This is a genomic window from Streptomyces sp. NPDC001220, from assembly GCF_053597895.1.
Genome location: NZ_JBSFJE010000013.1, coordinates 280501 through 336200 on the forward strand (window position 1 = coordinate 280501; position 55700 = coordinate 336200).

General features: G+C 69.0%; 54 protein-coding genes and 4 pseudogenes (1 of these 58 running past the window's edge). 29 read left to right on the forward strand and 29 right to left on the reverse strand.

Going from position 1 to position 55700, the window contains the following annotated elements; genetic code table 11:
* The 3 genes from ACWDGI_RS29945 to ACWDGI_RS29955 all read left to right on the forward strand — a co-directional run.
* Nucleotides 1-353, forward strand: the end of a protein-coding gene (locus tag ACWDGI_RS29945; protein ID WP_450764233.1) for an ABC transporter ATP-binding protein. Its footprint begins 1429 nt before the window's first position; 353 of the gene's 1782 nt are visible here — the last part of the coding sequence; its start codon lies beyond the left edge, outside the window; the stop codon is at nt 351-353.
* A gap of 195 nt (nt 354-548) precedes the next feature.
* Entirely contained in the window at nt 549-1019 is a 471-nt protein-coding gene (locus ACWDGI_RS29950; RefSeq protein WP_450764235.1) for a DUF5709 domain-containing protein, read from the forward strand.
* A 78-nt stretch (nt 1020-1097) separates the two neighbouring features.
* The gene (locus ACWDGI_RS29955; RefSeq protein WP_450764237.1) at nt 1098-1358 is read left to right on the forward strand and encodes a type B 50S ribosomal protein L31; all 261 of its coding nucleotides are present in this window, start codon (nt 1098-1100) and stop codon (nt 1356-1358) included.
* 17 nt (nt 1359-1375) lie between these two features.
* Here the strand turns inward: ACWDGI_RS29955 and ACWDGI_RS29960 are convergent, their stop codons facing one another.
* Nucleotides 1376-2170, reverse strand: a complete 795-nt coding sequence (locus ACWDGI_RS29960) for a metal-dependent hydrolase (RefSeq protein WP_450764239.1) — start codon at nt 2168-2170, stop codon at nt 1376-1378.
* A 145-nt stretch (nt 2171-2315) separates the two neighbouring features.
* Between ACWDGI_RS29960 and ACWDGI_RS29965 the strand changes: the two genes are divergently transcribed.
* Together ACWDGI_RS29965 and ACWDGI_RS29970 are read left to right on the forward strand one after the other, a co-directional pair.
* A complete protein-coding gene (locus ACWDGI_RS29965) occupies nt 2316-4829 on the forward strand; it encodes a DUF3516 domain-containing protein (protein ID WP_450764241.1) in 2514 nt (837 codons plus the stop codon).
* 34 nt (nt 4830-4863) lie between these two features.
* Complete coding sequence (locus tag ACWDGI_RS29970) at nt 4864-5730, forward strand: acyl-CoA thioesterase (RefSeq protein WP_450764243.1); 867 nt, start codon at nt 4864-4866, stop codon at nt 5728-5730.
* Here the strand turns inward: ACWDGI_RS29970 and ACWDGI_RS29975 are convergent.
* Both ACWDGI_RS29975 and ACWDGI_RS29980 read right to left on the reverse strand, forming a co-directional pair.
* Nucleotides 5667-6599 (reverse strand): DUF6397 family protein, encoded by a 933-nt coding sequence (locus tag ACWDGI_RS29975; RefSeq protein WP_450764245.1) that lies wholly within the window; start codon nt 6597-6599, stop codon nt 5667-5669. The two genes, ACWDGI_RS29970 and ACWDGI_RS29975, sit on opposite strands and share 64 nt — an antisense overlap.
* Nucleotides 6600-6725: 126 nt before the next feature.
* On the reverse strand, nt 6726-7139 hold the full coding sequence (locus ACWDGI_RS29980; protein WP_450764247.1) for a roadblock/LC7 domain-containing protein: 414 nt from the start codon (nt 7137-7139) through the stop codon (nt 6726-6728).
* Between the two features lie 95 nt (nt 7140-7234).
* Between ACWDGI_RS29980 and ACWDGI_RS29985 the strand changes: the two genes are divergently transcribed.
* On the forward strand, nt 7235-7663 hold the full coding sequence (locus ACWDGI_RS29985; protein ID WP_450764249.1) for a PPOX class F420-dependent oxidoreductase: 429 nt from the start codon (nt 7235-7237) through the stop codon (nt 7661-7663).
* 3 nt (nt 7664-7666) lie between these two features.
* Here the strand turns inward: ACWDGI_RS29985 and ACWDGI_RS29990 are convergent, their stop codons facing one another.
* The 5 genes from ACWDGI_RS29990 to ACWDGI_RS30010 form a co-directional block, all read right to left on the reverse strand.
* Nucleotides 7667-8272, reverse strand: coding sequence for a GTP-binding protein (locus tag ACWDGI_RS29990; RefSeq protein WP_450764251.1), 606 nt, complete (start codon nt 8270-8272; stop codon nt 7667-7669).
* 227 nt (nt 8273-8499) lie between these two features.
* On the reverse strand, nt 8500-8913 hold the full coding sequence (locus ACWDGI_RS29995) for a DUF742 domain-containing protein (RefSeq protein WP_450764253.1): 414 nt from the start codon (nt 8911-8913) through the stop codon (nt 8500-8502).
* A gap of 16 nt (nt 8914-8929) precedes the next feature.
* Nucleotides 8930-9367: a roadblock/LC7 domain-containing protein gene (locus ACWDGI_RS30000; RefSeq protein ID WP_450764255.1), complete on the reverse strand. Its 438-nt coding sequence runs from the start codon at nt 9365-9367 to the stop codon at nt 8930-8932.
* On the reverse strand, nt 9364-11862 hold the full coding sequence (locus tag ACWDGI_RS30005) for a sensor histidine kinase (RefSeq protein ID WP_450764256.1): 2499 nt from the start codon (nt 11860-11862) through the stop codon (nt 9364-9366). Before ACWDGI_RS30005 ends, ACWDGI_RS30000 begins: the two co-directional genes overlap by 4 nt.
* Nucleotides 11863-11954: 92 nt before the next feature.
* Complete coding sequence (locus ACWDGI_RS30010; protein WP_450764258.1) at nt 11955-12728, reverse strand: MHYT domain-containing protein; 774 nt, start codon at nt 12726-12728, stop codon at nt 11955-11957.
* Between the two features lie 150 nt (nt 12729-12878).
* Between ACWDGI_RS30010 and ACWDGI_RS30015 the strand changes: the two genes are divergently transcribed.
* The 3 genes from ACWDGI_RS30015 (at nt 12879) to ACWDGI_RS30025 (ending at nt 15026) form a co-directional block, all read left to right on the forward strand.
* Nucleotides 12879-13478: a class I SAM-dependent methyltransferase gene (locus ACWDGI_RS30015; RefSeq protein WP_450764260.1), complete on the forward strand. Its 600-nt coding sequence runs from the start codon at nt 12879-12881 to the stop codon at nt 13476-13478.
* Between the two features lie 273 nt (nt 13479-13751).
* A complete protein-coding gene (locus ACWDGI_RS30020; RefSeq protein ID WP_450764262.1) occupies nt 13752-14048 on the forward strand; it encodes a hypothetical protein in 297 nt (98 codons plus the stop codon).
* 135 nt (nt 14049-14183) lie between these two features.
* A complete protein-coding gene (locus ACWDGI_RS30025) occupies nt 14184-15026 on the forward strand; it encodes a hypothetical protein (RefSeq protein ID WP_450764264.1) in 843 nt (280 codons plus the stop codon).
* A 52-nt stretch (nt 15027-15078) separates the two neighbouring features.
* On the opposite strand, the gene ACWDGI_RS30030 is transcribed toward ACWDGI_RS30025, so the two are convergent.
* From ACWDGI_RS30030 to xylA, 3 genes are all read right to left on the reverse strand, one after another.
* A complete protein-coding gene (locus ACWDGI_RS30030) occupies nt 15079-15261 on the reverse strand; it encodes a hypothetical protein (RefSeq protein ID WP_181809683.1) in 183 nt (60 codons plus the stop codon).
* A 267-nt stretch (nt 15262-15528) separates the two neighbouring features.
* Nucleotides 15529-16056 (reverse strand): hypothetical protein, encoded by a 528-nt coding sequence (locus ACWDGI_RS30035; RefSeq protein ID WP_450764266.1) that lies wholly within the window; start codon nt 16054-16056, stop codon nt 15529-15531.
* Nucleotides 16057-16395: 339 nt separating this feature from the next.
* On the reverse strand, nt 16396-17562 hold the full coding sequence (gene xylA, locus ACWDGI_RS30040) for a xylose isomerase (protein WP_450764268.1): 1167 nt from the start codon (nt 17560-17562) through the stop codon (nt 16396-16398).
* 232 nt (nt 17563-17794) lie between these two features.
* On the opposite strand from xylA, the gene xylB reads away from it, so the two are divergent.
* From xylB to adh, 7 genes are all read left to right on the forward strand, one after another.
* Nucleotides 17795-19240 carry a xylulokinase gene (xylB, locus tag ACWDGI_RS30045; RefSeq protein ID WP_450764270.1) on the forward strand — a complete coding sequence of 482 codons (1446 nt, stop codon included), beginning with the start codon at nt 17795-17797 and terminating at the stop codon, nt 19238-19240.
* A gap of 54 nt (nt 19241-19294) precedes the next feature.
* On the forward strand, nt 19295-20503 hold the full coding sequence (locus ACWDGI_RS30050; RefSeq protein WP_450764272.1) for an ROK family protein: 1209 nt from the start codon (nt 19295-19297) through the stop codon (nt 20501-20503).
* Between the two features lie 408 nt (nt 20504-20911).
* Nucleotides 20912-22417, forward strand: a complete 1506-nt coding sequence (locus ACWDGI_RS30055; protein ID WP_450764274.1) for an APC family permease — start codon at nt 20912-20914, stop codon at nt 22415-22417.
* Complete coding sequence (locus ACWDGI_RS30060) at nt 22414-23427, forward strand: acetamidase/formamidase family protein (RefSeq protein ID WP_450764276.1); 1014 nt, start codon at nt 22414-22416, stop codon at nt 23425-23427. Before ACWDGI_RS30055 ends, ACWDGI_RS30060 begins: the two co-directional genes overlap by 4 nt.
* Before the next feature lie 47 nt (nt 23428-23474).
* The gene (locus ACWDGI_RS30065; RefSeq protein ID WP_450764278.1) at nt 23475-24080 is read left to right on the forward strand and encodes an N-acetylmuramoyl-L-alanine amidase; all 606 of its coding nucleotides are present in this window, start codon (nt 23475-23477) and stop codon (nt 24078-24080) included.
* Between the two features lie 52 nt (nt 24081-24132).
* Nucleotides 24133-25425: a GAF domain-containing protein gene (locus tag ACWDGI_RS30070; protein WP_450764280.1), complete on the forward strand. Its 1293-nt coding sequence runs from the start codon at nt 24133-24135 to the stop codon at nt 25423-25425.
* Between the two features lie 95 nt (nt 25426-25520).
* Nucleotides 25521-27044, forward strand: coding sequence for an aldehyde dehydrogenase (adh, locus tag ACWDGI_RS30075; RefSeq protein ID WP_450764282.1), 1524 nt, complete (start codon nt 25521-25523; stop codon nt 27042-27044).
* A 160-nt stretch (nt 27045-27204) separates the two neighbouring features.
* Here the strand turns inward: adh and ACWDGI_RS30080 are convergent, their stop codons facing one another.
* A complete protein-coding gene (locus ACWDGI_RS30080) occupies nt 27205-28200 on the reverse strand; it encodes a tyrosine-type recombinase/integrase (protein ID WP_450764284.1) in 996 nt (331 codons plus the stop codon).
* A gap of 35 nt (nt 28201-28235) precedes the next feature.
* Between ACWDGI_RS30080 and ACWDGI_RS30085 the strand changes: the two genes are divergently transcribed.
* From ACWDGI_RS30085 to ACWDGI_RS30125, 9 genes and pseudogenes are all read left to right on the forward strand, one after another.
* Nucleotides 28236-29035, forward strand: a protein-coding gene (locus ACWDGI_RS30085) for an IS5 family transposase (RefSeq protein WP_450764367.1) whose coding sequence is annotated in 2 segments (ribosomal slippage) — nt 28236-28571 and nt 28574-29035 — 798 coding nt in all. Because the reading frame shifts where the segments join, the coding sequence is not laid out codon by codon here.
* Between the two features lie 248 nt (nt 29036-29283).
* The gene (locus tag ACWDGI_RS30090; protein ID WP_450764286.1) at nt 29284-31524 is read left to right on the forward strand and encodes an MMPL family transporter; all 2241 of its coding nucleotides are present in this window, start codon (nt 29284-29286) and stop codon (nt 31522-31524) included.
* Nucleotides 31525-31717: 193 nt separating this feature from the next.
* Complete coding sequence (locus tag ACWDGI_RS30095) at nt 31718-32140, forward strand: Dabb family protein (protein ID WP_450764288.1); 423 nt, start codon at nt 31718-31720, stop codon at nt 32138-32140.
* Nucleotides 32141-32253: 113 nt separating this feature from the next.
* Nucleotides 32254-32634, forward strand: a complete 381-nt coding sequence (locus ACWDGI_RS30100; protein WP_450764290.1) for a nuclear transport factor 2 family protein — start codon at nt 32254-32256, stop codon at nt 32632-32634.
* A gap of 221 nt (nt 32635-32855) precedes the next feature.
* Nucleotides 32856-33008, forward strand: a pseudogene (locus ACWDGI_RS30105) (IS5/IS1182 family transposase); the annotation flags it as partial.
* Between the two features lie 262 nt (nt 33009-33270).
* Nucleotides 33271-33873, forward strand: coding sequence for a recombinase family protein (locus ACWDGI_RS30110; protein WP_450764292.1), 603 nt, complete (start codon nt 33271-33273; stop codon nt 33871-33873).
* A 67-nt stretch (nt 33874-33940) separates the two neighbouring features.
* Entirely contained in the window at nt 33941-34465 is a 525-nt protein-coding gene (locus ACWDGI_RS30115; RefSeq protein WP_450764294.1) for a GNAT family N-acetyltransferase, read from the forward strand.
* 174 nt (nt 34466-34639) lie between these two features.
* Entirely contained in the window at nt 34640-34771 is a 132-nt protein-coding gene (locus ACWDGI_RS30120; protein WP_450764296.1) for a hypothetical protein, read from the forward strand.
* A gap of 89 nt (nt 34772-34860) precedes the next feature.
* Nucleotides 34861-35148 carry a hypothetical protein gene (locus tag ACWDGI_RS30125; protein ID WP_450764298.1) on the forward strand — a complete coding sequence of 96 codons (288 nt, stop codon included), beginning with the start codon at nt 34861-34863 and terminating at the stop codon, nt 35146-35148.
* Between the two features lie 514 nt (nt 35149-35662).
* Here ACWDGI_RS30125 and pntB read toward each other — a convergent pair.
* The 4 genes and pseudogenes from pntB to ACWDGI_RS30145 all read right to left on the reverse strand — a co-directional run bounded on the left by pntB (nt 35663) and on the right by ACWDGI_RS30145 (nt 40601).
* Complete coding sequence (gene pntB, locus ACWDGI_RS30130; RefSeq protein ID WP_450764299.1) at nt 35663-37054, reverse strand: Re/Si-specific NAD(P)(+) transhydrogenase subunit beta; 1392 nt, start codon at nt 37052-37054, stop codon at nt 35663-35665.
* A gap of 8 nt (nt 37055-37062) precedes the next feature.
* A complete protein-coding gene (locus ACWDGI_RS30135) occupies nt 37063-38592 on the reverse strand; it encodes a Re/Si-specific NAD(P)(+) transhydrogenase subunit alpha (protein WP_450764301.1) in 1530 nt (509 codons plus the stop codon).
* 548 nt (nt 38593-39140) lie between these two features.
* Nucleotides 39141-39808: pseudogene (locus ACWDGI_RS30140) on the reverse strand (helix-turn-helix domain-containing protein); the annotation flags it as partial.
* A 106-nt stretch (nt 39809-39914) separates the two neighbouring features.
* Entirely contained in the window at nt 39915-40601 is a 687-nt protein-coding gene (locus ACWDGI_RS30145; protein ID WP_450764303.1) for an SDR family NAD(P)-dependent oxidoreductase, read from the reverse strand.
* A gap of 687 nt (nt 40602-41288) precedes the next feature.
* On the opposite strand from ACWDGI_RS30145, the gene ACWDGI_RS30150 reads away from it, so the two are divergent.
* Entirely contained in the window at nt 41289-41684 is a 396-nt protein-coding gene (locus tag ACWDGI_RS30150; protein ID WP_450489245.1) for an ester cyclase, read from the forward strand.
* Nucleotides 41685-42154: 470 nt separating this feature from the next.
* On the opposite strand, the gene ACWDGI_RS30155 is transcribed toward ACWDGI_RS30150, so the two are convergent.
* From ACWDGI_RS30155 to ACWDGI_RS30175, 5 genes and pseudogenes are all read right to left on the reverse strand, one after another.
* The gene (locus ACWDGI_RS30155) at nt 42155-42619 is read right to left on the reverse strand and encodes a nuclear transport factor 2 family protein (RefSeq protein ID WP_450489247.1); all 465 of its coding nucleotides are present in this window, start codon (nt 42617-42619) and stop codon (nt 42155-42157) included.
* Nucleotides 42620-42856: 237 nt separating this feature from the next.
* Nucleotides 42857-43540, reverse strand: coding sequence for an SDR family NAD(P)-dependent oxidoreductase (locus ACWDGI_RS30160; RefSeq protein ID WP_450764306.1), 684 nt, complete (start codon nt 43538-43540; stop codon nt 42857-42859).
* 393 nt (nt 43541-43933) lie between these two features.
* A complete protein-coding gene (locus ACWDGI_RS30165; RefSeq protein ID WP_450764369.1) occupies nt 43934-44788 on the reverse strand; it encodes an NADPH-dependent F420 reductase in 855 nt (284 codons plus the stop codon).
* On the reverse strand, nt 44743-45612 hold the full coding sequence (locus tag ACWDGI_RS30170) for a helix-turn-helix domain-containing protein (RefSeq protein WP_450764308.1): 870 nt from the start codon (nt 45610-45612) through the stop codon (nt 44743-44745). Before ACWDGI_RS30170 ends, ACWDGI_RS30165 begins: the two co-directional genes overlap by 46 nt.
* 188 nt (nt 45613-45800) lie before the next feature.
* Nucleotides 45801-46327 (reverse strand): annotated as a pseudogene (locus ACWDGI_RS30175) (SDR family NAD(P)-dependent oxidoreductase).
* 720 nt (nt 46328-47047) lie between these two features.
* Here ACWDGI_RS30175 and ACWDGI_RS30180 point away from each other — a divergent pair.
* The 3 genes and pseudogenes from ACWDGI_RS30180 to ACWDGI_RS30190 all read left to right on the forward strand — a co-directional run bounded on the left by ACWDGI_RS30180 (nt 47048) and on the right by ACWDGI_RS30190 (nt 49368).
* Entirely contained in the window at nt 47048-48703 is a 1656-nt protein-coding gene (locus tag ACWDGI_RS30180) for a (2,3-dihydroxybenzoyl)adenylate synthase (RefSeq protein ID WP_450764310.1), read from the forward strand.
* A gap of 160 nt (nt 48704-48863) precedes the next feature.
* Nucleotides 48864-49079 (forward strand): annotated as a pseudogene (locus tag ACWDGI_RS30185) (ATP-binding cassette domain-containing protein); the annotation flags it as partial.
* A 142-nt stretch (nt 49080-49221) separates the two neighbouring features.
* The gene (locus tag ACWDGI_RS30190; RefSeq protein ID WP_450764373.1) at nt 49222-49368 is read left to right on the forward strand and encodes a hypothetical protein; all 147 of its coding nucleotides are present in this window, start codon (nt 49222-49224) and stop codon (nt 49366-49368) included.
* Nucleotides 49369-49659: 291 nt separating this feature from the next.
* On the opposite strand, the gene ACWDGI_RS30195 is transcribed toward ACWDGI_RS30190, so the two are convergent.
* The 8 genes from ACWDGI_RS30195 to ACWDGI_RS30230 form a co-directional block, all read right to left on the reverse strand.
* The gene (locus ACWDGI_RS30195) at nt 49660-50127 is read right to left on the reverse strand and encodes a nuclear transport factor 2 family protein (RefSeq protein ID WP_450764312.1); all 468 of its coding nucleotides are present in this window, start codon (nt 50125-50127) and stop codon (nt 49660-49662) included.
* A gap of 158 nt (nt 50128-50285) precedes the next feature.
* Entirely contained in the window at nt 50286-51245 is a 960-nt protein-coding gene (locus ACWDGI_RS30200) for an MBL fold metallo-hydrolase (protein ID WP_450764313.1), read from the reverse strand.
* A 203-nt stretch (nt 51246-51448) separates the two neighbouring features.
* Nucleotides 51449-51691: a hypothetical protein gene (locus ACWDGI_RS30205; RefSeq protein WP_450764315.1), complete on the reverse strand. Its 243-nt coding sequence runs from the start codon at nt 51689-51691 to the stop codon at nt 51449-51451.
* 164 nt (nt 51692-51855) lie between these two features.
* Nucleotides 51856-52341: a nuclear transport factor 2 family protein gene (locus ACWDGI_RS30210; protein ID WP_450764317.1), complete on the reverse strand. Its 486-nt coding sequence runs from the start codon at nt 52339-52341 to the stop codon at nt 51856-51858.
* Nucleotides 52342-52618: 277 nt separating this feature from the next.
* Nucleotides 52619-53851 carry a hypothetical protein gene (locus ACWDGI_RS30215; RefSeq protein WP_450764319.1) on the reverse strand — a complete coding sequence of 411 codons (1233 nt, stop codon included), beginning with the start codon at nt 53849-53851 and terminating at the stop codon, nt 52619-52621.
* The gene (locus ACWDGI_RS30220; protein ID WP_450764321.1) at nt 53848-54096 is read right to left on the reverse strand and encodes a hypothetical protein; all 249 of its coding nucleotides are present in this window, start codon (nt 54094-54096) and stop codon (nt 53848-53850) included. The genes ACWDGI_RS30215 and ACWDGI_RS30220 overlap by 4 nt, the downstream gene beginning before the upstream one ends.
* Nucleotides 54096-54734 (reverse strand): VOC family protein, encoded by a 639-nt coding sequence (locus tag ACWDGI_RS30225; protein ID WP_450764323.1) that lies wholly within the window; start codon nt 54732-54734, stop codon nt 54096-54098. Before ACWDGI_RS30225 ends, ACWDGI_RS30220 begins: the two co-directional genes overlap by 1 nt.
* A 27-nt stretch (nt 54735-54761) precedes the next feature.
* On the reverse strand, nt 54762-55520 hold the full coding sequence (locus tag ACWDGI_RS30230) for a maleate cis-trans isomerase family protein (protein ID WP_450764325.1): 759 nt from the start codon (nt 55518-55520) through the stop codon (nt 54762-54764).
* Nucleotides 55521-55700 lie beyond the last annotated feature (180 nt).

Below are 55700 nucleotides of genomic sequence, written 5' to 3' on the forward strand. Positions count from 1 at the left end.
CCCTGGAGCAGGGTCTGGAGACCGAGGTGGGTTCCGGGGGCCTCACTCTGACCCCGGCGCAGGCCCAGCAGATCGCGCTGGCCCGGCTGGTCCTGGCCGACCCGCACACCCTCGTCCTGGACGAGGCGACCTCGCTGCTGGACCCGCGCGCGGCCCGCCATCTGGAACGGTCCCTGGCCCGGGTCCTCGACGGCCGCACCGTGGTCGCCATCGCGCACCGGCTGCACACCGCCCATGACGCGGACGTCATCGCCGTGGTCGAGAACGGCCGGATCAGCGAGCTCGGCAGCCACGACGAGCTGGTGGCGGCCGACGGCGCCTACGCGGCACTGTGGCGGTCGTGGCACGGGTGACCGGCCGTGGCACGGGGTGCGCGCCGCAGGTCGCGCCCCGTGCCGTTGCGCGGGTACGAGCAGGGGTGGAAGGCTGGGGAGCGGCACCGGTTCGGGGACGGGCCGGGAACCGGAGGGTTCGCGGCGCGTGAGGCCCGTGCCGAGCGTGCCGGCGGCCCGCCCCTCGGACCGCCGCCTCACCCCCTGGAGGTAGCCGTGACCACCGCCGACGGATGGGGGGACGACGTCTACCAGCCCGACGGATCCGAGATCCGCGAGGACACGGGACTTCTCGACGTGGAGGACACCCTGGAGTCCGACGGCGTCAGCGATCCCCTGGACCGGGGCTGGTCCCCGCCCGAGCGGCCGTGGGCCGTGGAGCACACCGGGGTCACCGCGGCGGAGGGCCACCGGGGCGAGACCCTGGACCAGCGGCTCGCCGAGGAGCTGCCCGATCCGGCCGCGCCGGACGGCGACGGCATCGGCGACTGTCAGGGCAGCGACGGCGAACTCCTGGACAACGAGGTCGGCGATCTGCGCTCCGGCCGCCTCGTGGCACCCGACGAGGGGTCGCACGAGGACGACGAGAACGGTCTCGTCGCCACCGACGTCGGCATCGACGGCGCCGGCGCCTCCGCCGAGGAGGCCGCGATGCACATCGTCGACGAGGACACCGCCTACGGCTGACGCCGAATCCCCCTGGTCGACCGCCCCGACCACCCTGCCCGCATCATCCGCCTTGTCCGCCTTGTTCGAGGAGCCGCCATGCAGCAGGACAAGCACCCCGACTACCACCCCGTGGTCTTCCGCGACCGCGCCGCCGGATACGCCTTCCTGACCCGGTCCACCGCGACCAGCGACCAGACCATCGACTGGGACGACGGCGAGACCTACCCGGTGGTCGACGTGGAGATCTCCTCCGAGAGCCACCCCTTCTACACCGGGAAGGCCCGCACGGTGGACACCGAGGGCCGTGTCGCCGCGTTCGAGCGGCGCTACGGAGGCGGCTCCGGGGAGGCCGGCTGACCCTGGGGCCCGTGCGGTCAGATCACGTTCAGTGCGGCCGCGCAGCCTATGCCGCCCAGCACCATGAACACGGGCATCAGCACCCTGAGCTCGACCCAGCTGCCCGCGCGGAACCGCATCACCTTCGGCGGGCCCAGCGGGTACCAGCGCTTGCGGCCGATCGGGATGGGCCACAGGATCGGGCAGCCGGAGACGGTCAGGGCGTCCCCGATGTCGTGCACCAGCGCCCCCAGCACCACCGGCAGCCCCAGCCACAGGTACTCCTGGCCGGGCTGGGTGAACAGCCAGTCCGAGCCGTTGCCCGGCTTGTCCAGGACGCCCGCCAGGATCCAGGCGCTGGTCGCCGCGAGCAGCCACACCAGCACGTCGCTGCTGGAGCCGCGGGCGGCCCGCCACAGCAGGCCCTCGATCGCCAGCACCATGTGCGCGAAGAGGATCGCCAGCACCGCCCAGCGGCCGCCGAGGATCGCCGCGGCGGAACAGCCCCCGCCGATCAGCGCCGCCCACACCCAGGTGTGGGTCAGCGTGCGGTGCCCGCCGGAGCGGCGCGGGTCGCCCGGCTTCCGGGTCGACTTGTAGACGGCGTAGGAGAGCTTGTCGACGATCTCGCAGAGCCAGCGTGACAGCGGTCCGAAGGCACGCGAGATGGTGGCGGCCTTGTGGTCGAGGTCCGGGGCGAGCGCGGCACCGGCGCAGATCAGTGCCCCGACCAGGAGCACCGGCCAGGGCATCCCGTGCCCGGCCGCGGCGGCCGCGGCTCCGACGCCGAGCCAGGCGGCGGCTCCCGACAGTGAGTGTGCTGGTCCCATCATGGCCGCTGTGCGCCCCATTCCTCGTGTGCCGCTGTCCAGTTGACCGGGTGCGATGACGCTCCGTCGGCGACACAGCATAGGGGTCTTGATCTTCGGGCTCGCAGCCGATTCCCCCCTCGGGGGTCGGGCCAGGCAAGATGGGTGCGTGACCCTCATCGATCGACTGCCGCCGACCGCCGACCCCGACGCCCTGTACGAAGCCTTCGAGTCCTGGGCTCAGGAGCGCGGTCTCACGCTCTACCCCCACCAGGAGGAGGCGCTGATCGAGGCGGTCTCCGGGGCGAACGTGATCGTGTCGACGCCGACCGGCTCCGGGAAGAGCATGATCGCCGCGGGCGCGCACTTCGCCGCCCTGGCCCGGGACGAGGTCACCTTCTACACGGCGCCGATCAAGGCGCTGGTGTCGGAGAAGTTCTTCGAGCTGTGCAAGATCTTCGGCACCGAGAACGTCGGCATGCTCACCGGCGACGCCTCCGTGAACTCCGACGCACCCGTCATCTGCTGCACCGCCGAGGTGCTCGCCTCCATCGCCCTGCGCGACGGCAAGCAGGCGGACGTCGGCCAGGTCGTCATGGACGAGTTCCACTTCTACGCCGAGGGCGACCGCGGCTGGGCCTGGCAGATCCCGCTCCTCGAACTGCCGCAGGCGCAGTTCATCCTGATGTCCGCCACCCTCGGCGACGTCTCCTTCTTCGAGAAGGACCTCGCCCGCCGCACCGGCCGCCCCACCTCGGTGGTCCGCTCGGCGACCCGCCCGGTACCGCTGTCCTACGAGTACAAGTTCACCCCGCTCACCGAGACGCTCACCGAACTGCTGGAGAGCAGGCAGGCGCCGGTGTACATCGTGCACTTCACGCAGGCTCAGGCGGTGGAGCGGGCGCAGGCGCTGATGAGCATCAACATGTGCTCGAAGGAGGAGAAGGAGCAGATCGCCGAACTGATCGGCAACTTCCGCTTCACCACCAAGTTCGGCCGCAACCTCTCCCGGTACGTCCGGCACGGCATCGGCGTCCACCACGCCGGCATGCTGCCCAAGTACCGGCGGCTGGTGGAGAAGCTCGCCCAGGCCGGTCTGCTGAAGGTCATCTGTGGCACCGACACCCTGGGCGTGGGCGTCAACGTGCCCATCCGCACGGTGCTGTTCACCGCCCTCACCAAGTACGACGGCAACCGGGTGCGCACGCTGCGCGCCCGTGAGTTCCACCAGATCGCCGGCCGGGCCGGCCGGGCCGGATTCGACACGGCCGGGCTGGTGGTCGCGCAGGCGCCCGAGCACGTCATCGAGAACGAGAAGGCGCTGGCGAAGGCGGGCGACGACCCGAAGAAGCGCCGCAAGGTGGTGCGCAAGAAGGCGCCGGAGGGCTTCGTCGCCTGGACGGAGACCACGTTCGAGAAGCTGATCACCTCCGAGCCGGAGCCGCTGGCATCGCGCTTCCGGGTGACGCACACCATGCTGCTGTCGGTGATCGCCCGCCCGGGCAACGCGTTCGAGGCGATGCGTCATCTGCTGGAGGACAACCACGAGCCGCGCAAGCAGCAGCTGCGGCACATCCGCCGGGCGATCGCCATCTACCGTTCGCTCCTCGACGGCGGCATCGTCGAGAAGCTGGACGAGCCGGACGCCACCGGCCGTATCGTCCGCCTCACGGTCGACCTCCAGCAGGACTTCGCGCTCAACCAGCCGCTGTCCACGTTCGCCCTCGCCGCGTTCGAGCTCCTCGACCCCGAATCGCCGTCCTACGCCCTCGACATGGTGTCCGTCGTCGAGTCCACCCTGGACGATCCGCGGCAGATCCTGGTCGCCCAGCTGAACAAGGCGAAGGGCGAGGCGGTGGCCGCGATGAAGGCGGACGGCGTCGAGTACGAGGAGCGCATGGAGCGCCTCCAGGACGTCACCTACCCGAAGCCCCTGGAAGAGCTGCTCTTCCACGCCTACGACACCTACCGCAAGAGCCACCCGTGGGTCGGCGACCATCCGCTGTCGCCGAAGTCGGTCATCCGGGACATGTACGAACGGGCCATGTCCTTCACCGAGTTGGTGTCCTTCTACGAGCTGGCCCGCACCGAGGGCATCGTGCTGCGCTACCTGGCGAGCGCGTACAAGACGCTGGACCACAACATCCCCGACGACCTCAAGTCCGAGGATCTGCAGGACCTCATCGAGTGGCTGGGCGAGATGGTCCGCCAGGTCGACTCCAGTCTGCTGGACGAGTGGGAGCAGCTCGCCAACCCGGAGGAGATGACCGCCGAGGAGGCCCAGGAGAAGGCCGACGAGGTCAAGCCGGTCACCGCCAACGCGCGCGCCTTCCGGGTCCTGGTCCGCAACGCGATGTTCCGCCGCGTGGAGCTGGCCGCCCTGGACCACGTCGACGAACTGGGCGAGATGGACGCGGAGTCCGGCTGGGACGCCGACGCCTGGGGCGAGGCGATGGACAAGTACTGGGACGAATACGAGGACCTGGGCACCGGTCCCGACGCGCGCGGTCCCAAGCTGCTCGTGATCCAGGAGGAACCGCAGAACGCGCTGTGGCGCGTCCGCCAGATCTTCGACGACCCGAACGACGACCACGACTGGGGCATCAGCGCGGAGGTCGACCTGACGGCCTCCGACGCCGAGGGCCGCGCGGTCGTCCGCGTCACCGATGTCGGCCAGCTCTGATCCGGCCCGTTCCGACCTCAGGAGAACCCCACCCATGACGAACCCGGCCGAGAGACTGGTCGACCTCCTCGACCTCGAGCAGATCGAGGTCAACATCTTCCGTGGCCGCAGTCCCCAGGAGTCCATCCAGCGGGTCTTCGGCGGCCAGGTGGCGGGCCAGGCGCTGGTCGCCGCCGGCCGCACCACGGAGGCCGACCGCCCGGTGCACTCGCTGCACGCGTACTTCCTGCGACCGGGCCGGCCCGGCGTGCCGATCGTGTACCAGGTCGAACGGATCCGGGACGGGCGGTCGTTCACGACGCGCCGGGTCACCGCCGTGCAGCAGGGCCGCACGATCTTCAATCTGACCGCCTCCTTCCACAAGCCTGAGGTGGGAGCTTTCGAGCACCAGCTGCCGCCGGCCCGCGAGGTGCCGCACCCGGAGTCGCTGCCGACGCTCGCCGAGGAGATCCGCAAGTATCTGGGCGAGCTGCCCGAGCAGTTGGAGCGGATGGCCCGCCGCCAACCCTTCGACATCCGTTATGTCGACCGGCTGCGCTGGAATCACGAGGAGATAGCGGGCGCCGAACCGCGCAGCGCGGTGTGGATGCGCGCGGTCGGTCCGCTGGGTGACGATCCGCTGGTGCACACCTGCGCGCTGACCTACGCCAGCGACATGACCCTTCTGGACGCGGTGCGGGTTCCCGTCGAGCCCCTGTGGGGGCCGCGGAACTTCGACATGGCCTCGCTGGACCACGCCATGTGGTTCCACCGGCCGTTCCGTGCCGACGAGTGGTTCCTGTACGAGCAGGAGTCCCCCATCGCCACGGGTGGCCTGGGACTGGCCCGCGGGCGGGTCTACGACCTGGAGGGGCGGCTGCTGGTGTCGGTCGTCCAGGAGGGGCTGTTCAGGGCCTTGTAGTGCAGACGCAGCCAGCGGCGCAGGCCGCGCGGCCGCCCCGGTCGGGCCGGTGCCGGGTGCGGCGGTCGCGGGGCGGCGGTGTGCGGCTGCTCGGCAGGGCGGGGCGCGGGCCGGAACGTGCGGGCCTCCGCCACGGCCCGTGCCAGGTCGTTCCGGAACCAGTCGATCTCGTCCGGCTCGTCAGCCGTCATCAGCTCCTCGGCGAGCAGCGCGGTGGGCGAGCCCGGTGTGCCGTGGGCGGGCGGGGCCGGCCGGAGGGCCTTCACACAGGCACGCTCGTGAGGATCCGTCAGAGCCTCGTCGATCTCGTCGGGGTCCAGAAAGCCGGCCACCGCCCCGGCCCGCTCCCACGGCCCGTCCGCCTCCCTGAGCAGGAAACCGCAGTGGCGTCCGCGCCAGTTGCGGGGCCGCCGGTCCGCTCCCGCCCTCAGCCGGTCACGCAACTCCTCGGGCGTACGGCCGCTGAGCAGCGGCGCGTTCTTCTCGTCGGCCGCGAACCGCCGTAGCTCCTCGGCCAGGTAGAGCCAGACCACGGCCCGATAGCGGTTCGGGTACCAGTTCACGGGGGTCACCAGGCCGAGTTTCGCGAAGCGGGTGAACCTGCCCGCCGAGATCTCCATCAGGGCCGCGCCCTCGGTCGTACCGACGGCTCGTACGCTCTCGCGGAGGGACTCCGCCCGGTCCTGGAGCCGCTCGATCTCGGCCCGGGTGACACGCCGGCCTCCGCCGCCGCCCTCGTCGGGTACTGTGCGGATCCGGCCAAGATGTACCGCGAGGTCGAACTCGCCTCGCCTGAGGCCCAGTTCACGGGCGGCGCGGCTGAACGTGCGGCTGAGCGGGCGGGGTCGGGCGATGGTGGTGCCGGCCATGGTCGTACTCCCCCGTGGAGCGGGTGGCTCGCGCCGGATGCGCTCGCCGTGGAAAAACCGTAGCCGCTCCGGCGGATCTCCTGGCGGGCCTGTGGACAACTCCGCGACAGGGGGTGAAACAGCAGGTCAGAGGTCCACTGTGGAGGAACGCTCCGACTGTCGGGCGTCCACACCGAGGTGTTCGCCGACCCGGTTGACGAGCAGCGTCATCTCGTAGGCGATCTGGCCGATGTCCGCTTCCGCGCCGCTGAGCACGCACAGACAGCTGCCGGTTCCGGCGGCGGTGACGAACAGGACCGCGTCGTCGTACTCGATCATCGTCTGGCGGACCTGGCCCGCGCCGAAGTGCCGTCCGGAGCCCTTGGCGAGGCTGTGCAGCCCGGAGGCGACGGCGGCCAGATGCTCCGCGTCCTCCCGGCGAAGGCCGGTGCTCGCTCCCGTGACCAGCCCGTCGTTCGACAGGACCAGCGCGTGCCGTACGTGCTCCACGCGCTCGGTCAGGTCGTCGAGCAGCCAGCCGAGTCCCTGGTTCTGCGCCATGTCGTAGCGTCTCCCCGTGTGCCGTCTCCCCCTGGCTGGAGGATCTCCCCGCCAGCCTTCCCCACCACCGGCGTCCGGGCAAGGAGGATGGGGACATGGCACAGAAGATGACCGACGAGGAATGGCGGGCGTTCGTCTCGCACGGCACCCGCACCGGCAAGCTGTCCACCGTCAACGCCGACGGCAGCCCGCACGTGGCCCCCGTCTGGTTCCTGCTGGACGGGGACGACCTGGTCTTCAACACCGGCAAGGACACGGTGAAGGGGCGCAATCTGACCCGCGACGGGCGGGTCGCCCTGTGTGTGGACGACGACCGGCCCCCCTTCCATTTCGTGGTGCTGAACGGGCGCGCCCGGCTGTCGGAGGAATCGGGTCCGTTGCGTGACTGGGCCACCCGGATCGCGGCCCGCTACATGGGAGAGGACAGCGCGGAGGAGTTCGGCGCCCGCAACGGCGTCCCGGGCGAGCTGCTGGTCCGGGTCACCGTGGAGAAAGTGGTGGCGCTCAAGGACCTCACGGGCTGACGCTCAGCCCACCGAGTCGAGGAGCCGGGCGGTGTGCATCCGCCCGGCGTACTCGACGAGTCGGATCAGCACCTCCTTGCCGGAGTCCCGGTCGCGGGCGTCGCACAGCACCACGGGCGTGCCCTGGTCCAGGTCCAGAGCACGGGAGACGTCACGCGCGCCGTAGCTCCGGGCGCCGACGAAGCAGTTGACGGCGACGACGAACGGGATGTGCCGGTGCTCGAAGTAGTCGACCGCCGGGAAGCAGTCCTCCAGGCGGCGGGTGTCGGCGAGGACGACGGCGCCGAGGGCTCCCTGCGACAGCTCGTCCCAGAGGAACCAGAAGCGGTCCTGGCCCGGGGTGCCGAAGAGGTAGAGGGAGAGCCCGGAGCGGATGGTGATGCGGCCGAAGTCCATGGCGACGGTGGTGGTGACCTTCTGGTCCACGCCGTCCGTGTCGTCCACCAGCTGGCCGGCTTCGCTGAGCATTTCCTCGGTGCGCAGCGGCCGGATCTCGCTGACGGCGCCGACCAGGGTCGTCTTCCCGACGCCGAAGCCGCCGGCGACCAATATCTTGAGCGCCATGGCCGACGTGTCGTCGTCGGCGGGCTCGGAGTACTCGGAGACCATGATCACTTCTCTCGTGAGGGCCGGCTACGGACGACATGCTCAGCAGGCTCGGAGGGCCGGGGACACCGCTCGGGCTTCGCGAGGCGCTGCCCGGGCTCGACGCGACGCCGGTCGGTCCGGTCGGGACGCGAAGCCAGCATCATGACAACCGTCGGCCCTTCGCGGGCGGTTGGACCGGAACGCGTCTGTTCTGACCGGGGCGTGCCCGGTTGGTTCCGGATGCTCATCTACAGTGCCCGCAATCCCGCGATGACCTCGCGCAGAATCCGTTCGTCGGGAAGCTGGGCCGGTGGCACCGGACGGCTCACGGTGACGCAGCCCAGTTCCAGCAGATCGCCCAGGAGCACCCGGACCACGCCCACCGGAAGGTCAGCGCCGGCGGCGAGTTCGGCGACGGACTGCGTCTCCACCCGGCACAGGTCGATCAGCGCCCGGTGTTCGGGGCCGAGCGCGGTGTCGTCGTCGACGCCGGGCGCTCCCGGGTCCAGCGTGACCAGGGCGATCAGGTCGAACCGCACTCCGGTGGGGCCGGGTCTGGTGCGGCCGCCGGTCATGGCGTAGGGACGGACGAGGGGGCCGGCCTCGCCGTCGTACCACTGGCTGCCCGGCTCGCGCGCGGCGTCGGTCGTGTACTCGGTCATCGGTGACGCTTCCGGCTCATCCGGCGGCGGGCGGCCGGGCGGCCATCCGCGGCGCTGTGTAGAGGTGCTCGCCGACGCGCTTGACCAGGCGCGCCATCTCGTACGCGACCAGGCCGATGTCGGCGGTGACGGCGGTGAGCACGGCGAGGCAGGAGCCGTCGCCGGCGGCGGCCACGAAGAGGAAGGCGTCGTCCATCTCGACCATGGTCTGGCGCACCCCGCCTGCCCCGAAGTGCCGTCCCGTGCCCTTGGCGAGGCTGTTGAAGCCGGAGGCGACGGCGGCGAGGTGCTCGGCGTCCTCACGCCCGAGGGCGGTCGAGGCGCCGACGGCCAGGCCGTCGTTGGACAGCACCACCGCATGCCGTACTTCCTCGACCCGCAGCACCAGGTCGTCCAGCAACCAGTCGAGTTCGCCGGAGTGGCGGTCGGCCCTCATGCTCGGGTCCTGGATCATGCGCGGTCTCCTTCGGTGCTGTCGGTGCCCTCTTCGGGTTCCGGAACGGCTGCCCGGCCGGGTTGCCTGCCGCCGCCGCGCGCCCAGCCGTCGCGGTAGGCCGTCATGCGGTCGCGGACGACTTCGGGGGTTCGCTCGTCCTCGCGCCGGGCGGGCGCGGGTTCCTCGTTGCGTGGATCGCGCAGTTGGGGGGCGAGGCTCGCCTGCCGCACGCGGCGCGGGAGGTCGTCGTCGGGTGCGGAGTCGTGCGGTGGGCGGTGCGGCCTCAAGGTCGTGACTCCGGGGGGTGGTGGCTCGGGCGCCGGGCGCGGGGTGGTGTGGGTGGTGGCGAGAGCGGGACGGGCGGCCGGCCCGGCGGCGGGTGGAAGGGCGGTGCCCGGCACGCGCGCGTACTCGCGTTCCGGTGCCTGTTCGAGGCCGGCCGCCGGACGGCCGGAACGTTCCGCCGTACCACCGTGCAGCAGGGCCTTCGGCAGCAGCACCACCGCGGTGGTGCCGCCGTAGGGGGAGGTGCGCAGGTGCACCTTGATGCCGTGGCGGGCGGCGAGCCGGCTGACGACGAAGAGGCCGAGCCGGTCGCTGTCGAAGAGGTCGAGGGCCTCGGACTGCTCGATGCGGCGGTTGGCCTCGGCGAGGGTCTCCTGGCCCATGCCGAGTCCGCGGTCCTCGACCTCCAGGGCGTAGCCGTTGCCGACGGGTTCCCCGGAGACCCGCACGCGCGTGTGCGGCGGTGAGAACTGGGCGGCGTTTTCCACGACCTCGGCGAGCAGGTGGGTGAGGTCGGCCACGGCCGCGCCGATGACGGCCGCCTCGGGGAGCTGGCGTACCTCCACGCGCGCGTAGTCCTCTACTTCCGACACCGCGGCCCGTACGACGTTGGTCAGGGAGACCGGCATGCGCCAGGCCCGGCCGGGGGCCGCCCCGGAGAGGATGATCAGGCTCTCCGCGTGGCGGCGCATACGGGTGGTGAGGTGGTCCAGGCGGAAGAGGTCGCTCAGCTCGTTGGGGTCGTCGGAGCGGCGTTCCATGCTGTCCAGCAGGCTCAGCTGGCGGTGGACCAGGACCTGGCTGCGGCGGGCGAGGTTGACGAACACGCCCGAGATGCCGCTGGCGAGTTCGGCTCGCTCCACGGCGGCGCGCAGGGCGGCGCGGTGGACGGTGCCGAGGGCCTCCGCCACCTGTCCGGTCTCGTCCTCCGCGGGCGGCCCCGAGGGTGCCTCCGCGCGGATGTCGATCTCCTCGCCGCCGCGCAGCCTGCGCATCGCCTCGGGGAGCTTGCGCCGGGCGATCTCCAGAGCACTGTTGCGCAGGCTCACCAGCTCGACCACGAGGCCGCGGCCGATGCGTACGGAGATGACGAGCGAGGCGGCCACGGCGAGGAGACCGAAGACGACGGCCGCTCCGGCGGGAGTGAGCAGACCGCGCGCGAACGGATCGGCCCGCCCCGCGACCACGTGGGCCGTGCCGGTCTGGATGGTCTGCATTCCGTCCTGCACGCGCGCGTGCGCGATGTTCCAGGTCGCTTCCGGGGCCGCGTCGAGCGCCTTGGCTCCGGGTTGGCTCGCGAGGATCCTGTCCTCGGCGGCGCCCAGCGCGGTGTAGTCGTCGCCGCCGGCGAGCCGGCGCCAGGCGGTGCGCTGCGCGCCGGGCAGGTCGGCGACGGCCGCGTCGGTCAGGACACGGCGGGAGCCGACGGCACCGGAGAACAGGCGCAGCCGCTCGCCGTCCAGGCCGCCGGTCTGCCGGGCGCCGGCGAGGACCGCGTCCTCCTGGGCCAACGCCTCTCCCGCGCGGGAGAATTCGAGCAGCACGCGCGCGTCGGCGCCCATGTCGTCGGCCTGGACCCCGGTGAGGGCACCGTCCACGGCGAAGGCCGTGTCGATGGTCTGTGTGTACCGCTCGTAGGTCTCGTCCCAGCCGGCGCCCCGGTTCCGAACCGCCGTCCGCAGGGTGCGCAGTTGCTCGGCGCCGGTGACGAAGGTCCGCAGGCGCCGGGCGACGTCGGAGGGCAGCTCCTCGCTGTCGGCGACGGTGCTTCCCCTGCCGAGCCGCAGCTCGGCGACGGCCTGGTCGGTACGGGCGCCGAGGCTCTTGAGGGCACCGGCCTGTTCGGCGGTGGGGTCGGTCGCGTACCGGACGGCTGCGGTGCGCTCGGCCTGGAGCGCGGCGACGGCGGCGGCGACCGGGGTCCGCAACGCGGCGTCGACGCGCTGGGACTGGCGCAGCCGGGAGACGTCCTGTGCGGTGCTGACCGTGGCGTACGCCCACAGGGCGAGCAGGGACATGACCGGCACCATGAGCAGGCAGACGACCTTGGCCCGCACGGTCCGGGGGCGGATCCGCCAGCCTCCGCCGGGCGGGTTGTCGGCCGCGGTGCCGACGACGTCGTCGGCCGGTTCCTCGGCGGGTGGTCCTGCGTGCGCGCGACGGCCGCGCGGCGGGCGCGGGGACGGTGTCTGCGGGCCTGCTGTGGGGGTCCTACGCGGTGTACGCATGGCCTCCTCGCTCGGGAGTGGGTCGGGGCGCATCGGGGCCGGTGCCGGTCGGCGCGTGGCACTCGGCCGGGGCGGCCGCGGGCTGGGCCGGGTCAGCGTGCGGCGCTGGTGACGGGCCGCTGGGCCGAGGCGGACGCCTCGCGCTCCCCGGCCGTGGGCGAGAGTGCGACGAAGGCCGAGGTGAGGAACAGATAGGACCCGAGCCCGACGGCCAGGGGGAAGATGAACTGCATCGCCGTCGCCCCGGGCAGGGGGGTGCCGGAGGGCGTGACGTGCACGCTGACCGCGAACATCCCGGTGTAGTGCATGCTGCTGACGGCCGCCCCCATGACCAGGGAGGCGATGGTGACCGCCACGGGTGACTTGATGTTGAGCGCCGCCCACAGGGCCGCGGTCGCGGCGGCCACCGCGATGAGCACCGAGAGCCCGACGAGCATCGGGTCGTAGTGCACGTCACCGTGCAGCCGGACCGCCGCCATGCCGAGGTAGTGCATGCTGGCGACGCCCAGGCCGGTGGTGAGCCCGCCCAGCAGAAGTGCTCGGTTGCGGTCACGGCTGTAGCCGACGGCGAAGACGCCGGCGGTGACCACGATGACGGCGACGAGCAGGCTGAGGATGGTCAGCGGCACGTCGTAGCGGATGTCGGTGCCGCTGACGCCGAAGCCGAGCATGGCCACGAAGTGCATGGTCCAGATGCCGGTCCCGAGCGCGGAGGCCGCGGTGAGGAGCCAGTTGCGGCGCGAACGGCCGGTGCTGCCGAGCGCGCGGACGGTGCAGCGCAGACCCAGTGCGGCGCCTATGCACGCCATGACGTACGACAGCACGGGGGTCAGCCAGCCGAAGGTGGCGTGGTCCAAGTGTCCCATGGCCAAGGGACGCTAGGGGGCACGGAAGCACAAAGGGGGCGCATTTCGAAAGGTGTTGCAATATGACCCGGAGATGTGTCGGAACGATCGGGTCCGGCTCGAACGTGCGCGCAGGTTCGTCCTCCGTGATGGTGAGGGAACATGCGGAACATGAGCGATGACCACACGCACGTCCGGGAGTTCTTCACCGCGCGAGCGGCCGACTGGGACACCAAATTCCCCGACGACGGTCCCGCGTACGCGGCGGCCGTGACCGAGTTGGGGCTGCGCTCGGGTGACCGCGTGCTCGACGCGGGCTGCGGCACGGGCCGCGCGCTGCCACCGCTGCGCGCGGCCGTGGGGCCCTCGGGCGCGGTCCTCGGGATGGACCTGACCCCGGCGATGCTCCAGGCCGCCGTGCGGGCCGGCCGACACCGTGACGGGCGCCTGCTGCTCGCCGACGTGGCCGCGCTGCCGGTGCGCTCGAAGTCCCTCGACGCCGTGTTCGCCGCGGGTCTGATCGCTCACCTGCCCCGGCCCGCCCGTAACCTACGGGAGTTGGCGCGCGTGGTCCGCCCCGGCGGCATGCTCGCCCTGTTCCATCCCATCGGCCGGGCCGCCCTGGCGGCGCGTCAGGGACGGCGGATCACGTCCGACGACCTGCGCGCGGAGGGCAACCTCGGTCCCCTGCTCGCCGGCTCGGGCTGGCACATGGCCTCGTACGTGGACGAGGACGCCAGGTTCCTCGCGCTGGCGGTCCGCGGAGGCTAGCCGGCGACCGCCGCGGCGAAGACTTCGGGACGGTCGAACATGACGTCGTGCCCGGCGCCGGGCACCGTCACCACCGGCACTCCGGACGCCTCCGGCACTCCGGACGCCTCCGGCCGCTCCCGCCCGGCGGGTTCACCGCTGAGCTCGCCCTGGAGGCCGAGGCCGGCCGAGGCATCCCGAGCGGGCCCTCTTCTGTCGCCGGGACTTCAACTCTACGTTCGGTAGGGAACGACGAATGTTCGCAAGCGACACCCGACAGGAAAGGTGGCCGGCGTGTTCGACCGGATGCGCAAGTACGCGGACAGATTTCGTGGCACCGGGGGCGCGGAAACGCCGGAGCCGCGCAAGAAGCGTGCACACAACTTGTTCGAGGCCGCGGCCGCCTATGTCGCGGCCCGCGCGGAGGACGACCAGGACCGGCTCGAGGAGGCGGCGGGCTGGGTGTCGCCGGAGGCGCTGTCGTTCGGGGTGAGCGCACTGGCCTGCCGTGCCGTCGTGGCACTGGCGCGGGAGCGCGAGGAGTCGCCGCGGACGGTGGCGCGCGACCTCCTCGGGCTGCCGGTCGCCTGAAGCTTCGCCCCGCCGAGGTCGTTTCGTCCCCTCCCGGTGGAAAACTGCAGCTCCGGGTGTGGTGGCCGGTCGTGACAACGGCCTTCCGCTCACACTAGGGTGCGCGCCGTTGGACGAACGACATGGGAGGCAGGCATGGCCGGGACGGACGAGGAGGCCCTCGCCGCCGCGGACGAGGCGCTGTACGTGCTCACAGCGGTGCTGCTCACGCCGGCGCAGTTTCCGAGCGTGCTGGGCGACGACTACCCGGAGGCTTGCGCGGCGCTGGAGCTGGCGCCGCTCGCCGACGGCTACGGACTGGTGCTCGGCCAGGACGGTGGCGGGGCGCGCTGGACGGTCGTCGTCGACGACGTCTCGCTGGTCGCAGTCGCGATCGCGTCCTGGGACTGCGGCATGGAGCACGACCTCTCCCCGGACGAGCGCACGGTGGTCGCCGCCCTGCCCGGCTGGCCGCTCGCGGTCGCCGTGGCGGCCCCGAACGTGCCGGCGCCGCACGATCCCGGCCCGGAGATCGCGGACCGAGTCCCGCTGACCCCGCCGGACACCAGTTCCTGGGGCCCGGCGCAGCGGAGGCTGGGCGCGGACGAGATCGCCCTCCAGTGGGCGGTCTGGCGGGAACAGATCGGCGCCGACCACTTCCCGGCGCCGACAGCCGCAGCGCCGGAAGCCGCCGAGGACGCCCCCGGGGAGGGCGAGGCGGCCGCGAAGGGTCACCTCGGTATCCGGCGTGTGCTGGCCGAGGCACGGGCCTATGTGGACACGCCTCCGCCGCTCGGCCGGGTCCGCTCGTCGTTCGCCCCGGGCGACGCACGTACGCTGCGCGCCGACGGGCCCGGCTGGTCGATGGTGGCCCGCACCGACGACATCGCCTTCGTGCTTCTCGACGAGGAGCCCGGCGAGGTCCTGCCCGTCGGCCGGGGCCCCGAGCTCCCCGGCCTCCTGGAGGCCCTCGACAAGATGGCCGTACGGCCTCTGTGAGCCCTCCCGGGCCGCATCCCCGCCCAGGGGACCGCGGCCTCGGGCGGGTGCCTCAGCGGCCGATCTCCTTGCGCGTGACCCTGCGCAGCCTGCGGCGCTGCGAGGGGTCGAGGGTGAGGTAGGCGGCCACCGGGACGCCGACCACGATCAGGAACGTCACCCACCAGGGCAGCCATATCAGCAGGATGAGCCCGACCGCCACACCTCCTGCGGCGATCTTCGCGTTCTTCGACATCAGCGTCGCCTCCTTCGCGGCCACTGCCGCTCTCTGATCTGAAAACGGGCCCGCGCCTCCCGCGGTTCCGGACCGCGGCCCTGAGACATCCCTGACGAGCGACCCCTACTGGTCCCTGATACCGGGACTGGTCCCTGGTACCGGGGTCGAACAGCTTGTGAAGCACTCCCGCTTCAGCGTAGCCACTCCCGGTCGGCTGCCGGGACGGGCGGTTCTGCGATTGCCGGTCCGCGCCCGTCGGCGGAAACGGTGACCGGCCGGCGAAGGTCACCCCGGGAGCGAGGGCAGCAGTGAGTCCAGACCGCTCGGCAGCCGGCTGCGGAGTTCCGACGGCCAGTCCGTGGGGAGGTTGCTCGGCAGTCCCGACGGCAGGCTGCTCGGCAGTCCCGACGGCAGGCTGCTGGGCAGCTCCGTCGGGAGGCTGAAGGAGGGTTGTGAGGTGCCGGATGTGGTCGGGCTGCTCGTGGTGGACCTGTCGCCGGGGGAACCGTCGCCGCCGGACATCATCAGGACGACGGCGACGACGGCCGCGGCGGCCACCAGCAGGACCAGGACCGCGTACAGCGGACCCCTGCGCCGGCGGGGCGGCTCCGGGGGCGGCCCCGGCGTCCAGCCGACGGCGGTGGGCGGGTCGTGGTCCCCGAAGCCCCCTCCCGCGGGTGGCCCGAAGCCCCCTCCGGAGGGTGGTCCGAAACCTCCGTACGGGGGCGGGTCGTAGCCGCCGTCCGGGGGCGGGGTGCCGTTCGGCGGGCCGGGCGGGCCGGGCGGGCGGGGCGGTACGGGTGGCATGGCCATACCGCCAAGAGTCACCGCGTACCGGTCACCGCGCGAGCCCCGCGCGGGAGTTGATACGGACTCATGCAACGGATGGCACGATTCCGGAGCATTTCCCGCGCGGACCGTCGCACCGGCTTTCCCGCGCGGACCGTCGCACCGGCTTTCCCGCACGGACCGTCGCACCGGCTTTCCCGCACGGACCGTCGCACCGGCTTTCCCGCACGGACGGTCTCACGAGCGCGGGCAACCCTTACGGCCGCGGTCAGCGCAACCGCGGCATCGCGACGTCGGCGACGCATCGACACGCGCGCGTGCGGGCGTTCGCTCCGAGAGCCGCCCCCACGCGCGCGAAGGTGTTCAGCCCCGGGCGCCCAGCAGGTGGTCCATCGCCAGCTGGTCGAGCTGTTCGAAGGCCATCCCACGTGCGGCGACCGCGTCCGCGTCGAACTCCTCGAAGGCCGTGCGGTCGGCGAGGAGCGCCTGCAGGCCGTCGGCGGCCGTCGGCTGGGCCAGCTCGTCCAGGCGGGAGGCGCGCAGGGCCTCCTGAACCTCCGGGTCCGCGCGGAAGGCGGCCGCGCGCTCCTTGAGGATCAGGTAGTTGCGCATGCAGCCGGCGGCAGAGGCCCACACGCCGTCGAGGTCCTCGGTGCGCGGCGGCTTGAAGTCGAAGTGCTTCGGGCCCTCGTAGCCGGCGCTCTCCAGCAGGTCGACCAGCCAGAAGGCGGCCCGCAGGTCACCGGCGCCGAAGCGCAGGTCCTGGTCGTACTTGATGCCGGACTGGCCGTTGAGGTCGATGTGGAAGAGCTTGCCCGCCCACAGGGCCTGCGCGATGCCGTGCGGGAAGTTCAGGCCGGCCATCTGCTCGTGGCCCACCTCGGGGTTGACGCCGTACAGCTCGGGGCGCTCGAGGCGCTCGATGAAGGCGAGCGCGTGGCCGACGGTGGGGAGCAGGATGTCGCCGCGGGGCTCGTTCGGCTTGGGCTCGATGGCGAAGCGCAGGTCGTAGCCCTGGGAGGTGACGTACTCGCCGAGGAGGTCGAAGGCCTCCTTCATGCGGTCGAGAGCGACGCGCACGTCCTTGGCGGCGCCGGACTCCGCGCCCTCGCGGCCACCCCAGGCGACGTACGTCTTCGCGCCCAGCTCGGCGGCCAGGTCGATGTTGCGGACGGTCTTGCGCAGCGCGTAACGGCGCACGTCACGGTCGTTCGCGGTGAACGCGCCGTCCTTGAAGACGGGGTGGGTGAAGAGGTTGGTGGTGGCCATCGGCACCGTCATACCGGTCGCGTCGAGGGCCTGACGGAAGCGCTTGATGTGCGATTCGCGCTCGGTGTCCGAGGACCCGAAGGGGATCAGGTCGTCGTCGTGGAACGTCACACCGTAGGCGCCCAGTTCGGACAGGCGCTGCACCGTCTCGACCGGGTCGAGGGCGCGGCGGGTGGCGTCGCCGAACGGGTCCCTCCCCTGCCAGCCGACGGTCCACAGGCCGAAGGTGAACCTGTCCTCGGGGGTGGGCTGGAAGCTCATGCCGCGGCTCCTTGCTTGATGCCTGTGCTGGGTGAGTGTGCTCGACGTCGGTCGGACACACGGTCGGGCCGACTATTTCGTCATGGCCGTTTACAAATTAGTATGCCGACGCATCCCTGGGAAGGGTCACCCTGTCCCCGAGGGATGAAATCCGGGTCGCGACACCCCGGTGAACCAGGAAAACTGCAGGTCAGGCCAGACCGCGAGACGCGGAAAAAAGGGAGAGAGCCCGATGTCAGCAGCCGAGGGTCCGCTCGTCGTCGGCGTGGACACGTCCACGCAGTCCACCAAAGCGCTGGTGGTCGACGCGTCCACCGGCCAGGTCGTGGCGAGCGGCCAGGCGCCGCACACCGTGTCCTCCGGTGCGGGCCGGGAGAGCGATCCGCGTCAGTGGTGGGACGCGCTGTGCGAGGCGCTGCGCCAGTGCGGGGACGCGGCGCACGAAGCGGCGGCCGTGTCGATCGGCGGGCAGCAGCACGGTCTGGTCACGCTCGACGAACGGGGCGAGCCGGTGCGGCCGGCCATGCTGTGGAACGACGTCCGTTCGGCGCCTCAGGCGCGGCGGCTGATCGAGGAGCTGGGCGGCCCGAAGACCTGGGCGGAGCGCACCGGCAGTGTTCCGGGCGCGTCGTTCACGGTCACCAAGTGGGCCTGGCTGGCGGAGCACGAGCCGGAGGCGGTCCGTGCGACCAGGGCCGTGCGGCTCCCCCACGACTACCTCACCGAGCGCCTCACTGGACAGGGCACGACCGACCGCGGTGACGCCTCCGGCACCGGCTGGTGGGCGTCGGCGACCGAGGCGTACGACGAGGAGACCCTCGCACACGTGGGCCTGGACCCGGCGTTCCTGCCCCGGGTGGTCCGCCCCGGCGAGATCGCCGGCACCGTGCGCGACAGCCACGAGCTGCCGTTCTCCAAGGGCACCCTGGTCGCGCCGGGTACGGGCGACAACGCGGCGGCCGCGCTGGGGCTCGGGCTGCGTCCGGGCACGCCCGTGCTGAGCCTCGGCACGTCGGGCACGGTGTATGCGGTCTCGAAGCACCGTCCTGCCGACCCGACCGGTACCGTCGCGGGCTTCGCCGACGCGCACGGCGACTGGCTGCCGCTCGCCTGCACGCTGAACTGCACCCTCGCGGTCGACCGGGTCGCGGCGCTGCTCGGCCTGGACCGCGAGGCCGTCGAGCCCGGCACCTCGGTCACGCTGCTCCCGTACCTGGACGGCGAGCGCACGCCGAATCTGCCGAACGCCTCCGGGCTGCTGCACGGCCTGCGCCATGACACCACCGCCGGGCAGCTGCTGCAGGCCGCCTACGACGGCGCGGTGCACGCCCTGCTCGGCGCCCTGGACCTGGTGCTCGACGCGGACGCCGACCGGACCACGCCGCTGCTGCTGATCGGCGGCGGCGCCCGGGGCCGGGCCTGGCAGGAGACGGTACGGCGGTTGTCGGGGCGCCCGGTGCAGGTGCCCGAGGCCAAGGAGCTGGTCGCCCTCGGCGCCGCGGCGCAGGCGGCCGGGCTGCTGACCGGCGAGGACCCGGGGGCGGTGGCCCGGCGCTGGAACACGGCGGCGGGACCGGTGCTGGACGCGGTGGAGCCGGACACGGCGGCGCTGGCCAGGATCTCCGGGGTACTCTCCGACGCGGCCCCGCTGCTGGAGCGGGCGCCGGAGGACCGCTGACCGCACGGGAGACAGGTCGCAGGACCGTCCAGGGGACTGAGGATTGATCAACGCATGACCGCACCGCTGCACGAGGCCCGCCCGACGGCGACCGGCCGCGCCCTGCCGGACACCCAGCAGGGCATGCGCCGGCGCAACCTCGCGCGCGTGATGCACGCGGTCAGCGCCGAGGGTTCACTGTCTCGGGCCGCGGTCGCCTCCCGCATCGGCCTCACCAGAGCGGCCGTGTCGACCCTCGTCGACGAGCTGATCCGCTGGGGGCTCCTGGAGGAACTTGGCCCCGAGCGGCCCAGCCGCGTCGGACGGCCGGGCTCGGCGCTCGCGGTGAGCCGGCGCGGCCCGGCCGGCATCGGGGCGGAGGTCGGGGTCGACCATCTCGCCGTGTGCGCGGTGGATCTGCGCGGTGAGGTACGCGCGCGTGCCGTGCGGCACGGCGCGAACCGGGGCCGGGCGGCCAAGCCGGTGGTCGAGGAGCTGACCGAGCTGGTCCGGCGGGTCGTCGCGGACGCGGAACGGGAAGGCCTGTGGCCGGCCGGTCTCGCGGTCGCCGTCCCCGGCCTGGTGGCCCGTGACGGGCACACGGTCGTCCACGCCCCGAACCTCGACTGGCACGACACCGACCTCGGCGCGCTGCTGCCTGCGGACCTCCCGCCGACGGTGGACAACGAGGCCAACTTCGGCGCCCTGGCGGAGCTGTGGCTCGGCGATGCCACCCCACCGGACTTCCTGCATGTCTCCGCGGAGATCGGTATCGGCGCGGCGGTCGTCGTGGACGGTCAGTTGCTGCGTGGGAAGCGGGGTTTCGCGGGCGAGCTCGGCCATGTGCCGGTCCACCCCGACGGGCCGCGCTGCGCCTGCGGCGGGCGCGGATGCCTGGAGCAGTACGCCGGTGAGGAGGCGGTGCTGCGCGCGGCCGGTCTCGAACCCCGCGAGGACGCGGTGGGCCTGCTCGCGCAGCGGGCGGGCGAGGACCACGAGGGAGTACGGCGCGCCCTGTACGACGCCGGAACGGCCCTCGGTATCGCCCTGACCGGCGCCGTCAACCTCCTCGACCCCGAGACGGTGGTCCTGGGCGGTGCCCTGGCCGGCCTCGCCCCGTGGCTCCTCCCGTCCCTGGAGACCGAACTGGCCGACCGCACAACCGGTCCGGCCTGCCCGGTCACCGTGTCCCGCCTCGGCTCCGAGGGCCCCCTGCTGGGCGCCGCCCACTCGGTGGTCCGTGCCGTACTGGACGACCCGGCGACGGTGGCGGAACGGGTCTGAGGACCGGCCGCCCCAGCCGATCCGAACACAGGCCGCCCGGCCGGTGCGATCTGACCGCCCAGCCGGTCCTCAGGCCTGGCTTCCCAGCCAGCCCTCAGGCATGGCCGCCCAGCCGGTCGGACGCGTGGCCGCCCAGCCGGTCCGAGGCCTGGCCGCCCAACCAGTCCTAGGCCCGGCGGCCCAGCCGGTCCGGCGCCTCGCCGGCGCCCGGCCGACTGGCGATCACCCGCGGTCGACCGGGCGTCCCCCGCTTCTTGCCTCACCCGTTCGGGTGGCGAGGTTTTCCACAACCGCCGCCCCGTCCACGGAATCACTCGGCGCTCTTCTGCCCAACCCGCCAGCGCCGTACCGTGATTCACGCGAAGCGGTCCGTGGGACCGATGGGTTCACGCACGTCGGGGGGTGTGTATGACCGAGGAGATGCCCGGAGCGGCGGACGCAGGGCTGCGGCGGGACGCGGTCGGGCTGCGGGAGGTGCTGTTCCAGAGCGTCACGGCGATGGCGCCCGCGGCTGCCGTCGCCGCGTCCATTCCGTCGGGGGCGGCCTTCGCCGGAGGCAGCCTGCCGCTGGCGGTGGTGGTCGCTCTGGTGGCCTGTCTGTTCACCGCGTCCTGTGTGGCCGAGCTGGCCCGGGAGTTACCGGCGGCGGGCTCCGTGGCCACCTACGCCGCGCGCGGGCTGCATCCGGCCGTCGGGTTCCTGGTCGGCTGGGGCTATGTGTTCGTGGAGGCGCTGGTACCGCCGTTGCTGCTGCTCCAGCTCGGGTTCACCGCGGCGGGCACCCTGCACGAGGAGTGGGCCTCCTGGCCGGCCGATCTGTGGTGGCCGTGGTCGCTCGCGGGCGCCGCCGTCATAGCCGTCACCGGGTATCTGGGGGTGCGTGCCTCGGCGCGTTTCGGGACGGTGCTCGGGGTCTTCGAGATCGCGGTCTTCCTCGTCTTCGCCATCTGGCTGATCGGCAAGGCCGGTTCACACAACACCCTCTCCGTGTTCGGTACCTCGCACACGGCGAAGGGGTACGGGGGCATCAGCGGGGTGTTCGCCGGTTCCGTCTACACCGTGCTGGCGTTCGCCGGTTTCGAGGCGGCCGCGCCACTCGCCGAGGAGACCCGCGACCCGCGCCGCACGATGCACCGCGCGGTGCTCGGCGCGGCCCTGGGGATCGGCCTGTTCTACGTGGTGACGACCTATGCGATGACCGTGTACTTCGGGCCGGACCGGTTCGCCGGCTTCGGCGCGGCGGGCGACGCGTCCTGGGAAGGTGTCGCCCGGGCCTCCTTCGGGCTCTTCTGGGTGCTGGTGTTCCTCGCCGTGGTCAACTCGACGATCGCCAACGCCAACGCCTGTGCCAACGTGTCCACGCGGACCGCCTTCGCGCTCGCCCGCATCCGGGTGCTGCCGCGCGTCCTCGCCACGCTCCACCCCCGGTACCGCTCCCCCGTCGCCGGAATCGCCGTCCAGACGGTCGTGGCGGTCGGCGCCGTGCTGGGGCTGGGCTTCGGTTACGACCCGGTGACCGCGTTCCTGCTGCTGGCCACGGTGATCGTCACGGTGGTCATCGGCGTCTACATCGTCGTCAACCTCGCCTGTGCGGGCTACTTCCTGCGCCGCGGTCGCGAGTCCCTCCGCCCGGTACGGCACCTGCTCCTGCCGCTGCTGGGCATCGTGGCCTTCGTGCCCGCCCTGCTCACCGCCGCCGGTCTGCCCGTCTTCGACTTCGTGACGAAGCTGACGGCCCCGGTGTCGTACGCCGGTCCGGTGGTCGGCATCTGGATGGCGGCCGGAGTGGTCGTGCTCCTGGTGCTGATACGCCGTCACCCCGAGCGCATAGCCGAGACGGCGCGTGTCCATCTCGAAGAAGGCGACGCCCGAGCAGACGCCGTCGACCGGCGGAACGGAGACCTCCCGCGATGACCGACCCCCTCATCCTCACCGTCCGGCCCGGACCGGGCGAGTACGCGTGGACGTTCGGCGGAGCGCCGCCGGTGGCGCGGATCGCGCCCGGCACCGTGCTCGACCTGTACACGGAGGACTGCTTCGCCGGCCGGGTGCGGTCCGAGAAGGACCTGGTGTCCGAGGTGTGCGAGTTCCCGTTCCTCAACCCGCAGACCGGGCCCTTCCACATCGAGGGCGCGGAGCCCGGGGACACCGTCGCCGTGCACTTCGTGTCCATCGAACCGGCGCGGGACTGGGCGGCCTCCACGACGGTCCCCCTGTTCGGCGCGCTCACCTCGACACACGCCACGGCCACCCTGCAGCAGCCGCTCCCGGAGAAGGTCTGGATCTGGCAGCTGGACCGGACCCGGCGCACCGCCCTGTTCCGGGCCCATGAGGGCGATATCGAGCTGGAGCTGCCGCTGGACCCGATGCACGGAACGGTCGGCGTGGCCCCCGCCAACCTGGAGGTCCGCTCGGCCCTGGTGCCCGACGCACACGGCGGGAACATGGACACGCCCGAGATGCGGGCGGGTGTCACCTGCTATCTCGGGGTGAACGTGGAGGGCGCGCTGCTCAGTCTCGGCGACGGACACGCCCGGCAAGGCGAGGGCGAGACGTGCGGGGTGGCCGTCGAGTGCGCGATGAACACCGTGGTGATCGTGGAGCTGCTGAAGGGAATCGCGACGCCCTGGCCCCGGCTGGAGTCGGACACGCACATCGTCTCGACGGGGTCGGCGCGTCCGCTGGAGGACGCATTCCGGATATCGCAGCTCGACCTGGTGCAGTGGCTGGTGCGCGACTACGGATTCGCCGAACTGGACGCCTACCAGTACGCGACTCAGACGGTGGAATCGCCGTTGGCCAACGTGTGCGACACCAACTACACGTGTGTGGCCAAGCTCCGCAAGGAGTGGCTGCCCGCGCGCGAGACTTACCGCGGACTGCACGCGCGGCTGCGCGAGACCGCGGCGGCCCTGCACCGCTGACCGCGACTCCCCATGCTTCAGGCACGCTTCCGAAAGGCACCTCATCCATGGACCGGGCACGACCGCTCCCCAGCAGGCGACTGCTCATGAAGGGCGCGGCCCTCGCCGCAGTCCCGTACGCGCTGCTCCCCGCGGGCCGCGCGGGCGCGCGCACCGGAGTCGTCGACTACCCGAAGGCCGAGTGGCAGGCGGCGAGCGGTGAGAACCGCACGTCGGCCCAGCGTCCCGACGAGTACGACATCGACCGGGTGATCATCCATGTCACACAGCAGGCGTACGCCGGCACCCTGTCCATCTTCCAGAACCCGAAGAAGCGGGTGTCCGCGCACTATCTGGTGCGTTCGGCCGACGGCCATGTGGCGCAGTGCGTCAGGGAGTCGGACGTCGCCTGGCACGCGGGGAACTGGGACTACAACACACGCAGCGTCGGCATCGAACACGAGGGCTGGGTGACCAAGCCGGAGTACTTCACCGAGGCCCTGTACGCGGAGTCGGCGCGGCTGACGGCGTCGATCTGCGACAGATACGGCATCCCGAAGGACCGCGACCACATCATCGGCCATGTCGAGGTGCCGGGGACCGACCACACGGATCCGGGAAAGTACTGGGACTGGGTCCGGTACATGAGACTGGTCGGCCTGTCCTCGGAGTGAGAGCGAGCCAAGGCGGTCGAAACGGTTGTCGGCGCGAACACCCCGAGTGACGATGTCCCCAGTCGCATCGCCGTCCGGGGAGGCCCAGTTGACCGATCCGTGGGTGGCCCTGGAGCCGGGGGCCGACCCTGCCGAGCGCGTCCGGGTGCTGCGCCGGGCGCACGAGACGTTCACCACGGCGGGTACGGTGCCGCGCCCGGTGCGGTCGGTGGTGGCGGAGTCGTGGCGGCGTTCGGCACGTGCCGGAGTGGGACCGGACGGCGCGGCGCGGGTGGAGCTGACGGACGGCGACCTCGGGGCCTATCGGGCGGAGCACCCACTGGCCAGGGTGATGCCGCTGGTCCGGGAGCTGATGGGCACGTTCGCGGCGGACGGCGAGCATCTGCTGGCGGTGTGCGACGCGGACGGCAGGCTGCTGTGGGTGGAGGGGCATCCGGCGACCCGGCGGCGGGCGGACCGGATGAACTTCGTGCCGGGCGCGCTCTGGTCGGAGACCGCGGTCGGCACCAACGCGCCGGGGACGGCGGTGGCCGTGGACCGGCCGGTGCAGGTGTTCGCCGCGGAGCACTTCATCCGCCGGGTGCAGCCGTGGACGTGTGCGGCGGCGCCGGTGCACGATCCGCGCACCGGGCGGGTGCTCGGTGCCGTCGACATCACCGGCGGCGACCGGCTGGCGCATCCGCACAGCCTGGGCTTCGTACAGGCGGTGGCGCGGGCCGCCGAGTCGCAGCTGGCGCTGCTGGATCCGCCGACGCCCGCCGACGAGGCGCCCGCGCTGACGGCGCTCGGCCGTGACGAGGCCGAACTCCGGCTGGACGGGCACCGGATCAGGCTGGGCCGCCGGCACAGCGAGCTGCTGGTGCTGCTGTCCCGCCACCCGGAGGGACTGACCGGCGACGAGCTGCTGTACGCGCTGTACGAGGACGAGTCGGTGACGCCGGTGACGCTGCGGGCCGAACTGGCCCGGCTGCGGCGGCTGCTGGGGCCCGGGCTGCTCGCCTCGCGGCCGTACCGGCTGACCAGTCCGGTCGAGTCCGACGCGAGCGTCGTGGAGCGGCGGCTGGAGGCGGGGGCGGTGACGGCGGCCGTGACGGCGTACCCGGGTCCGTTGCTGCCCGGTTCGCAGGCGCCGGCGGTCGTACTGCTCAGGCAGCGGCTGGCGGACGGTCTGCGGGCCGCGCTGATCGCGAGCCGTGACCCCGATCTACTCGCGGACTGGGCGCACGCGGCGTGGGGCGAGGACGATGTCGAGGTGTGGCGGGCCCTGGCGACGGTACGGCCGACGGCGGTGGTCCGCAGCCGGTTGACCGCGCTGGAGTCCGAGTTGGCGGCGCCACCACGCTGACCTGCGGTGCAACGTGGGCGCAACCTCCGCTTGTCTAGCCTGCGCGCCGGAGCTGCCCAACGGCGGGCAGCGCATCTGCAAGGAGGCAGGCCACCATGACCCGTTACGCGGCGCCCGGCACCGAGGGCGCGATCGTCTCCTACCAGGCGCGCTACGACCACTTCATCGGCGGCGAGTACGTGCCGCCGGCCCGGGGGCAGTACTTCGAGAACCCGTCGCCGGTGAACGGGCAGCCGTTCACCGAGGTCGCGCGGGGCACCGCCGAGGACGTGGAGCGGGCGCTGGACGCGGCGCACGCGGCCGCGCCGGGCTGGGGCCGTACGTCGGTGACCGAGCGCTCCGACATCCTCCTCAAGATCGCCGACCGGATGGAGGCCTATCTCGAACCGCTCGCGGTCGCCGAGAGCTGGGAGAACGGCAAGCCGGTGCGGGAGACGCTGGCCGCGGACATCCCCCTCGCCATCGACCACTTCCGCTACTTCGCGGGGGCGATCCGCGCGCAGGAGGGTTCGCTCAGCGAGATCGACGACGACACGGTGGCGTACCACTTCCATGAACCGCTCGGGGTCGTGGCACAGATCATCCCGTGGAACTTCCCGATTCTGATGGCCACTTGGAAGCTGGCGCCCGCGCTGGCCGCCGGCAACGCCGTCGTCATCAAGCCGGCCGAACAGACTCCCACCTCCATCCACTACTGGATGAGCCTGATCGCGGACCTGCTGCCACCGGGCGTCGTGAACATCGTCAACGGCTTCGGCGTGGAGGCGGGCAAGCCGCTGGCGTCCAGCCCGCGGGTGGCGAAGGTGGCGTTCACCGGGGAGACCACCACCGGGCGGCTGATCATGCAGTACGCCTCGGAGAACATCAAGCCGGTCACCCTCGAGCTGGGCGGCAAGTCCCCGAACATCTTCTTCGACGACGTCTGGGCCCACGACGACGACTTCCGTGACAAGTCCCTCGAGGGCTTCACGATGTTCGCGCTCAACCAGGGCGAGGTCTGCACCTGCCCGTCCCGGGCCCTCGTCCAGCGCGGCCACTACGCCGAGTTCATGGCGGCGGCGGTCGCCCGCACCCAGCAGATCAAGCCGGGCCACCCCCTCGACACCGACACGATGATCGGCGCGCAGGCCTCCAACGACCAGCTGGAGAAGATCCTCTCCTACCTGGACATCGGCCGGCAGGAGGGCGCGAAGGTCCTCACGGGCGGCGAACGCGTCGAGTACGACGGCGAGTTGAAGGGCGGCTACTACGTCCAGCCGACGATCTTCGAGGGCGACAACCGGATGCGGATCTTCCAGGAGGAGATCTTCGGCCCGGTCGTGTCGGTGACGTCCTTCGACGACTTCGACGACGCGATCAAGATCGCCAACGACACGCTGTACGGCCTCGGCGCGGGCGTGTGGACCCGCGACGCCAACACCGCTTACCGCGCGGGCCGTGCGATCCAGGCGGGCCGGGTGTGGACGAACTGCTACCACGCGTACCCGGCGCACGCGGCGTTCGGCGGCTACAAGCAGTCCGGGATCGGCCGCGAGACCCACAAGATGATGCTGGACCACTACCAGCAGACGAAGAATCTTCTGGTGTCGTACTCGCCGAAGAAGCTGGGCTTCTTCTAGACGCAGAAAAGGGGCGCCTGACCAGGGCAGATGCCCGGCAGGCGCCCTTCTCGGCGCACATCTAAGCAGCGAGTCGAAACACGCCCTTACTCCCGATATCCCCCACCCGTATCCCAGCTCCGACCGGTAGTTCCGGGGCATTTCCGGGCCAAGGTCCCGCTCAGGCGCTCTCCGTATCGTCATCGTCCGTCACCTCCTCCCATCGCCGCATGGAGTCTTCGATCAGGGTGTTGGCGTGGTTCCGCGCATCAGCCAGGAACTTGGCGTGGTAGCGGAAGGGGACCTGGATGCTCTGCCCAGCCCGGCGCGCACACTCTGCGGGGTCGACGCCGGAGGCCAACCAGAACGAGATGCCGGCGTGGCGCAGGTCGTAGGGACGCTTGGCCAGGTCAAGGGCGTGCTCGTCAAGCGTGAGAACAGCCTCACGCGCTCGCCCCCAGGTGATGCCGTACGCCGAGGCGTCGATGCAGTTCCCCTCTGCGTTGCAGAACAGGCGCCCGTCGCGTGCAACGCCGAAGTTTCCTATGTGCTCGCGCAACATGCGGACGAGCACCGGAGGAATTGGCACCGGGCGTGTCGCCTTGACTGCTCGCCGCTTCAGGGAGTGGATCTCGTGGACGGCGCCGTCATCCGTCCACCCCTTACCGGCAGTCACGTCGCCGCCCTTCAGGTTCAGAAGGCCCCAGCCGCTCGCCGGCAGACGGCACTGGGATTTCTGTAGATGGATCACCTCGGCTGGGCGCATGGCGGCGTAGTACATGCAGCCGAAGAAGGCGTACAGATGAGGGCCACGGCCGGGTAGGGCCCTGACTGCGGCTAGCAGTCGGGCAACCTGAGCCGGGTTCGGCACGCAGTCGGGATCGACTTCATCGGCGGCTTCCGGCGCCGTCCACCGAAGACCGACCAGCGGGTTCTGCGCGAAGTATCCGCGTTCCACGGCTAGGCCAAACACCTCGTTGACCGCAGCCTTCTTTCGCTTCACGGTCTTCGCGGCAGCGGCCGTTCCATCGACCTTCCGACAGAGTGCGTCGAGGCCGCGCCGCAGCACATCGGAATCATCCAACTCACCTACAGGCAGCGAGTGGCGCTGCAGCCAGTCCAATGCCGCCTGCCATTCTTCTGACGCATCGACCTTCCAGGCGTTCTGAGACGTCATCTCATTTGGGGCGTTCGATAGGCTCCCGTGTGGGGATCGTTGAGCGGCTGGTGCCGGATGAGCTGTGGGAGTTGTACCAGCGAGTGGTGCCGGAGGCGCCGAGTCGACCTCAGGGAGGTGGCCGACGCCGGCACGGTGACAGGGAGGTGCTGGCTGCGATCGTGTTCGTGGCCACGGCGGGCTGCACATGGCAGCAGCTGCCGGCCACCTCGTTCGGACCGTCGGGGCCCACGGCGCATCGGCGTTTCACCGAGTGGTCGAAGGCCCGGGTGTGGGCGAAGCTTCACCGCCTGGTCCTCGACGAACTCGGCTCCCGGGGTGAACTGGACTGGTCGCGCTGCGCGATCGACTCGGTGAACATGCGAGCCCTGAAAAGGGGGACCTGACAGGTCCGAATCCGGTGGATCGGGGCAAGTACGGCTCGAAGATCCACTTGATCACCGAGCGGACCGGTTTGCCCATCTCCATCGGCATCTCCGGCGCGAATCTGCACGACAGTCAGGCCCTCGAACCGCTCGTGCGCGGCATCCCACCCATCCGCTCCCGCCGCGGTCCGCGCCGACGGCGGCCGGCCAAACTCCACGGCGACAAGGGCTACGACTACGACCACCTGCGCCGATGGTTACGCCAGCGCGGCATCCGGCACCGCATCGCCCGCAAAGGCATCGAGTCGTCCCAGCGGCTGGGACGGCACCGCTGGACCATCGAACGCACCATGGCCTGGCTCGCTGGATGCCGCCGCCTGCACCGCCGTTACGAACGCAAGGCCATCCACTTCCTGGCCTTCACCAGCATCGCCTGCACCCTCATTTGCTACCGCAGACTCACCAAATGAGATGGCTTCTAAGGTGCCGGCCCGACGAGGTCTCAGAGTCCTACGCCTTTCTGAATACCTAACGGTGTCAGGTAGATCTCCTACTGCTCAAAGTCCGATCGCCTGACTAGCGTCGTGTCCTGGCGATGAAGAGCCGGCACCGCACCCCCTCTGACGGGGCGAAGGAGCTCTGCGCCGCACTGCGCCGGTGCCCATGCCCGGCCGGCCCCTCGCCTTGCCCCCAGAAGAAGCTTACAAGGAGATCACCCGTGTTCGAGCGTGCGGCCGGATTGGCGATTCGCCGATCTCGGCTGGTCCTGGTCGTCGCCGCCCTGGCCGTGGCCCTTATGGGGGTCGTGGGAGCGGGCGCCTTCGACAAGCTGAAGGGGGGTGGCTTCGATGACCCGGCCTCTCCCTCCACCCGGGCATCGAAGGTCATCGACGAGAAGTTCGGCGGCGAGACCAACCTCGTTCTGCTGGTCGGCTCCCCCGCCGGCCGCATCGACACCCCCGCCCACCGAGAGACCGGCCAAGCCCTGGTGGCCGAGATCAAAAGGGACAAGCGGCTCAGCAACGTCGTCTCGTACTGGGAAACCAACAGCCCAGAGCTGCTCTCCAAGGACGGCCGCGAGGCCATGGTGCTCACCCACGTGAGAGGCGACGACACCCAGCAGCGGAAATACGCCAAGGCGATCCTCGACACCTACGGCGGCACCTACAGGAACACCCTCACCGTCCAGGCCGGAGGGGGCGCCGCCGTGGGCGCAGACCTCTCGAACCAGGTGGTCGAGGATCTGATCCTCGCCGAAGGGATCGCCATACCGCTGACTCTCGTACTGCTCCTGTTCGTCTTCGGCAGCGTGGTCGCGGCCCTGCTGCCGCTGATCATCGCGCTGATCGCCATCATGGGATCGTTCGCCCAGCTCTTCCTGCTCGGCAGCGTCACCGATGTCGCCGACACCGCGACCAACCTCACCACCGCCCTGGGCCTGGGACTAGGCATCGACTACGCCCTACTGATGGTCAGCCGCTTCCGGGAGCAGCTCGCGGCCGGGGTGAGCGTGGACGACGCCGTCCGGCGCACCGTACACACAGCGGGCCGCACCGTCGCCTTCTCCGCCGCGACCGTCGCGGCCGCCCTGGCGGCACTCCTGGTGTTCCCGCAGTACTTCCTGCGCTCCTTCGGCTTCGCCGGAGTCGGCGTCGTCGCGATCGCAGCCCTGAGCACCCTGTTCGTGATGCCGGCCCTGCTGAAGGTTCTAGGGCACCGGGTCAACAGCGGGCGGCTGCCGTGGGCGAAGACGCGGAACTCCGCCGCCCGCGCACCCCTGTGGGGACGGGTGGCGCGCACCGTCATGCGGCGGCCCGCGCTCACCGCACTGCCCGTCCTCGCGGTGCTGTTCTTCGCGGCCAGCCCGCTGCTGAACATCACCTTCGGCACGCCGGACGAACGCGTGCTGCCCAAGGACGCCGAAAGCCGCCAGGTCTCGCAGGCACTGCGCGAGAAGTTCGGCGGCAGCGAGGACTCGGCCCTCCACATCGCCATCAACCAGCCCGTGGACAAGACCCCGCTGGCGTCGTACGCGGTCCAACTGGCCGCGCTCAAGGGCGTCGAGCGCGTCGAGACCAACACGGGAACCCACACCGCGGGCCAATCCACGGCGACCGGGCCGGGCAACCCGACCCTGGGCCGACCCGACGCACAGCAGATCAGCGTGATGAGCGGCCTGACACCGAAGTCGGACGCGGCGCAGAGCCTCGTCGAGCTGGTGCGCTCGGCCACCTCTCCCCCAGGGACACACCCCCTGCTCGGCGGAACGGACGCCGAACTCGTCGACTCCAAGGAATCCATCGGCGACCGGCTCCCCGTGGCCGTGGCCCTGATCGTCGTCACGACCTTCCTGCTGCTCTTCCTGTTCACCGGCAGCATCGTGCAGCCGCTGCGCGCACTGGTCCTGAACGTGATCAGCCTGGGAGCCACCCTCGGCGTGATGACCTGGATCTTCCAGGACGGCACCCTCTCCTCACTGCTCGGCTTCACCGCACAGCCGATGGAGATGACGATGACCGTGCTGATGTTCTGCATCGCCTTCGGCCTCTCCATGGACTACGAGGTCTTCGTCACCAGCAGGATCAAGGAACTCCACGATCAGGGAGCGGACAACGAGACCGCCGTGGGCAACGGACTCGGCCACACCGGAAGCATCGTCAGCGCGGCGGCCTGCCTGCTCGCGGTGAGCTTCTTCGCCTTCGGCACCTCCAAGCTCAGCTTCATGCAGATGTTCGGCCTCGGCAGCGGACTGGCCATCCTCATCGACGCCATCGCCGTACGCGGCGTCCTGGTCCCCGCCGCGATGCGGATGCTCGGCCGCTCGGCCTGGTACGCGCCCGACTTCCTGCGCAGACTCCACAACCGCTACGGCCTCAGCGAGGGCGGACCCGAGCCGACCTCCGCATCCGGACGCGCGGCGGTGGCTCCGGCACCCACGGTGAACTCGACCAGGGGCTGACCAGCAAGCGCCTGGTCGAGTTCGGTTCCCGTCCGTCCCCGCGCCACCGCGAGGCGGCACGGCGGCGAGCTGCCTGTCCGGATGGCCTGATCATGCAGGACCACTGGTAACACGGGGCACGCTTCAACACCGCCGGGGCCCGGTACGGGCCCCGGCGCTTAGGAATCCAAAACCGAGTTTTGAGGAGAAGGCCGTGATCTTCCACATCATCCGCTTGACGCCCAAGCCCGACCTGAGCGAGGAGCAGCTCACGGCTTGCCTCGACCTTCTACGCCAGGTCGGCGAGACCAGTTCCGCCGTGAAGTCGTACGTGGTCGGCCCACACCCCACCGGAGGCTTCGCATACGGAGCCGTGTTCGTGATCGAAGACCTCGACGGCTACTACGATTACATGAACGATCCCGCGCACGTCCGCCTTGAACTCGAAGGTATCGGATATCTCGCGCGGTTTGAGGCCTTCGACATAACGGACTCCGCCGACCCCGAGATCAAAGCAAAGATCGAGCAGGTACAGGCTCGCCATTTCGCCGAACACCCCGAGATCGCCGCACCCGTGGCACAGGCCACCTCTTTCACCATGCCCGGCGGCGAAGACACAACGATCCCGTCGTCCTGAGCGGAGAAATCCTGCCGGGCGCTCCACGGCCACACCCCTGACGAGGCGCCAGGCGTAAAGCGCACATTCAGACCGCGCCCAGCGCGCTACAACCCGCGGAACAGGAGCTCGCAATGAACACGAACGACCCGATCGACCGACTCAAGGATGCGATCAACTCGCACGACCCTCACCAGGTCGCTGACTGCTTCACCGCCAACTACCGGTCCGAGACCCCGCATCGGCCGCAAGACGGCTTCACCGGGAATGACCGGGTGCTCATGAACTGGACCGCCATCTTCGGTCGGCTGCCCGACATCCAGGCCGAGGTTCTGCGCCGCGCCACGGCCGATGCCGAACTCTGGTCGGAATGGGAGATGGTCGGCACAGCCCCGGACGGCACCCAGGCCGTCATGCGTGGGCCAGTCATCATGACGACCCGCGACGGACGCATCGACTGGACACGTTTCTATCTCAGCCCTGTCGCGGTCGATGTCAATGGATCTGCTGACTGAGGGGCCTCGCGTTTTTCGGGCCGGAATCTGACTGTTTTTTTCCTGTTGCGGGCCGCGTTGCATACGGCCCGTGATATCACAGGCGTCTGATAGTGGTCGTCCATCGCATACCCGATGACTTCCTTTGTGCAGCAGTCAATGAGCCTCTCTCATCCTGTACTGGAGGGTGAAATAGGCTGTTCAGAGGGTGTGATGACGAGGCAGGGCCCCTCGTCGTTGGCGTGGTGACTCCACTCATCACACCGGCGACCGAAGGGGCCCTGTTGGTTCCGTATCGTGCCACCCTCGACGTCATGTATGAGCTCGTCGAGCATGTTTCCTGGCTGCTGTACGAGCACCTCCGGGCCCGCAACACCCGCTGGTGCGAGCTCGGCTGATTCAAGCAGGCGATCCTCACGCTGGTCCACCTGCGTAGGAACAGATATTAATGAGCAAGATCGGTAAACGGCGGCGCACGGCCGGATCGGCGCCGTATCATGCCCATAAGACGGTGTCAGAAAGTCGCTGCGCTAAAGAACTTGAGGAGCACCCTTTCTGTACGATCTGGCGGGTGCAGACAATCCAGGACGACGACACCGTCGGTCTCCTCCCCCCGTTCCGGCCGTACGGACCGGGGGCCTCGTGGGATACGCACGCGTGTCCACCAAGGGGCAACTGCTCGACCGGCAGATCCACGCACTCACCGAAGCCGGGTGCATCCGGATCTCCGCCGACAAGAAGTCGGGCAAGAATGCCGAGCGCGAGGAACTGTGGAAGGCCCTCAACTTCCTGCGCGAGGGCGACACCCTCGTCGTCCCGTCGCTGGACCGGCTCGGCCGCTCCATCCAGGACCTCATCGCCATCGTGTCCGGCCTGCGCAAGCGCGGCATCGGCTTCACCTCGCTGCACGAAGCGCTCGACACGACCCCGCCCGGCGGGCGCCTGGTCTTCCACGTCTTCGCGGCCCTGGCGGAGTTCATCCGCGAACTCATCGTCCAGGGCACTAACGAAGGCCTGGACGCCGCCCGCACCCGCGGCGCCCGCCTCGGCCGCCCGCCGGCCTTGACCGACGAACAGGTACGTCACGCCCGCGACCTGTTCGCCCGCCCGGAGAACACCGTCACCTCGATCGCGAAGCTCCTCGGCGTCTCCCGCAACACCATCTACAACTACCTGCCCGAACTACAGGGCGGCCGTCTCACGCTCACTGAGTCGAGCAACACGGCAGAACTGCCCCGACCCTCCAGGCCAGAGGACTGATCACCGCCGTTTGCGGCTGGTGACAGAGTTCTTACCGGCACCCCAAGTAGCCAGACAGGACATCACCGTGGACAATAAGATCCGCCTTATTCCCGTTTCCGAAGAAGACCTCGGGCTCCTCGACATCCTGTTCAACGCCAGCCCGGAATCCGACGAGGCATTCGACTGGTTCGGTTTTTCCGATCCCATGGCCAAGCGCAGGCACTGGTCGGAGAATGGCCTGCTCACCGCCGACTCAGGCACACTCACGGTCGTGAGCGGCCAGGAGGCACTGGGAATGGTCTCCTGGCGGCCCGTCCCTTACGGGCCGCTCAACCGCGGCTGGAACATCGGCATAGGTCTCCGCCACGAAGTTCGCGGTCAGGGCATCGGCACACAGGCCCAGGCATTGCTCGCCCGGTACCTCTTCGCTCATACCGAGGTAAACCGCATCGACGCGCACACGAATGTGAAAAACATTGCCGAGCAACGTGCCCTGGAGAAGGCTGGCTTTACGCGTGAAGGCGTGTTGAGGGGCGCCCAGTTCCGCAATGGTTGTTACCACGACATGGTCGTATACGGAATCGTCCGCAGCGAAGTCACTCTCGACTGAGAACTCAGGGGTATTACATGAAGCGGATCCGTCCGGTTCGTTCCGTTGCCCGTGGCGTCATGTCATGTCCTGTTCTGGGGCCGGGAAGCAGAGCAGGCACGGCGCAGGTGATCATGTGGTTGTCGAGACCCACGAGAACCGAACGAGACCGTGCCTGCCCCTCCATCATCTGCCATGCCCGTCGCGCTGGAGCACCTGGCCCACGCTTCTTCTTCCGCGCCCCTCATCGACGCAGCGGGCCTGCACAGCCCGATCACCGGCATCGGACCGGCCCCGATCAGGGTGTGCGAGGAAGAGCCCTCGTAGACGGGTCGGTAGCAGCCGGGGCACAGTCGGCAGTCCTGTCCGATGGCATCAGTGACCGGCTGTCGACCGAGATCGAGTACAGCCAGCCGGTGATCTACAAGCACTTCGCATCATTGGAGGATCTGGTCGGGGCCATCGCACTGGAGGGCTTCGCTGAACTCGCGGAAGCCCTCGGCGATGCTCGACGCCACGCAGCACCGGCCGAGGCGGGCAGCGCGGTTGTTCGCGCATACAACACTTACGCCACGGAGAATCCGGCGCTGTATGAGCCGATGTTCCCCCGCGCCATGCGGCTCCGATTCGGTATCGAGAGCCCTGCAACACAGCCGTCAGCCGCGTACGCCGAATTGCGTACGGCCGTGGCCACGATCGCTTGAGAACAAGACGTCGACACCCTCACCGAGGTTCTGTGGGCAGCGCTGCATGGATTAGCGACACTCAGTCGCAATGACCGCCTACGGTCAGACCGCGGCATCGACCGCCTTGATCTTCTTGTCGCCCAGTTCTGCGCCACTGGCTCTCGACAGCTGACACGCAACCATGGTGATTCCTCGTGCCCAACCACCTCGTACACGCTTGGCCGTAGACCTTTGAGGTGACGGTGCTGGCAGTGGTCCCGCTGGAAACCCGAGGAAAGAGCGGTCCGTTGGCGCCGGGCTGGTCACGTGGAAGCTACGTCGACTCCACCATCTGAGATTCACCTGGCCTGCGGCCGTTGTCGCTGCTGGCTGCGGGTGGTTGACCCTTGTGCGCGGGGCGCGCGGTGTGCCCGGCGCGCACGGGGACGGTCGGGGCGGTCGGGGGCGGGTCGGGAATGGCGCGAAGCGCCGCCCTGCCCCTGTTCGGGGCGGAAGGACGACGTCTTCGAGGCGAACGGACGGCGTCCCGTCCTCAGGCAGGCACCCGTGAGAGCGCGCCCACGATCTCATCTACGCGGGTCTTGGCGTCGCCAAAGAGCATCTGGGAGTTCTCCCGGAAGAACAGCGGGTTCTGCACTCCGGCGTAGCCCGCGGCCATGGACCGCTTGAAGACCACCACGTTCTTGGCCTCCCATACCTTCAGCACCGGCATGCCGGCGATCGGCGATCCCGGGTCCTCGGCCGCAGACGGGTTGACGGTGTCGTTGGCTCCGATGACGAGCACGACGTCGGTATCGACCAGGTCGTCGTTGATCTCGTCCATCTCCAGGACGATGTCGTAGGGCACCTTGGCCTCGGCCAGGAGGACATTCATGTGGCCCGGGAGGCGGCCGGCGACCGGGTGGATACCGAAGCGCACGTCGACGCCCTTCTCACGCAGGAGCCGGGTCAACTCCGCAACCGGATACTGCGCTTGCGCGACCGCCATGCCGTAGCCGGGGGTGATCACGACGGACGAGGCCGACGACAGGAGCTCAGCGGTGTCCTCCGCGGAGATCTCACGGTGCTCACCGTAGTCCTCACCGCCTGAGGGGCCGACCTCGATTCCGAACCCGCCGGCGATGACCGAGATGAACGAGCGGTTCATGGCCTTGCACATGATGTAGGACAGGTACGCACCCGAGGAGCCGACCAGTGCGCCGGTGACGATCAGCAGGTCGTTCTCCAGGAGGAATCCCGAAGCGGCGGCCGCCCAGCCGGAGTAGCTGTTGAGCATGGAGACGACCACAGGCATGTCACCACCGCCGATGGAGGCGACCAGGTGCAGGCCGAGCGCCAGCGCCAGCGCCGTGACCGCGATCAGCAACCCCATCCCGGGGGTGATGACATAGAACACGGTGAGCACTACGAAGGCGACCAGCGCCCCGACATTGATTGCGTTCTTGCCCGGCAGGACCAGCGGAGCGGACTTGATCCGGGCCGAGAGCTTCAGGAAGGCGATGATCGAGCCGGTGAAGGTGACCGCGCCGATGAAGACGCCGACGAAGACCTCCGTGCGGTGGATTCCGTCCGCGTCCGGGACCGCCTCCAGGTGTCCGTTCCAGCCGATCAGTACGGCGACGAGGCCGACGAAGGAGTGCAGCAGCGCGATCAGCTCGGGCATGTCGGTCATCTCCACGACCTTTGCGCGCCACAGGCCGATGACCGCGCCGACCGCGATGGCGGCCACGAGGACGATGACAGAAGTGGCCGAACCGGCGTCAGTGACCTGCAGGATCGTGGCGGCGAGCGCGATCACCATCCCCGCGACGCCGTACAGCCACCCCTGGGAGGCGGTCTCGTGCTTGGAGAGTCCGGCGAGCGCCAGGATGAAGAGGAGAGCGGCGATGAGGTAGGCCGCACCGGAAATTGAAAGGATGTCCATTTTTCAGCTCATGCCTTCCGGAACATGGTGAGCATCCGGCGAGTCACGGCGAAGCCGCCGAAGATGTTGATCGAGGCGAGCAGCGTGGCGACGCCGGCGAGTACCAGAACCACGTTGTCGGTCGAGGTCAGTTGAAGCAGTGCACCCACCACGACGATTCCCGAGACCGCGTTGGTCACCGACATCAGCGGCGTGTGCAGTGCGTGGTGCACATGCCCGATCACATAGAGGCCGACCACGACGGCGAGGGTCAGCACGGTGAAGTGCTGGGTGATCCCCGAGGGCGCCCACGCGTTGAGCAGGAAGAGGGCCAGTGATCCCACACCGACCAACGCCACCTGCGCCTTCGGGGAGAGCTTCTTCGCCGCCTTCGTCTCCGGCGGCTGCACCGCGGCGGCCGCCACCGGGGCCGCCGAAACCTGCACCCGCGGCGGCGGCCACAGCACGTCGCCTCGGTGAACCACCGTCAGTCCGCGCTGCACGGCATCCTCAAGGTCCAGCACGACCTGCCCGTCCTTGCCCGGGGCGAGCAGCTTCATCAGGTTGACCAGATTGGCGCCGTAGAGCTGGGACGCCTGGTCCGGAAGGCGCGCCGGGAGGTCGGTGTAGCCGATGATCGTCACACCGTTGCCGGTCGTGATGACTTCGTCCTTGACCGAGCCCTCGACGTTGCCCCCTTGCCCGGCGGCCATGTCGACGATGACGCTGCCCGGCTTCATGGAAGCGACATCGGCGGCGGTGATCAACCGCGGCGCAGGCCGCCCCGGGATCAAGGCCGTGGTGATGATGATGTCCACGTCCGCGGCCTGCTCGGAGTAGATCTCCGCGGCCCGCTTGTCGTACGCCTCGGATGTCGCCTTCGCGTATCCGTCGGTGGACTGCTCGACCTCGACGTCCACGGGCAGATACGAACCGCCCAGCGACTTCACCTGGTCGGCCACCTCGGGCCGTGGGTCGGTGGCGCGAACGATCGCGCCCAGGGAGACGGCCGCACCGATCGCGGCCAGGCCCGCCACACCGGCACCGGCGACGAGCACCTTGGCCGGCGGTACCTTGCCCGCCGCGGTGACCTGCCCGGTGAAGAACCGGCCGAAATGGTGCGCTGCTTCGATCACCGCACGGTAGCCTCCGATGTTCGCCTGGCTGGAGAGGATGTCCAGTGACTGCGCCCGGGATATGCGCGGCACCGCGTCCATCGCAAAGGCGTCGACCTTATGTGCGGCGAGTGCCGCCAGCAAGTCGCCGTTGACAGCCGGGGCCAGCGGGGCGACGAGCTTCGCCCCCTCCTTGAGCCGCTCCACTTCTGACAGTTCCGGCGCGTTCACCCGGAAGACCAGATCGGCCCCCCACGCCTCCTCGGCCGTGCAGATCGCGGCACCGGCTTGGGTATATGCCTCGTCCGAGATTCTCGAACGGGCACCCGCACCCGTCTCGATCACCACTTCGAAACCCAACCCGGTCAACTGTCTGACCGTGGCGGGCGTGGCCGCCACCCGGGTCTCCCCGGACTTGGTCTCTCGGGTCACTCCAATGCGCATCCTGAGCTCTTTCGTCTAGTAGTTCGTACGTTGTGTTGTGCATGGAGAGGACTGCCCAACGTGCCACGGCCTCAGCACTCACATGCTTTCTCGTGGCCCGTAGCCCGTAGCCCGTGGCGCGAATGCAGGAACAGCCGTCGCGGCTGACCGAAAGCAGACAAGGCCTCCGGCCGGCCGCGACCTGCGCCACGCCGGCCATCGTGCCGCTCAGACCTTTCGCCGCCCAGCCGGGCATCGCGCCAGGCCGAGCCATGGTAGGACCTCACGTCTGTGTGCCCGGCGGCCCCTCCTCTCGGCGCCAACCCCAGGTCATCGGCTTCGACTTGGAGTACAGGCCATGCCGGGCCCGGGACCGGCGGCTCGTGTGCAGGCCGCGAAACACAACGGCCGACCGCTCACCCATGGACCGGGCCGGCCGTTGGTCCCGGGGGCGGGGCTTCGGTCGATTCAGCGCTTGGCCTCAAGAGAGCCACGCAAGGGGGCGTCCGCCCCAGCGGATTCCCTTCTCGCTGCGGATGCGGGCGCGTTCACGTCGTGCGGCGGCCAGGATGGAGGTAGCGCACGGCGTGGGTACGGTGGTAGGTGGCGGGCAGCCGGCCGGGGTGCTTCTGGACGGTCCAGCCCGAGCCCGCGGTGGGACGGATCCCGAGCGGGCCGAACTCGTCGAAGGCGAAGACCCGGTCCGGGAAGCGGTCCAGGACCTCCTCGATCCGGTCCAGCTTCGCCTCTCGCTCGGGGGCGGGGGATTCCTTCCACGTTTTGGTGCGCTGGAAGGTGACACCGCGGCGGGCGAGCAGGCAGCGTAATGCCTCGCGGCCGATCCGGATGACCCGGCCGTGGACTCTCCGCAGGTAGGCGACCAGCTTGCGCAGCGACCAGCGGGTGAAGGGCTGACCGAGCTTGGTGGGGCGAGTGGTAGCCGTCCGGATGACGAAATCCTTGTCGTCAGGGCTGAGCAGGCGGGGACGGCCTCCCGCCCACTGAGGGTCCAGGCAGGCCATGCCGATCTCGTTGAACCGGTGGATCACATCCGGACGGTGTCCTCGTCGGCCTGCACCAGCTGGGCGATCACCGGCATCCGGTTCCCGCCGGCCGACGCCAGCAGCATCTTCGCCCGCCGGTAGCGCACCGAACTGGTGCTGCCCCGGCGCACGATCTGCTGCAGCTTCTGCCCCTCCTGGTCCATCAGTCTGCGCACACGGACAGGCTCAGCCACCGCGCCTCCAGCGGTCGGATCGGACGTCACCCCACATCCAACCGCCACGACCACCAAACCGGCGGACCTATGCGGTCACAGCACTAGCAAGCACTCTCAAGGAGGGCTACCAGGACAGCTCTCCTGACTCCTCCTGGAAGGTTCCTGTCGGGCCGTCCGCCTCGAGAGTCGCCCAACGCACGACGACCTTGGCACTCTCCTCCGGCGTCCGTCCGACGCCGAATGCCGCCGTGAGGTCGGTCGCGGTGGTGCCCGGCTCGATCGCGTTGAACTTGATGCCCGGCTCAGACTTGGCGTACTGGACCGTCAACATGGTGACAGCTGCCTTGCTCGCGGAGTAGAAGGCCACCGGCAGGTTGAATTCCGGCCGCTCCGGATTGGTCACGGCCCAGAACGACCCGGCGCTGCTCGACAGGTTGACCACGGTGGGGTTGGCGGACTTGCGCAGCAGGGGAAGCCCGGCCTCGGTCACACGGACCACGCCCACCACATTGGTGTCGAAGGCGTGGAGAGCCGTCGGGCCGTCGGCGGCTCCGTACCCCAGAACTCCCGCGTTGTTCACCAGGATGTCGAGCCGGCCCTCAGCGGCGTCGATCGTCGCGAGGGCCTTGCTCACCGACGCGTCGTCGGTGACGTCGAGCTGCACGAAGCGTGCGCCGAGCGTTGCCGCGGCCTTCTCGCCTCGTTCCACATCACGAGCACCGACATAAACGAGGTGGCCCAGCTCGCGAAGCTGCTTAGCAGTCTCGAAACCGATTCCCTTGTTGGCTCCTGTGATGAGTGCGACGGCCATGCTTTCTCCTCCTGAAATAAGTGGTAAGAGCGGACCCGTGGGAACGCCCGTCGATACTTGGCAGAGCCACCCGGTTCGCGCACGATGTGTTGCACGGCTCGGCTGGTGAAGCCATCGGCCACGTTATTGCACCGTCTTTCTACGCGACCAGAGCCCTCCGCAGCCTGGGGAGTCACAGGACCCCCTTTGCGCGGCACCGACCCGTCCGTCAAGGCCTATGCTGGCTTTATGAGCACGACGTCCAATGCCCTTGGTTCCCATCTGCGCGCCCGGCGCGAGCCGGTGGCGGCCAAGCAAGCTGGAATCCCCGTATCGGTGTACGGCGTGCGCCTGGAGCCCGGGGCGGGCGACGGGGGAAACCACGAAGCCTTTCCCTCTCGGCTTCCGCGGGCCGACCGTCATTGCTCACATCACAGGGTGATGAGCGTCACCGAGCGCCGCATCACAAAGCGGTAATTTCAAACAGATTATCATCCATTTCTTCTGACCTCCCATGGCGATCTCGGACTTGGCCGGGATTGCCGCCCAGGGTGAAATCGCGGAACCTCAGCGGCGATCGGAATAGAGGCCGTAAGGGCAGGGTTAGAAGGTGGCGAAGGACGGCAAAACCGTGAAATCCAGGCGCCGCATCAACAATGCGGTCGCGAGCGGCCCCGCCCCGGGACTGTCACACAGAAAGGGTATCCAATGTCTGAAAACGAGCTGCGCGCTTTTTACCTGCGCTACATCGACCACCTCAACGCCCACAAATTCGACGGCATGGACCAGTTCATCAACGATGAGACGACGCTGAACGGTGTGCCGGCCACCCGGGATGATCTCCTCGCGGTGCAGAAGAACGACGTGGACGCGGTTCCCGACCTTCACTGGGAGCTGCAGGAACTGCTCTTCGACGGTGACCGTATCGCGGCGCGTCTGATCAACACGGGAACTCCGGTGAAGGAGTGGCTGGGGGTTCCTGCCACCGGCGCCTCGTTCGAGATTGTCGAGTTCGCCATCTATCAGGTGCGCGATGGGCGGTTCATCCACATGACGGCGCTGCATGACGCCGCCAAGATGCGCGAACAGCTGACGGCCGCCTGACCGTACCTCAACGGTCGGGGCCCCGCGCCGAGTCGGGGGCGGGGGCATGAAGAGCGCGCTCGGCTTTCCGAGGATTCCATCTCCTCGGGAAGCCGAGCGCTTTTGCTGCGCCACGGGGCCGTCCGCACCCGCTGTCGGCCTCCTCGGGCGGACGATTGCTCGCCGGCAGGCGCGTGATGCGTTTCACGAGCCAGAGTTGACCACGCGGCGGCTCGGGCATCGATGAGCCCGGTCTCCTGAGATTTTCGGATGTCCCCCACTCCCCGATGGCGACGTGTGCGGGTCTGGGCTCCCCTGTGAAGCCGCGTCCCAAGCCTTGCTTACCCTCCTGAGGGCTTCACGTGCACTCAGGACCGGTTGCGCACGCATCAGTCCGCAACGGGGCCGCATGGGTGGGTCGCCGCCGCTCCGCGCGTACCTGACGAGAAGAGGCCCGGTTCGGAAACCGGGCCTCCATCTGTTGGGACTCCTCAGCCGTGATGAAGTTGCTGGATCCTCTCCTCGTGGCTGCTGGTGAAGTCCGGGTCCGTATAGACGTGGATCTTGCTGATCAGGTGGCCGCGGAACGTGAAGACGTTGCAGAAGAGACCCAGCGAAACCTTACCGTCGGGCCAGGGCTTGCCGTCGCGGGTGGTACCCCATTCGCGTCCCTCGACGATCACGCGATCGCCGCTCGTCATGATGTCCAATCCCTCGATGTCGTGTTCCAGGGTCTGCAGATCCAGGCGTCGAGCCAGCTCGGCGATGGCCTCCTTGCCGTGCCCAAAACCGTACTTGGGGAAGTAGTACTCGATGTCACCCGTGAGGAGATCCCCGAAACCCGGGTCCGCCCGGTCCACGCGCCTGAAGAACTCTCTGACGGTTTCGTGCCGCTGAGCCAGCGTTTCATCGTCCACATTGCTGATCAACACTGCCGTGACCTGCCTCTGTTCCATTCCGGGTATCCGAAGGGGTTTGCTGGGGTGGGTGTCGCATCCGCCGGACCGGCCCGCATCAGGGTTGACCGCGCGACGGGAGCCGCATGCATACGCAAGGTCCTCGCCGGAACCAGGGGCGAGTGCCGTTTGGCGGCCCGGTCCGGCAGGGTGATACTCCCGACATCACCCAGGCCCGACAGCCGGCAATCCCTGTTCCGGACAAGGCGGTTGGAAACGGACCCAGTTCGCGCATGCCTACCAGGCAAGCTCCCCTGCCTCATCCTGAAGGGTTCCCGTCGGACCGGACGAGTCGAGTGTCGCAAGGCGCACGACGACTCGGGCGCTCTCTGTGACGGGCCGTCCGATTCCGAAAGCGGCGGTCATGTCCGTGGCAGTGGTGCCGGGCTCAAGGGCGTTGAACTTGATGCCCGGCTGGGACTTGGCGTACTGCAGCGTCAGCATGGTCACGGCCGACTTGGATGCCGCGTACAGGTGAAGCGGCATCGCATATTCAGGACGCTCGGGATTGGTCACCGCCCAGAACGATCCCATGCTGCTCGAAACGGTGACGACGTTGGGATTGGACGACTTGCGAAGCAGTGGCAGTGCCGCCTCCGTGACACGCACGATTCCCACCACGTTCGTGTCGAACGATCTCAGGGCCGCGGGGCCGTTCACTTCTGTCTCAAGGATGCCCGCGTTGTGCACCAGGATGTCTAGCCGGCCTTCGGCGGCGTCGATGGTTGTCAGCGCGCTGGCCACCGACGCCTCGTCCGTCACATCAAGCTGGACGAATCGTGCTCCGAGTTGGGCTGCGGCCTTCTCACCCCGCTCAGCGTCTCGGGCGCCGATGTAGACCACGTGTCCCAGCTCCAGAAGCTGTTTGGCCGTCTCGAAGCCGATCCCCTTGTTCGCGCCGGTGATCAATGTGATGGTCATGGTCGTACTCTCCGATCTGTCGTGGCTGCAGGTGTTGTGCTGCCGTACGGGGTTTCCTGTGGCTGTAGCCGGGGTGATTGCGGGCGTCGCCATGTGTTTGCTGAACGCCGGGCACGTCACACCGACGTGCCCAGGGCCCTCTTGAGTCAGGGTCGACAGTCCCTCTGCCCGCTTCACGCGGCCTGGCGACGCAGGGGAATCGAGTGGCCTGAATGGCCTCCGGGGCGAGATCGGGTTACGCGCGAAGGCCCGGTCGTGCAAGGCCCCGGTCGGGCAGAGCACGGTCGGGCAGGGCTGATCGTGCGGGACCGATCGTGCACGGAAGGCGGTGTCGACGCTGCTGGTCGGAGAGGCTCGGGAACCAGGTGAGCCGAATCGACCGGCTTTGTGTTTTCAGCGCAGGCGCTGGTGAGACGGGTGCACTGCGCGGCTCAGGTTGGTGACCAACTGCTCCCGGGTCTGTCCCTCCACGATGTGCCTCCACATCGGCGTCCCGGGAGCGCTGCGCCATGACTCACTCAACGGACTGTTGTCCACGGTGTCGTACCCGAACTCGTCGAACAGCTTGGTGACGAGCTCGACGGCTTCACGGTAGTCGCTGGAAACCGCCAGGGCCTTGCGGTCCGGCGCGCCGGCAGGCCTGGCCAACTGGATCAGACCGGGAAGAGCGTCGGGGAGAGCGTTCGGGCGCGGGTGGTGCTGGACGTGGGTGAAGGCCTTGGCGATTTTCGAGGCGGGCAGCGTCTCCTGACGCAATTCATGGACGGTCTTCGCACCGGAATCGACCTCCGGATAACTGCCGTCGCGCCAAGGCATGTAGTTGTTGGTGTCGAGTACGACCTTGCCCGCAAGCTCCTCGACGGGCAGCTTCTCGCCGCGTGTGTACTGGAACGCAAGGACCACGAAGTCGCCGGCCGCCGCAGCCTCCGCCGCTGTCGCGGCACGGACCCGTGCGCCCAGATCCTCGGCCAGCTGCGTCAAGGTGTGCGGTCCTCGTGTGTTGGCGATCACGACGTCGTAGCCGTGGATGATGGCTGCGCGGGCGATCGAGCGGCCGACCTGGCCAGAGCCGAGGATCCCGATGGTTGTCATGCGTATCTTCCTTCTGCGGGTGATGCCGCTACTGGGCGCGCTTGACCGGCGCGATGACTCGGCGCATCGCGCACCACGCGCCGGCGAGTGGCCGAGCCGGTTCGTCCGCCTCAGTTGTTGCTCAGTTGAGCCTGCTGACCCTCGTGTCGGGTGTATCGAGCCGGCATATCCGCGGAGGCGAGAAGTGACAACTTGTCAGCGTCGGTGGACCCGGCGTCGGCGTGGTAGATGACCAGCATCAGGCTTTCGGTACCGCTGATCGCCAGGCGTTCCCGGTTCATGCTCAGCTCACCGACCTGCGGATGATTGAACCGCACCTGTGTGCCGTACTGTGCGCGGACCTCGTGGCGCGCCCAGAGCTGGCTGAATCGCGGGCTTGCCAGCGACAGTTCACCGGTGAGTTCGATGAACCGCGGGTCGTCGATGTCGGTGCCGACTGCCTGCCGCAGGTTGGCCACGAAGCACTCCGTCATGGATTCCCAGTTGGGGTACTGCGCCTGCTCGGCCGGATCGAGAAAGAGATCCCTCAACTGGTTCCTGCCCACGGTCAGCCCCGGATCAAGGGCCCCGGCAAAGCCGTTCGCGGCGAGGATGTCGAAGTACCGCCCCTCGATGAAGGCCGGCTGAACGAGCGAGTCCAGCAGCTTGAGCGCACCGGGAGGCACCGTCTCCGTACGCGGGCGGCGACGACGCGCGCGCGGAGTCTCACAGGCCAGAGACAGCAGGTGCTTCAGATGCTCGTCATCGAGTTGCAGTACGCGCGCTATGGACTCCAGCACCTGGACCGACGGGTTGCGATCGCGACCTCGTTCCAGGCGCAGGTAGTAGTCGACGCTGATACCGGCCAGCATCGCCACCTCTTCGCGACGCAGACCAGGCACACGTCGTGCGCCACCGGCGGGGATGCCTGCCTGCTCCGGTGTCACAAGTTCCCGACGCGCCCGTAGAAAAGCACCCACAGGATTCGATTTCTCGTTCACGCAACTCACCATAGTTCGCTATATGGCGCATATAGGGGGCCCTGTCGCACCCCCCTCCCGGGGTCTCTTCGTCGGACCCCTACGAGGAGGCCGGCCCGCATGGGGCTGGTCGCACGCGAAAGGTCCAGGAAGCTTGAACCAGTGTCAGCCCGGTTCCATTCCGCACGAGCTGTCCCGAGCGAGCGGAATCAGATCTGCGCGTAGCCGCCGTCGATGAACCACTCGGCGCCGTTGACGTAGGTCGTGGCTTCCGACGCCAGGAGCAGCGCCACCTCTCCGACCTCTTCGGGCTCACCGATCCTGCCGACCGGAACTGCGTCGGCGAACTGCTTGAGGACGTCGGCCTGCTGCTCCTCGGGCACCGTCCCGAGCAGGCCGGGCGTCTTGATGGGCCCGGGGCTCAACAGGTTGACTCGGAATCCGTGCTCTCTTGTGGTGCGAGCCCAACTGCGGGCGAAATGCCTCACTGCTGCCTTGCTGGCTCCGTACACCTCCGAGCCGGGGTCCGCCGTCGGGACGTGGACGACCCCAGCAGGATCACCGACGCACCTCGCGACAGAAGTGGCATGGCCTTTTGCACGGTGAACACGATGCTCTTGACGTTGACCGCAAAGATGGTGTCGAAGTGCTCCTCCGTGGTCGTGCCCAACGGTGCGATGACCCCGAGGCCGACGTTGGCCACGAGGACGTCGATCCGACCCGCCTGTTCCCTCATGACGTCGTAGAGGGTGACCACAGCCACCTTGCCCTTGAGAGAACGGGTTCATAGCCTCTCCCTTCAATGGGTACGTTTAATAAATGACACTTGCGTCAACAGTAGGAGTGGGTGTTAGTCATGTCAACGCGTGTTCCGACAGGGAGAACACGCGGTCGCAGCCCCAGCGACCCCATCGCACATTGCTCACGAAGGGGTCACCTCACGGGGCCTCAGCTCATGAAGGTGTCACCAGCAGGCGACGTGTTCTCCTGCCGCCCGACCGGATCGGACGCGAAGGCGAAGAGGTGCCAATCCGCGTCGCATCCAGCTCATCCGCCCCAGCCGAAGTCATGCCGCAGCCGTCCACCAGCCACGCACCCAGCAGTCCAGGGGACACCACCAGCGAGCCCACCACCGGCGAAGGCATCGAGCCCAGCGGGCAGCCGACACACGCCACAGACTGCTCACGAGCGACCCACGAGCCGTCCGCCCGACCGCAGACTCAAGTCGCGCGAAGCGAACAGCCCCTCGATCACCTGCGCTCCCTCGGACTCACCGCCGCCCCAAGTGTTCTGCCTCTGGAGGTTGCAGACGCCTCGTCCGCCTCGCCACAGAGGACACGCGCCGCAGCCCGGTCCACCGAATCGACAAGACCGTTAATCTTTTGACGTTATAGTCCACGACGGTTACCGTTGCAGGGGTAGCAGAATTGAAGGGCCGACAAAACAGGAGGCATCGGTGATCGACTGGGCTGGACGGCTCATTCCTTTGCCCGCCGACGTTGTGGAGCGCTACCGCGGCGCCGGATTGTGGGGCACTCTCCCCATAGGTGCGGAGTTCCATGAGGTCGCTGCCAGGCGGGCCCTGCACCCGGCCGTAGTCGCCGAGGAGGGGTCACTCACTTACGCCGAGCTGGACGTAGCCAGTGACCGGCTCGCTCTCGGCTTCGCCGACCTCGGCTTTGTTCCAGGCGACCGGGTCCTCGTCCAGATGACGAACCGGCTGCACTCGATCATTTCGTGGTACGGCATGCTCAAAGCCGGCCTCATTCCGGTATGCACCCTGGCAGCTCACCGTGCCCACGAGATCGGCTCGATCAGCCGGAAAGTCGGCGCCGTGGCCCATCTGGTCGAGTCGCGTCCGTCGGGCTTCGACCTGGTGGCCTTCGCCGTCGAGCAGCAGGTCGACCACCCGACGATGCGGTACGTCCTCACCGCGGGCGCTCCCGCCGATGCACCCGGCACCGCGATCGAGCGGCTCATCAGCGAGTCCGATCCGGTGCTCGCCCGGGAGCGGGTCGCTGCCATTCAGGCGGCGATCGACCCGGATGAGATCGCCTGTTTCCAGCTCTCCGGCGGCACCACCGGTGTGCCGAAGATCATCCCGCGGCTCCACGCCGAGTACTGGTACAACGCCCGCGTGTTCGCCGAAGCCGGCGGCTGGGACGAGAGCACCCGTACGGCCCACTTGATTCCGATCATCCACAACGCGGGCGTCACCTGCGGGCTGCACGCCGTCCACAGCGTCGGTGGCACTCTGGTGCTCGGGACCGCGGTCCTCGACCAGGCACTCCCGCTCGTCGCGCGTGAGAAGACCACCAACGTGCTCATCGGGCACGGCCACTACAACATCGTCGAGCACCCGCTCTTCGATGAGGCGATGGCCTCGATGAAGCGGGTGCTGCTCTCGGGAGCCAAGGTGCCCATGCATGTATTCGAGGCCTTTGACAGCCGGGGCATCTGGGTGGGTCAGACCTTCGGCATGGGTGAGGGCTTCTTCGCCGCGTCGACCGCCGCCTCCACCCGTGAGGCCCGTCTGACAACGGTCGGCGTCCCGAACTCGCCGTACGACGAGTTCCGCGTATTCAAGCCCGGCACCGAGGAAGAGGTGCCGGACGGCTCCGTCGGCGAGCTGGTGACCCGCGGGCCCTACACCATCCGCGGCTACTTCGACGCCCCCGACATCAACGCCACTGCGTTCACCTCGGACGGCTTCTACCGCACCGGAGATCTGGTGGCCGCCCGCACCATCGGTGGTGAGCGGAGCATCTCGGTCGAAGGCCGTCTGAAGGACCTGATCAACCGCGGCGGCGAGAAGATCAGCGCCGAGGAGGTCGAGAACCTCCTCCTGAAACACCCTCGAATCGTCGCCGCCGCCGTCGTGGCAATGCCCGACGAACGCCTTGGTGAGCGAGCCTGCGCCTATCTCGTCACAGCCGACGAGCCCCTGACCATGCAGGAGGTGCAGGAGCACCTCGACTCACTCTCACTGGCGAAGTTCAAGTGGCCCGAGCGGCTTGAATGGCTCCCGGAGTTGCCCAAGACCCCGATCGGGAAACTCGACAAGAAGTCCCTCCACCGCGACATCGCCGCCAAGGTGGCAAGCGAACGGTGATCTGACCCGCGAGGCGGAGCCCCCCATGCAGGTCGTCCTGCATGGGGGGCTCCGCCTCGTCCGACGTCAGCGGGGCGACTCATGTCCGTGAGGCTCCGACTCGCATCCGCAGCCACTGCCGCGTGTCACCGGCAAGGAGGCGTCCGCGGCGTCGCACCTCGTGGTTCGGGATCTGACGACCCCGGAACTGCCCAACCCCCTCTCCTTCGAGGTCAGGGCCGGTGAAGTACTCGGCATCTGCGGCCTGGTGGGCAGTGGAACGCGCGAGCTGGCGCAGGTACTGGTAGGCGACCAGAAACCCACGGGTGGCTCGGCCACGCTCAAGGGCAGACAGCTGGGCCTTGGGAAGCCCGAAAGCCTGACCCGGGACAAGTGCACCGTCGTACCCACCCGGGGAAAGGCAACGCGAGGGCCTCTTCGCAGGCCTCGGAATCCGCGAGAACCTGTTGCCGACGCGCCGCGAGTTCGGGGCCTGGACGCGCACCGGCTTCCGGCGCCCGCGCCGCGAGACCCGAGCGGTGCGCGACATCAGCGAAATCTTCGCGGTGGTCCCACGCGACCTCCCGGACCGCGACGTGTCCGAACTCAGCGGCGGCAACCAGCAAAAGCTGGTTTTCGCACGGGCTCTCGCGGACCGCGGCTCGCCCACGGCGGCCATCGGCTGACGCAGCACGAAACCGCTGAGCAAGGAGAGACACCGATGAGGAAGGCTGTACCGCACGCATTATCCACAGGCCGAGCGCTCGTAACCCGTCCACGCGGCGCCATAGCCACCGCCCAACCCCAACCACCGCGCCGACGGCGCCGAAGACGGCTGCCGCCGGCCGCTGCCAACCGTACCGCCGCCCTGCGCACCAACCGGCCAATCCGATGCCGCTGCACGGAACCCGGTGCTGCGGCCGGGCAGCGGGCCGCGGTCACCTTCGCCGTACTCGATCAGCTGCCGACGCTGACGTTCACTCAACCGTGCGGTCGAAGATGTGTTGGTTACCCCGCTGCCAGTGCTCGACTTGGCGAACCTTGGTGATGCGCCACCCCTGGTCACGGACGAGGTGGTACTCGTAGTAGCCCACCTGCTGCTGAAACTCTCCGCCCGGGAAGTCTTTGATGTAATGGGTGGCGTTCAGGGTCGACCATGCCACCGCCTCATCACCTTCGATCGTGATCTGGTGGTTGGCGCTGATGTGCTGCGTGGCCGTGTACGACTCGAAGACCCGCCGCACGGTCTGAAGAAGTTTGTCCCGCTCCCAGCGGACCCACCTCCTCGTACGGATGACATTGAGGTCGATCTCGTCGGCGAAGCACGAGGCGAAGTCGTCCCACCGGTGGCGATCGATGCTCACCGCGTATCTGCAGAGGACGTCGATGATCGCGAGCCGGTCCTCAACCGCGACGATCCGTTCAAGAAGGGCCTTGTCCGACACGTTCACTCCTCCGTCACGTGCTTCATCAGATTCTCCATCGGCGTGTGATCACCATGCGCCGCGGCACTGCTCCGGTACGCACCACTCCGGTACGCGGGGAAGGGCGGGTCGCTCGTGGTGGGCGTGCTCCGCGCCTTCCCGTCCTTGAGTCTGTGCGCCTATTCGGGCTTCGCTCCGGTCAGACGGAACCCTTCGCCGTCCTCGACTATGTAGCCGGCACCGGGCCCGGTGAAGTGAGTGCCGAGGATGAGCAGATCCGTGCCGGCGACCTTCTCGAAGAAGGCCCGCCGGTTCCGCGCCGAGGCGTCGACGTCCCAATCGCCTTGCGAGCTCCACTCCGGACGGGCGATCTGCATCGGGTGGTGGATGAAGTCACCCGTGACGAACGCGGAGTCTCCCTCCGAGGTCAACCGCACGCTGTGGTGCGCCGATGTGTGACCCGGCGTCGACTCGTAGCGGACACCCGGCACGATTTCGGCGTCCGCGGGCACCAACTCCAGCAGCCCGGCATCGATGACCGGCTGGAACGACTCGTCCTGGATGAGCTGCGTCTGGATGGACAGACTCTCGGCGTCGGCCAGGAAAGCCCGGGCAATGAGGTCTACGTCGTCATCCGCGTCACCATGCGTGCCGGCGCCGTCCGAGGGGATGATGTGGGCGAGATGGCGTTCGTACTCGTCCCTGACGAGCATCAGTCGCGCATTCGGGAAGGTGGGAACCCAGCGGCCCTCGGCATCCTGCATCGAGCACCAACCGACGTGGTCGAGATGCAGATGCGTACAGAGGACGATGTCGATGTCGTCGCGCCCGTAACCCGCCTCCTTGAGCCGATCCAGGAAGGCAGTGTCCAGTCCGCTCCAGATCGGCTGCATGGGATAACTCTTGCCGTTCCCGCAACCGGCGTCGATCAGGACCACTGCCTCACCGGTGTCCACCACGTAGGAGTGAATGTCCCACAGGGTCTGACCGGCTTCGTTGGCATAGTCCGGATACATCCAGTCGATTCCCCGAACCACCTCCGGCGTCGCCTCGGCGATGAGCCCGTCCAGCAGACCGACCTCGATCTGAAGCTCCGGGACCTCAGTCACCTTGAACTTGCCAACCTGCCATGTGCGCATGGCACACCCTCTCGATCCGAGCCGCATGGACTATAAAGTTAAATAATTGACATATTTGTTTAGCGCAATCGATGCGTTCGCAAGCGGTGTCACCCCCTGAAGCTCAATATGGGCGCGCCTACCCGCATCGCACCTTCACTCAGCGCACCCAGGGCATCGCTGACCTGCAACAATGCCACCAGCGTAGGGTGCCCGTGAGCCGATCACACGGCGTAAGCCCTTCCGTAACCGGCACACTCCCCTCGGCGGCGGCGATCCTCCTGGGCGACTGAGGCGCCGACTACCGACTTGTCGAAACGATGGCGGCCGTGTCCTTGTAGAAGTGCACCAAACGTGACAGGTTTCAGCATCAGCCGGATGTCCCGCTTCCCCGGCTCGGCACGGCAGAACTCGTTCTCGGCGTCGTAGAAGCGTTGGGTTCCCGTCAGTGGGTCGAACTTGGGCACGGCCTTACCTGCTTTCATTCGTCGGAACAAAAACTTCATCGTCTGACGCGTGCGTCGAATCGTCGGTGCAATCACTGGTGCGGCCCCACGCAAGGAGGCCGACATCCGCCCGCGGGAGGGCTTTCAGGCCGGGCCGCGCGGTGCGCATCGCACCGCCCACCCGGCTAGACCTGGGCCGTCGGCATGGCGGCGTTCGACTGCACCCGTCTCAAGGCCTCCGTATTGCCCTCGGCCCAGGAAATCGTCATCAGCTTGCGAATGATCTTCCAGCCGTCCGACCGGACCAACCGATACTCGTAGCAGCCGACTTCACGCTGGAATCTCTCGCCGGCTTCTTCCTTGAGCCAATGGGTGGCGTTCAGTGTGGCCAGGCAGGTCGCTTCGTATCCGGAGACCGTCACCTGGTGGTTGGCGCTGATGTGCTGGCAAGCATCCATCTGACCGTAAACCGGGTCGACGATCGCTACCAGTTCCTCACGGCGCATGGTGACCCAGCCGCCCATGATCGGCATGTGGATTTCGATCTCGTCGGCGAGGCAGGCTCCGTAGTCGTCCCAACGCTTCAGATCGAGGCTGGCCGCGAACTTGGCGGCGACATCGATGATGTTCGCGCGGTCGACAAGAGGCGGAATCGCCTCGACGGAATCCATGCTGATGCGCCTTCCTCGCGTCACGCGGCGACTCATCGCCCGCGTCAGGTCGGACAGTGAGTGCGAGACTAGGGAGGGCTCAACTGCGTCGTCAATAATCGGTCTGTTATGTAGAACACGCTCGGTCCTCCGCGGGAACACATGTTTGTGCCCGGCAGGTGGCGCCGGAGCCGAGAAAGGGCCTTCCGGCCGCTCAGGGCCGGGGCAGGAGCCGAATGTGCTGCTACGGGCTGTGCGCGGCGAAGCCCGCCGGGTCAGGGCCGTCGCCGATGGGGGCTCAGAAGCGCTCGGCGATCCAGGCGGCGATACGGGATGCCGCCAGTTCATTGCCGGTCGGCTCGCCTTGAGCGAGCCGGCCTCCGAAGTGGGTGCCGTCGACCGCCCCGACGCTGAGGTCCTTGCTCGGAATGGCCGCCGTGAAGCGCGCGATGTCCGCAGGAAAGGACGCCTGGTCACCGGTGAACTCCAGGAGAAGCATCGGCACGGTGATGCCGGCCGCGCACCGCAGGAAGTCGGCGTTGGTCGTGGTGGCGCTCCAGGTCGACATCCACGCTTCCGCGGTCGAGAGCCGGCCGAAGCCCACCAGCCCGTGGTTGGTGAGGTCGGGCCGCTTGCCGAACAGCGATCCGTAGGGGCGCTTGTTGGCGTCGAGGCTCAGGTCGACGTTCCGCAGATCGGCGTCGGTGCGATAGACGGTGATCAGAGCCGGAGCGAGGGCGGCACGCCGATCGGCCGCTTCGTCCGAGGCTTTGAAAGCCGCGTTGGCACGCCGGCGCGTCGCGACGAGCTCCGCCGCAACCGCGTCGATGCGGGCCACCCGGTCCCGCTGTGCCGCGCGGTACGCCTCGACGAAGTCGGCGGGGTAGCGCGAGGATCCGGGGGCGTCGACGAAGCCGTTCGCCGGGTTGAAGGCGTCCAGCTCCGGATCCCGCGAGAGCGGGTCGGCCTCGTCGACCACCGACGGGTCGATGACGCGTTGCAGCAGCGCGCCCTGGCCGGGGTGCGGCGCGAGCGCGACGAACCCGCTCGGCACCGGCATGTCGGTATCGGCCAGGGGGACCGGCCGGCCCGACGGCGTACGCGCCAGCCGCTCACCCGGCGCCAGCTCCGCCTGCTGGATGTAGAAGGCGCCCAGCGTGCCGCCGCCGGAGTGTCCCAGGGGCACGACTGATGCGAATCCGAACTCGCGGAGAAACACCTGCCCGGCGGCGAAGTCGATGATGGCCTGCTCGTGGAGCAGATTGAGGTCGTTGTTGGGTGACCGGGTCCCCTGTGTCCACACGGCCAGCCCGGCGGCTAGGAGGTAGGGGACGAGGGCGTGGTAGGTCACATCCTGACGCGGGTGCATCAGACTGACGACGGTGCGCGCCCCCGCCGGACGGCGCAGCACGCCGGTCACCTGCGCGCGATCCGACGTCCTGAGCTGGTGGACCGAGGTCGTGATGCCGTCGGGCTCGGCGACGGCGGCTGTGTAGCGGCCGGCACCCAGCCGGCGGCTGTCGGCGTTCATCGTGCCTCCGTGGTCAGGGTGTCCTTGTCCCACTGCGCGATACGCCAGCCGTCCAGGCCCGCGATGCAGCTGTACCAGACGGCGTGCCGTACCCCGGTCGCCTGCCGGTCGATGGCGATGGGCGCGTCGGACTCGATCACGAAGTAGGGCCCGATCTTGCCGACTTCGACGTCCGAGAGGTCCCGTGCGACTGCGGCGATCGGGACGTTCTCCGGCACGTCGAGCAGGAAGAGACGGTGCCCCATCAGCGCGCCTCCTGAGTGGCGGCCCACTTCGGGGCGCGTTCGACGATGAGTTCCGCCTTGCGGACGAGCAGGTCGTCCATCGAGTGACCGGGCTCCTCGGCGATCTGGATCAGGGCCTCGATGGTGAGGTCGGCGTCCAGGTCCTCCTGGGGCGTCACCGGCCGCAGCGCCCTGGTGATCTCGAAGAAGTAGCCGTTGGGGTCGTGGGTGTAGATCGACTCGATCGTCTCGTGCTGGATCTGCATCTCGACGGGCCATTCGCTGGCGTCGAGCCGGCGCCGGTACTCCAGCAGGTGTTCCTCGGAGTCGACGTGGAGCGCGAGATGGCGGGAACGCACGAACCACTCCGGTGTGCTCTCCGGGAAGCGGGCGTAGACATCGCCGGAGCCGAGAGTCGTGTCAGGCTTCGGCAGGTCGAAGTAGTAGAAGAACGCGATGCGGTCTCCGTTGCCGATGTCGAAGAAGAAGTGGATGAAGTCCGGGTGGTCCTGCGGGCCCCAGCCGGCTGCGCAGATGGAATGCACGACCGGGAAGCCGAGGACATCACGGTAGAACTTCACCGTGTTGACCGGGTCGAACGTCGGGAAGGCGACGTGGTCGACTCCCGCGACGAGGTGCTGGTTGTTGAGTTCGTTCATAGTGGACTCCTTGACAAGGGTCTGTCGTCAGACCGACGGGGCAAGGGTGGCGTCGGAGCGCAGCAGGAACCCGGCCTGAGGGATGGTGAGGGGGAGGTCGTTGGCCTTGAGGATGCTGTAGGCGCCTGCCGTCGCCGCGGAGATCACCGGCACGCCGAGTTCCTGCTCGGCGGCCTCGACGAGCGGGAGCGACGGCATCTGGACACAGGCGGAGATCACGACCGCGTCGACACCGTCGAGGTACAGAGAACGGGCCGCCTCCATCACCCGGTCTCCGGGAATGCAGCCGACCTCGCGGTTGTCCTCGACCCCCAGCGCGCGCCAGTCGGCGATGTCGAAGCCCTCGGCTGCGAGATACGCGACGACCTGCTCGGCCAGCGGCCGCATGTAGGGCATCACCAGGGCGATCCGGCGAGCCCCCAGGCCGTGCAGGCCCTCGATCAGCGCGCCCGCACTGGAGCGGACCAGCGCCTCGGAACCCCCGGTGGCCAACTGCTCGGCCACCAGTCCCTCGACGCGGCGGTGCTCGCCTGGGCCGCCGACCATGATCGCGACCAGGCACGCGTAGAGGATCAGGTCGGGCGAGGCGTCACCGAGTTCGATGATGCAGCGCTCACGCTGGGCGTTCATGGCGGCGAGGCCCTCAGGCGACACCTTGGCCATCCGCATCCGCGAGGAGTGGAACGAGAACGATGCCCCGGGATGCCGGGAGAGGATCGCCGGCAACTCCGTCTCGACGGTGACGTTGGAACTCGGCACCACGAGACCCACCTGCACATGCTTCATCGCGTTTCCTTTCAACTCGATGTACACCTTGCAGGTTTCAACTTCTGCGATTAAAAGTCAACGCTACCGTAAAGAACGTTGAGCGGCCGAGCACCCTTGCCGGTCATAAGTGGTCGAAGGGCGCCCTGACCAGGGCGCCGGAAGCATGGGTACGTGCCCGTCGCGGATGGCGCACCGACT

What these genes read in the sequence shown, in the direction of transcription:
- ACWDGI_RS30120 (WP_450764296.1), top strand. Translation starts at nt 34,640, where the DNA reads ATGCCCGTCGCGCTGGAGCACCTGGCCCACGCTTCTTCTTCCGCGCCC.
- ACWDGI_RS30080 (WP_450764284.1), bottom strand. Translation starts at nt 28,200, where the DNA reads ATGACGTCTCAGAACGCCTGGAAGGTCGATGCGTCAGAAGAATGGCAG.
- ACWDGI_RS30210 (WP_450764317.1), bottom strand. Translation starts at nt 52,341, where the DNA reads ATGGATTCCGTCGAGGCGATTCCGCCTCTTGTCGACCGCGCGAACATC.
- adh (WP_450764282.1), top strand. Translation starts at nt 25,521, where the DNA reads ATGACCCGTTACGCGGCGCCCGGCACCGAGGGCGCGATCGTCTCCTAC.
- ACWDGI_RS30010 (WP_450764258.1), bottom strand. Translation starts at nt 12,728, where the DNA reads ATGGGACACTTGGACCACGCCACCTTCGGCTGGCTGACCCCCGTGCTG.
- ACWDGI_RS30145 (WP_450764303.1), bottom strand. Translation starts at nt 40,601, where the DNA reads ATGGCCGTCGCACTCATCACAGGAGCCAACAAGGGAATCGGTTTCGAG.
- ACWDGI_RS30155 (WP_450489247.1), bottom strand. Translation starts at nt 42,619, where the DNA reads ATGGAACAGAGGCAGGTCACGGCAGTGTTGATCAGCAATGTGGACGAT.
- xylA (WP_450764268.1), bottom strand. Translation starts at nt 17,562, where the DNA reads ATGAGCTTCCAGCCCACCCCCGAGGACAGGTTCACCTTCGGCCTGTGG.
- ACWDGI_RS30055 (WP_450764274.1), top strand. Translation starts at nt 20,912, where the DNA reads ATGACCGAGGAGATGCCCGGAGCGGCGGACGCAGGGCTGCGGCGGGAC.
- ACWDGI_RS30070 (WP_450764280.1), top strand. Translation starts at nt 24,133, where the DNA reads ATGTCCCCAGTCGCATCGCCGTCCGGGGAGGCCCAGTTGACCGATCCG.
- ACWDGI_RS30150 (WP_450489245.1), top strand. Translation starts at nt 41,289, where the DNA reads ATGTCTGAAAACGAGCTGCGCGCTTTTTACCTGCGCTACATCGACCAC.
- ACWDGI_RS30000 (WP_450764255.1), bottom strand. Translation starts at nt 9,367, where the DNA reads ATGATCCAGGACCCGAGCATGAGGGCCGACCGCCACTCCGGCGAACTC.
- ACWDGI_RS29980 (WP_450764247.1), bottom strand. Translation starts at nt 7,139, where the DNA reads ATGGCGCAGAACCAGGGACTCGGCTGGCTGCTCGACGACCTGACCGAG.
- ACWDGI_RS30030 (WP_181809683.1), bottom strand. Translation starts at nt 15,261, where the DNA reads ATGTCGAAGAACGCGAAGATCGCCGCAGGAGGTGTGGCGGTCGGGCTC.
- ACWDGI_RS30160 (WP_450764306.1), bottom strand. Translation starts at nt 43,540, where the DNA reads ATGACCATCACATTGATCACCGGCGCGAACAAGGGGATCGGCTTCGAG.
- pntB (WP_450764299.1), bottom strand. Translation starts at nt 37,054, where the DNA reads ATGGACATCCTTTCAATTTCCGGTGCGGCCTACCTCATCGCCGCTCTC.
- ACWDGI_RS30065 (WP_450764278.1), top strand. Translation starts at nt 23,475, where the DNA reads ATGGACCGGGCACGACCGCTCCCCAGCAGGCGACTGCTCATGAAGGGC.
- ACWDGI_RS30025 (WP_450764264.1), top strand. Translation starts at nt 14,184, where the DNA reads ATGGCCGGGACGGACGAGGAGGCCCTCGCCGCCGCGGACGAGGCGCTG.
- ACWDGI_RS30100 (WP_450764290.1), top strand. Translation starts at nt 32,254, where the DNA reads ATGAACACGAACGACCCGATCGACCGACTCAAGGATGCGATCAACTCG.
- ACWDGI_RS30230 (WP_450764325.1), bottom strand. Translation starts at nt 55,520, where the DNA reads ATGAAGCATGTGCAGGTGGGTCTCGTGGTGCCGAGTTCCAACGTCACC.
- ACWDGI_RS29995 (WP_450764253.1), bottom strand. Translation starts at nt 8,913, where the DNA reads ATGACCGAGTACACGACCGACGCCGCGCGCGAGCCGGGCAGCCAGTGG.
- ACWDGI_RS30015 (WP_450764260.1), top strand. Translation starts at nt 12,879, where the DNA reads ATGAGCGATGACCACACGCACGTCCGGGAGTTCTTCACCGCGCGAGCG.
- ACWDGI_RS30220 (WP_450764321.1), bottom strand. Translation starts at nt 54,096, where the DNA reads ATGGGGCACCGTCTCTTCCTGCTCGACGTGCCGGAGAACGTCCCGATC.
- ACWDGI_RS30200 (WP_450764313.1), bottom strand. Translation starts at nt 51,245, where the DNA reads ATGCGCACATGGCAGGTTGGCAAGTTCAAGGTGACTGAGGTCCCGGAG.
- ACWDGI_RS29960 (WP_450764239.1), bottom strand. Translation starts at nt 2,170, where the DNA reads ATGATGGGACCAGCACACTCACTGTCGGGAGCCGCCGCCTGGCTCGGC.
- ACWDGI_RS29955 (WP_450764237.1), top strand. Translation starts at nt 1,098, where the DNA reads ATGCAGCAGGACAAGCACCCCGACTACCACCCCGTGGTCTTCCGCGAC.
- ACWDGI_RS30225 (WP_450764323.1), bottom strand. Translation starts at nt 54,734, where the DNA reads ATGAACGAACTCAACAACCAGCACCTCGTCGCGGGAGTCGACCACGTC.
- xylB (WP_450764270.1), top strand. Translation starts at nt 17,795, where the DNA reads ATGTCAGCAGCCGAGGGTCCGCTCGTCGTCGGCGTGGACACGTCCACG.
- ACWDGI_RS30005 (WP_450764256.1), bottom strand. Translation starts at nt 11,862, where the DNA reads ATGCGTACACCGCGTAGGACCCCCACAGCAGGCCCGCAGACACCGTCC.
- ACWDGI_RS30035 (WP_450764266.1), bottom strand. Translation starts at nt 16,056, where the DNA reads ATGGCCATGCCACCCGTACCGCCCCGCCCGCCCGGCCCGCCCGGCCCG.
- ACWDGI_RS30050 (WP_450764272.1), top strand. Translation starts at nt 19,295, where the DNA reads ATGACCGCACCGCTGCACGAGGCCCGCCCGACGGCGACCGGCCGCGCC.
- ACWDGI_RS29970 (WP_450764243.1), top strand. Translation starts at nt 4,864, where the DNA reads ATGACGAACCCGGCCGAGAGACTGGTCGACCTCCTCGACCTCGAGCAG.
- ACWDGI_RS30060 (WP_450764276.1), top strand. Translation starts at nt 22,414, where the DNA reads ATGACCGACCCCCTCATCCTCACCGTCCGGCCCGGACCGGGCGAGTAC.
- ACWDGI_RS29990 (WP_450764251.1), bottom strand. Translation starts at nt 8,272, where the DNA reads ATGGTCTCCGAGTACTCCGAGCCCGCCGACGACGACACGTCGGCCATG.
- ACWDGI_RS30135 (WP_450764301.1), bottom strand. Translation starts at nt 38,592, where the DNA reads ATGCGCATTGGAGTGACCCGAGAGACCAAGTCCGGGGAGACCCGGGTG.
- ACWDGI_RS29985 (WP_450764249.1), top strand. Translation starts at nt 7,235, where the DNA reads ATGGCACAGAAGATGACCGACGAGGAATGGCGGGCGTTCGTCTCGCAC.
- ACWDGI_RS30215 (WP_450764319.1), bottom strand. Translation starts at nt 53,851, where the DNA reads ATGAACGCCGACAGCCGCCGGCTGGGTGCCGGCCGCTACACAGCCGCC.
- ACWDGI_RS29975 (WP_450764245.1), bottom strand. Translation starts at nt 6,599, where the DNA reads ATGGCCGGCACCACCATCGCCCGACCCCGCCCGCTCAGCCGCACGTTC.